The following is a 57,671-nucleotide window of genomic DNA, read 5'->3' on the forward strand; positions in this document are numbered from 1 at the left end:
TGGGGAAGGATCCTCAACCCGCCACTATGGATGACTACGTTGATACGACCGACGATAATGGAGGCGTACATATCAACTCGGGCATTCCCAATCACGCATTCTATCTGGTCGCCAGCACGCTAGGAGGCTATGCCTGGGAAAAAGCCGGCCTCATCTGGTATAAAACCTTGACTGACCCGGATCTGGAGACCAGTGCCAACTTTAGCGATTTTGCCCAACTCACTATCAAGCAAGCCGAAGCCCTTTACGGCGCCAGGAGCCTCGAGAAACAGGCTGTGCGGCAAGCCTGGGAGACCGTCAAAGTCCTTGGGGCCACAACGACTCATTCCCACGAAGGACAGGCCGCCGATTGATCGCTCTCATAGATACCTGTTATAAGAGTAAAAGAGACACCCTCCCTGGGGAGGGCGTCTCTTGTTTTTTCACTGCTAGTGATCTACGCGCTTAGTAGCGGTCGCGGTAACCACCACCATTTGAGCGACGATCGCGGCTCTGGTAGCCGCCACCACCACCACCGGGAGCGCGGCGCTCGCGCGCCTCGTTGACCGTAATGGTGCGGTTGCCCAGGGTTGAGCCATTCAGCTGCTCGATAGCCGCGCGGGCCTCGTCATCGCTGCTCATCTCAACAAAGCCGAAGCCTTTGCTGCGCCCGGTCTCACGATCGGTGATGACTGTGGCGAAGGTAACCTGGCCGATCTGCTCAAAAAGCTGGATCAGATCCTGCTCGGTTGACTGGTAGGGGAGGCCCCCAACGTAAATTCTCATCTTAATTCTGCTCCTGTGCTGACATCTCTCGACAATTGATGCTCGTGAAACCAACTCTCACAGGAGCGATCCAATTCCTTCTGATGCCATACGTTATCAAAAACAACATATAGGGATAGTCTATTCCCTGAAAGGCATAACGTCAAGACTATTTTTGTGCAGAATGGAAGCTTTTTATCATTGTGTGACAAAATTACTTATCCGAGCCAGGCGGCTAGCCGGAATTATTCGGCGGGACTTCTCACTACTACGTGGCTCGCTTGATTATATTAATGTGTGGCGTGAAGATGCCGCTGGCATTTTCACATTACATATTAACTCTTTTTTTGTACATTTTCCGCTTTATGTGCTATATTTTAGAGTATAAGTAACTGACACAAAACTGCGCATCCTACACAGAGTGTTGACCAGGGTTGGTTGAAGATGTTGTGAGACGAAAGGAGACACTCTTCTCATGCAACAGCAGTTCACGCCTCGCATCCTACACACAATTGTTCCACCACACATACTCTCCTCCATTGCGGAACGTGGCACGCTCCAACAACGCGACCGCGCGTTGAAATCACTGGAACTTGATCAGTATGTACGTGCTGCCCGCTCTCGTTCCATACCCTTGCTACAAGCACAATTGCCGCAAACCGCCGTCGCCAAGGCCGTCGGACCAGAACGCTCCATCTATGACGCCCGACATGCAACCGATCTCCCCGGCAGCTTGATTCGCCATGAGGGACAGACTCCTATCATTGATAAAGCGGGGAATGAAGCTTACGATGGCTTAGGATGGACCTATAACTTCTATCAACAGGTCTATAGCCGTAACTCCATCGACAACAAAGGCTTACCCCTGGATGCCTCCATTCACTATGATGTTAGCTATAACAATGCCTTCTGGGATGGCGGACAAATGGTCTTTGGAGACGGCGATAGCGACACCTTCAATCGCTTTACCATTGCCCTTGAAGTCATTGGGCATGAGCTAACACACGGAGTTACAGGTAGCGAAGCCAATCTCGACTATAATGACCAGCCGGGCGCGCTCAATGAATCCATCTCAGATGTCTTTGGCTCTCTGGTCAAACAGTTTTCGCTCAACCAGAGCGCCGATCAGGCCGACTGGTTGATTGGGAAAGGCCTGTTTACAGACAAGGTTCAGGGAGAGGCGCTACGCTCCATGAAAGCGCCTGGTACCGCCTACGATGATCCCGTTCTGGGGAAAGATCCCCAACCTGCCACCATGGATGGCTATGTTGACATGACCGACGATAATGGTGGTGTACATGTGAACTCGGGAATTCCCAATCATGCCTTTTACCTGGCTGCTATCGCGATAGGTGGTCGCGCCTGGGAGAAAACGGGGCGCATCTGGTATACAACATTGTGTGATCGCGCCTTAAAGTCGTCCGCTACCTTTAGTGACTTCGCGACACTGACCCTCAAGCACGCGTCCGCACTCTATGGTGCCAACAGCCAGGAACAACAGGCAGTTCAGAAAGCCTGGGAGACCGTCAAGGTATTGAAAACCAGCATTAGCACCATCCCCACGGATGGCACCGATGCCACAACTGGAATAGTGATTACGACACCTGGTAATACAGGTAGTTCAAACTGGCCCATTCCAGATGACTCTGAAGACAATGCTCCCTGGCAGTTTCCCCAGGATACTCCTGAGAATTTACCTCAAAATTTATCGGAGGAGCCAGATGAAAGTGACGCTGCGGACTGAAGGCGGCCTGGCGTACTTCCCAGGCATGACAAAGTCCCATGTTCTGGATAGTACGTCTCTCTCCCCTCAGGAGGTTAAGGAGCTACAACGCTTGCTTGACAAAGTGCGCGTCTTCGATCACTCCCTACTATCGAAGCACACGTGCCGCGGGGCCGACCAGATGCACTACATGCTTACAGTCGATGATGGAGCCAACCACTATAGTTTGCAAGTCTGCGATCCCGTGCAGGACCCGCAAATAAAGGCCCTCCTCTCGTTTGTCAAAGATCGCCTGCGCGTCAAAAGAGAGTAAAATAGAATGAGTAGTTGGTGTTGGTGCTCCTGGCAGCCTTCGGTTGCCAGGAGCACCAACACCCCCAACATTTACTGCAAAGGAGCATGTCATGGACGTATTCGCTCATCCGGCTATTTCGACACATACTGTTGCCAATCAGCCACCACCGCTTGTTCAATACAACCCCTTTACTCTCGATAGCGCCCTCGTCGCCGGCATACAACGCGAAGGCGCTGGCTGGGCTGAAGAGCGCCTAAGCAAGTTGGGGCGCTACCTGGGCAGCAGTGAGGTTATCACTCAGGGCTTTGAGGCTAATACCTATCCCCCCGAGCTTCACACGCACGACCGCTATGGCAATCGCATCGATGAAGTAAGCTTTCACCCGGCCTGGCATCAGCTTATGGAAGCGGCAGTGAATTGGGGAACACACGCGCTCTCCTGGCGCGAGGAGCGTCCCGGTACGCAGGTCGCACGCGCGGCAGGCTTCTATCTCTTTACCCAGGTGGAGGCGGGTCACGGTTGCCCGATCTCTATGACGCATGCCGCCGTCCCGGTCCTGCGCCATCAGCCAGGGCTAGCCCAGACCTGGCTCCCTGGCCTCCTCTCACTCGAATACGACTTCGGCCTGCGACCCGCTGCTGAGAAGCGCGGCCTCCTCTGCGGCATGGGTATGACCGAGAAACAGGGTGGCTCCGATGTACGCGCCAATACGACGCGCGCCGTTCCTGCTGGCGAGTTGGGCGCGGGCACCTATCTGCTCACTGGTCATAAATGGTTCTGCTCCGCCCCTATGTGCGATGTCTTTCTCGTCCTGGCCCAGGCTCCCGGCGGACTCTCCTGCTTCCTGCTGCCACGCGTCCTCCCCGATGGCACACGCAATCCCTTCTTCATTCAGCGCCTGAAAGACAAACTTGGCAATCGCTCTAACGCCTCCAGCGAGGTCGAGTTTCAGCAGACCGTGGCCTTCCTGGTCGGCGAAGAGGGCCAGGGCGTGCGCACAATCATTGAGATGGTGAACTACACACGCCTGGATTGTATCCTGGGCAGCACGGCCATGATGCGCCAGGCCCTGACCCAGGCCCTGCATCATACGCGTCACCGCCAGGCCTTCGGCCGGCCTCTGCTCGACCAACCCCTGATGCGCAATGTGCTCGCGGACCTCTCGCTCGAAGTCGAAGCGGCGATCACCCTGGCGCTGCGCCTGGCGCGCGCCTGCGACCAGGCTCCCACCAGCACACATGAGGAGCATATCAAGCGCCTGGGGACGGCGCTCGGCAAATACTGGGTAACCAAGCGCGGCCCTACGTGCGTGGCGGAGGCACTTGAGTGCCTGGGTGGCAACGGCTACGTCGAAGAGAGTATCATGCCTCGCCTCTATCGTGAGATGCCGCTTAACTCTATCTGGGAGGGCTCTGGCAACGTCAACTGCCTCGATGTCCTGCGTGCCCTCGCCAAACAGCCCCAGGTTCTGGAGAGCTTCTTTACTGAGGTCGCGCCAGCCCGCGCCGCGAACAAACACCTCTCTGATGCGGTCCAGGCTCTGCAACAAGAGCTTTCGCACCTGGATAACATCGAGTGGCGTGCTCGCTTCCTCGTCGAGCGCATGGCTCTGATACTCCAGGGTGCGCTCCTGGTTCAGCACGCACCCACACCATTGGCCGATGCCTTCTGTGCCACACGCCTGGGTGGCGCCTGGGGCCACGCCTTCGGCACCCTCCCTCCTGGCATCGACGCCCAGGCCATCCTGGCCCGCTCCCTTCCCTCTTAATGAAATATATAGATAGAGAAGTGATTTGCGTACGTACGCAAATCACTTCTCTATCTACTATCCCAACGCTGCTGGTAACGAGACACATCTTCTTCCATTCCAAAGCATCAAACGCACCTCCATTCCTGCCATATTGTTATTAGGCCTGGTCATAGAGGAATGTGGTAAGGGCCACGCTAGCGTTGTAGTGTTACGCTGTTCTACGCGTTCACTACAAAACAGTAAGCAACATACCAGAAGCATGGCCAACGCCCAACCAGATGCCCGACCATGACGTGTCTTTGAGTTCATTACACCAGAAGTATAGGGAGCCAATAGTGGAAGTACAATCATTGCTAACAGCTCGACAAGCCTGGTAAGCGGTATCAGATAAGCCATTGTGATATTGAAAAACCTCTCCAGTAAGTGTTCTTAAGTTACTTATAGTATCGGCTTATGCAGATCAACAGGGCGTATAGGCCTCAAGAGAACTCGTAAAAATATGCTCAATATCTTTATGGGTCATGCCACTTCTCACGCCAGGTCTGGCTCCTGGCCTTTCTCTGCCTGTTAGAGCCAGAAAGAAGGCAGAGGCTTGCCAAAAGCGGGAAAAGCGGCTACCATAGCCAGAGAAGACATTAACGCACGGCAAACACCACAAATATAGCCACCTGGAAAGATGTGCGCTTGATGAAGAAAACCGCTCACACTGGCACCAACCAGCGGCTCAGGGCCGAACGCTTGCGTAAGCACTGGTCGCAACAGGAAATGGCGGATCATCTCGGGGTCTCTATAATCACGATCAACCGCTGGGAGCGTGGGGCCACGGCCCCCAGTCCCTATTTTCGTCTGAAGCTCTGCTCTCTCTTTGGCAAAAGTGCAACTGAGCTCGGCCTCTTTCCTGACGAGCAAGCAGAACAGGACACGTCCCCTGAGCCAGGGCCACCCATCGATCACCCCCAGCTTCCCCAACAACTCAAATATCTTCCCTACCGGCGCAATCCCTTCTTTACGGGCCGCGAAGCTCTTCTGGAGCGCTTACATACCCGCTTGCAGGCATCCTCCACGCAGATATATGCCCTGTGTGGTCTGGGCGGCATCGGGAAAACACAGACGGCCCTCGAATATGCCTACCGCTACTATAGCGCCTACCAATCCATTCTCTGGCTCCCCGCCGAGACTACAGAGATGCTGGCCCGGCGCTGCCAGGGCCTCGCTCGTCGTCTCGGTACCACTACCATACTTGAGGAACAAGCTCCCGAGGCGAGCCTGGAACTGGTACGTACATGGCTTGAAACGCATGAGAGCTGGCTACTTATCCTGGATAACGTCGAACAGGTCGCAGTCATCGAACCCCTCCTGCCTTCTCTCTTTAATGGTCACATCCTGCTTACCACGCGTGCTCAGGCAACTGGCCCTCTGGCACAGCACATCGACCTTAAGCAGATGAGTGATGAGGAGAGCGCGCTCCTGCTCCTGCGCCGCGCAAAGTATCTCGCCGTGTCTGCATCCTTGCACACTATTAAGGAACAGGACGTGTATGAGGCACGTGCTATCGGCAAGCTCCTCGGTGGCCTCCCCCTGGCCCTCGACCAGGCAGGCGCCTATATAGAGGAGACGGGATGCAGCCTGGCCGACTACCTGGCACGCTATCAGCGCCACCGTAAAGACCTGCTTGCCCGGCGTGGTAGCAATCCCATGGAGCACCCGCTCTCCATCGCTGGCACCATCTCCCTTTGCATCGAGCGCCTGGAACAGGAACAGCAGGCCGCCGCCGAGTTACTGTACTGCTGCTCCTTCTTGCAGCGCGAGGGCATTACAGAAGAGCTGTTGAGTTTGCTCGCCCCCGAATTGGGAATACAACTGGCTCCGGTCCTGAGCGATCCCCTGGCTCTAGATGACGCCATTGCCCGCCTGCGCGCTCTGTCGCTTCTCTATCGGCAGGCCACAACGCACAGCCTGGTAGTACATAGCCTCGTTCAGGCCATCCTGCGCGATGCTCTGCCCCAGGAGCAGCAGGGCACCTGGTTAGCACGTATCCTGCGCGGCCTGAACCGGGTCTTCACCGAGGAATTGAGCATGGAGGGCCTACGCTTGAATGAACAATTACTCCCCCAGGTCTTGCAGAGTTTGGAATCCCTAAAACAGACACACTCAGCGCCTCCAGAAACGACCTCTCTCCTTTATAAGGCGGCTCGCTATCTCGCCTTGCGTGGACAATATGTCCAGGCCGAGAGCTTTCTTCATAGGGCATTGGAGCTGCTTCATCAGTCTCCCCAGGCATCAACCCGGCGTCAGGATGAGGCTAATCTGGAGGCTAATCTGTATAATTGCCTGGGGCTGGTCTATGAGGCCAGGGGCGCGTATCAGCAGGCAGAGCAGGCCTATACCAGGAGCCTGGAGTTGCTTGAGGGCACGCTGTCAGCGGAAGACCCGAATTTGAGCGAGGCCCTGGAAAATAGCGGGCGCCTCGCGCTGGAGCAGGGTCGGCTTCCCCAGGCTCAGCACCTGCTCCAGCGCGCCCTGACACTACGCCAGCATAATCTTGGACCAGGCCATCCACACCTTGTTCCGCTTATCAAGCTCGTCGCCAACCTGGCGTATGAGCAAGGACAGTATCAACAGGCCGAAACCCTTCTCCTGCACGCAGTCGCGCTCAGTCAGCAGACGCTTGGGCCTACCCATCCACATACCATCGAGAGTATAAGCAGCCTCGCGACCATCTACAAGCTACTGGGACACTATCAACAAGCAGAGGAGCTCTATCAGCAAACCATTCTCCAGCTTGATGGCGACGACGAGACCGCGCGCTACTCGACGATTCCATCTCTGCGCGGCCTGGGCCTGCTCTATGGACTCCAGGGGCAGTATGAGCGCGCCATAGCCCTCCTCAAGCAGGCTCTCGCCATCTGTCAGCGCGTAGTCGGGCACACGCATCCCGATACCGCCGAGAGTCTGCGCACCCTTGGCCTTGTCTATCGCTTACAAGGTGACCTGTCCCAGGCAGAAGCATTTCTGTGTCGGGCCTGCGCGGTGTTCGCCAGTAGCCTCGGCGCCAATCATCCAGAGGTTGGCGCCTGCTTGAATACACTGGGACTCGTCTATGGACTACAGGAAAAATACGCACAAGCCCTGGAGACACTCCAGCAATCCAACCAGATCTTCCTTGAGGTCTTTAGCGACACCCATCCCCAATTCGCTGAAGGCCTGGCCACGCTTGGTATGATCTATAGTCTCCAGGGAGACGCTGCCCAGGCCGAGAAACTCCTCAAACGCGCCCTGCTTATCCAGGAACAGGCGCTAGGCAGCGACCACCCAGCGCTCGCCAACACGCTGCATAGTCTGGCCACGCTCTATCAAGAGCAAGGAGAGCGCGAACTGGCACTTCCCCTGGCTCAACGTGCCCTCGCCATCCGTGAACGCGTGTGGGATGCCGATCATCCAGAAGTCCTCTCCAGCCGCGCCCTGCTAGCCAACTTGTAGGGTCCATGCCAGCATAGACTCTATGAGGTTCTGCGGGATAAGGGTGTGGTGGCAGACGCTGAGAATAGAGTGACTTATCCAGATAATAGGTGCACGAAATGCAAAGTGTTAATACGAACAGAAACTGATAGGTAAACTGATATATCTTGTGATTGTTTTGCGCCAGATGGGAGCCTATTCTAAGAAGAGAACTAAAAATAGCAAGACAGTTGCAAGGAAAAGATCTATGTCGCGTCTCGTTACCTATCAACCAGCCACCACTACACTTCCAGCCAGGGCAGCTACACGCGATGAGCATGGGCAGCCCTCCTTTACCTTGACCATCGATGGACGAGTAATGCAGGCCTACGAGGGCCAGACCATCCTGAGTGTGGCCATTGATAATGGCATTCAGGACATCCCCAATCTCTGTAATGATGAGAAATTGGAGCCAACCTCGGCCTGCCGTATGTGCCTGGTACATATCGAGGGTCAGAAGAGGCCGCTCCCTTCGTGCAATACGCCAGCTCAACCCGGCATGGTGATAAAAACAAACTCGGATGAGCTTTTTCATATCCGCCGCACCAACCTGGAGATGATGCTCTCCGATCATAACGCCTATTGCCAGCCTCCCTGCCAGGTCGAGTGCCCTACGCATATCGATATCCCTGGCTACCTGGAGTTGATCGCGCATGGCTCAATGAAGGAGGCTGCGCGCCTGGTAAAAGAGGTCTTGCCCTTCCCCTATATCCTGGGCCTGACCTGTCCAGCTCCCTGCCAGGACGGCTGCCGCCGCAAGCTCGTCGATGAGGAGATCGCCATCTGCCGCATGCATGGTCACGCCGCCGAGGCCTGTCTGCTTGATCCTCCCATACCATATGAGAAAGATCCCACCACGGGCAAACGCGTCGCCATCGTGGGCGCGGGTCCGGCGGGCCTCTCCTGTGCCTACTACCTGGCGCTGCGCGGACACTACGTCAAGGTCTTTGATAAGCAGCCTCAGCCAGGCGGGATGCTGCGTTATGGCATTCCTGAGTATCGCTTGCAAAAAGATATGATGGACCGCGAGCTACAACATGTCTTCGATCTGGGGGTAGACCTGCAAGCCAATATCGAGCTGGGCAGAGATTTTACCGCCGATGACCTCTTCGCGCAGGGCTTCGACGCCGTCTATCTCGCTATTGGCTGCTGGACCAGCAACCAGATGCGCATCCCCGGCGAGGGCGCTCATGGCGTGGTCAACGCCATCAAGTTCCTCTATGACAAGGTCGAGGGCAAGGCCACACCCGTCAAAGAGGGGAACGAGGTCGTTGTCATCGGCGGAGGCTTCACGACCTTTGACTGCACACGTACTGCCCTGCGCCTGGGCACTAGAGTCCATACGACCTATTACCGTACACGCAAGGATATGACGGCCACGAATGAAGAGATCGAGGACGGCGAGGCCGAGGGAACGCATCTCCTGGTCGGCGCGGCTCAGCAGCGCGTGCTTACGGAAAATGGGCGAGTCGTGGGGGTCGAGTATGCACGCACAAGGCCTGGCGAGCCGGATGCCAGCGGGCGCCGCCGCCCCGTCCCCATTCCCGGTTCCGAGTTTGTTATTCCCTGCGATACGCTCATTCCAGCCATTGGCCAGAAGGTCGACACCTCCGTGCTCAATGAGCAGGACGGCGTGCAATGGACGAAGTGGAAGACCATCCAGACCAATCCCTTTAACTTTATGACCGACCGCCATGGCGTCTTCGCAGGCGGCGACTGCCAGCTTGGAGCGAGCACAATTATTCAATGCGTGGCGCAGGGCAAGTTGGGCGCGCGCTCAATCCATGCCTTCCTGCTGGGCGAGGATATGGACGAGGTCGCTCGCCGCCTGGAGCTGGAGGAGCGCAAGCCTGATCTCTTCGACATCGTGCCCTATAAGCCAGTCGAGCCCAGGGTTAAGATGCCGATGCTCCCCTATAAGGAACGCAAACACAATTTTAGCATCATCGAGATGAGCTACCTGCAAGGGCAGGCCCAACGTGAGGCTGCTCGCTGCCTCCAGTGTGCCTGTCCGGCGGCTGGCCAGTGTGACCTTCAGCGCTACAGTATCGAGCATGGCCTGGCCGATAACCGTTTCCACGACGGCGAGCCGAGCGACTACCATGACTACGAGACGGATCTCTCGCACAGCTTCATTCTGCGCGATCCCAACAAGTGCATCAACTGTATGCAGTGCGTCCGTGTCTGCCACGACGTCATCGGTCCCAACTGCTACGGTATGTTTGGCAAGAGCTTTGATACCATCGTCTCGACCCCGTTTAATGTCAGCCTGCATGACACCGATTGTGTCTCCTGTGGCGCCTGTGTCCAGGTCTGCCCGACCGGCTCACTGATGATGGCCGAGCGCCACCTGACGCGCTATGCCTTCGCGCTGGACCGCTGTATCTTCTGTGGCGACTGTGTCGAGGTCTGCCCTCACGGAGCACTGGGTGAGACCCCCAACTTCGAGCTCTCGTTCTTCAACCGCTTCGGTGAGGACGTGACCCTGGAGAAGCACGACCTGGCCCAGGCCCCCGACTACCTGGTCCGCCAGCGTCTCCCCCGCAGTAAGAAGAGCCTGCCCGTCATGAGCCCGCTGGTTCGCCCCCTACCCTCCCGCGGCATTCGCGAATAATAATTATGGGTAAAGCGTGTTGTGATGGCCAGTGAGTCGGCAGAGCCGACTCACTGGCCATCACAACACGCTTTACCCTGCGAGCCACGCAGTGGCGAGAAGTCACTTCGTAAAAAGAGAAGGCGATATGCTCATTTAGCATATCGCCTTCTCTTTTGCACCATGCTTATAACGCGCTTAAAACATGTTAGCGCTGGCTGCGGTTCATCTCACCGATAGCCTTGGTCAAACCAACAGGGCTGTCGAAGCTTCTCTCAGGCAGGCTCTGGAGCGCCTGGCGGATCTCGCTGGTCGCGCCATGCTGGTTCGCATACTCGATAACTTCCTGCTTGTCAGCGGGGAAGTCAAGGCCTTTGATACACTTCTCAACCTGGGCTGGATTAATTGGCTGCTGAGCCATCTTTTTCCTCCTAATCAGCAGCTTGCTCACATGAGGCACTTGCGCCAAAGTGTGGTACCGGTACGCAAACGCTTCACACGTACAACTGCCTATCTAAAATACTCACTCTGACATAACAAAAGCAGCTTCCCGGCGACGCTATCTTTTTATACGAAAACCAACGTCACTACCGTGGCTAGCGCTCACGCGCTCAGGTTTTCGATAGGCATTTACACCGTCGTAACGCCGCTCGGTTTGTTACTCTGTTCCTAGTATGCAGAACCAGGCGAAGAAGTATATGCAAACTCATCATCAAAGCTTTTGCATCAACTCGATCAGCTTCTTTTTCGACCGATGCTTATCACGCAGGCGCCTGATATATTCGCCCCACTCTCCACCTTTGTTCGCAGACATATATGCCTGCTTCATATACCCCAGGTAGCGCACAATATCTGCATAGTAAGAATGGTGTACCCTTGCCAGAGCGTCTTCAACCAGAGGGTGACAATAGCCAATTACCCACTCCGGGCGCTTGCTAGCAGCGGCCTCCAATACCGTCTGTGCCTTGATATTCCTTAGGTTTTCCCCTCCTGCATACCCTGGCTTCTCGACCAGCTTGATGGCGTCATCGATCATATCCTCGCGCAGAAAGATCCGTATCGCATCCTCGCTTTTTTCCTTCTTTACATGCGCTAACACCTCTGAGCGCAATTTTGGCCAACCCTCGCCCGCGATCTCTTTGACGTTGAGGTAGCTGGTCAGGGTACAGCGCTTTAAAAAGACATACCATGCCGATGCCAGCGCCAGGTCTTGCCTGCCCGCTTGCCTGGCGACTCCCATTGTCCACTCTGCCAGGGAGAGCTTCACATTGCCATAGCTTGGGGTATGATCCGGAAGCTGGAGACCATGTTCCGCTACCCGGAGCGCCTCGTTGACCGCGCCGTTTGCATAGACTCTCTGTGCCAGTTCCAACATCTCACTCTGGCTCTGTAAATGTTTCAGGCCAAAGTCGATGGCCTCCTGCTGTCGACCTCTTTTCAGCAACTGCTGCACATATTCTTTATAGCGTTTCATGGCCCGCGCCAGGTTCAGGTACTCCTCCCAGCGCTCATGACGCGCCAGGACATGTAGGCGCACCTCGACGATATCACCTACTTCTTCGTTGTCCGAGATCTCAACTTCCTCATCATCCTCATCCTCGAAGTCTTGCTCCTCACCCCAGAAGTCTGCCACGGCCTCGGCCCCTTCCGCCTCCTCGGCATCCGCAATTTCTCCTGCCAGTATGCGCTTGAGGGACTCCTCCTCCCAGCCCTCCTTCAGGACCTGCTTCATTACGAGAAACACATGAGAGTTCGCCCAGCTATCGCTAAGCTGCATCTCCCACTTCTTGATCTGCTTCTGCCACTGCTCACGCTCCTGCTTCGTCAGTTCAGCCCCCAACAGAGCCTCCGCCAGCAGGGAGGTAATTTCTATTCCAGTCGAATACAGCATGGATGGGTCGACATACTCGTCATCCGCGTCCGCCCAGTAGTCAATATAGACATCGAGCAGTGCCTTGAAGGCCTCCAGCACGCCGCGTTCCTGGCGTGCGTTTATCATCGAGGTAAACAGTTCAAGAAACGAGTCTACCTCTTCCAGGCCGGGATTGGTATATTCCTCATAATAATCGTCGTAATCATCCCAGTAATCGGCGGCCTCATCAAAGGCCTTTTTCAGCCGTTTACGCACAAATGCAGCTTCTATCCCAGGCAGCTCCTGCTTCCCCTGTGCCTTTGGCCCTGGCTGACTCTGCGTGGCCTTCACGACCTCCACCATCATCTCTACCTGCTCAATAAGCTTGTCATCAGACGCAACCAGCTTTTTCACGATCTGTACCATTTGCTCGGTTGTCAGGCCCGCTAGTAATTCATCCAGGCTGGGAGCCTCCACCACAGCATCCGGCTTATAAATGATCATCAGGCACACCGCAACCATATGCTTACATAGGCCACCATAGTTGTATGGGCAACTGCACGCTGCCTTAACGGCTCCAGGCTGATTAACTACCATAACATGGTATGGCTCGTACTCGCTACCCTGCACCCGCGCCTCATACGTATCGCCACGCAATACAAGCGAGGTGACTGCCCCCTGGTTATAGTAGACCTTCCCTCGCTCATACGAGTTCCCCGTCGCATTACAACGAACGAGCTCTTCTGTTAAAAATGACACTGGCATGCTGCAACCCATCTATTATTAGAAACGCTTCTGTTCAGACATTAAAGGGATTTTCTGGCTAAAAGTTTAGCACAAATCTGGGAAAAAGCCATATTAAATATTAATATACTCTGGAAAAAGAGACAGGCTGGAGCGTGTTGCGCTCCAGCCTGTCTCTTTTTCCAGAGTATATTAACTCTATTCTCCCGAGGTGGGGCCATTGTAGTTGCTCGCGACCTGCACATCATCGAAGTAGAGCGTCGTCTGGGCGTTGCTATACATCATAATGCGCTGGAAGGGATTGCCTGTAGAGAGATTCTGGTCAATGCTACCCTGAGAAGCTCCATTTAACCAGACCTGGGCGTGCCCCGCCTGGTCCTGGAAGTCCTGGATCTCCAGGCTATACCAGGTGTTGGCATTGACCGAGTTATTGGGCGTCGAGATGCTATAGACCTGATTCGATGCCCCCCAGAAGTAGATGTCAAAGGCGTGCGTGACATTGTCGTAGTCAACCTCCCAGATTGAGCCATTATTCTGGTTACGCCCAATCGCCACAATACTGCCGTAGGTGGTACTCGCCAGGCGCACATAGAAGCGCGTATAGGTATGTGCCTGCGCCGAGGAGAGCGGCGCATACAGGTAGGCATACTGATTACTGCCATTGGTAATGGCCGCGGCCTTCGTTCCACTATGGACCTGGCTCGACTCAACCGTTATGCTTCCCGAACCATCGCTATTGGGTAGCGACCACTTACTCGTGTTACCACCCTCAAAACCATCGCTAAAGTAGATCGTGGAGTTGACGCCCGTCCCGGTCAGGGCAATCGCGTAAGGGCTTCCCGCCGCGCTATCATTCACGGTCAGGGTCGCGCTCCGACTCCCCAGTCCGGCCGGTGTAAAGGTGACATTGATCGTACAGGAGGCATTGGGGGCCAGTGTACTGGAACTGGCGGGACAACTGTTGTTCTGAGTATAATCGCTAGCATTTGTGCCACTGATGCCAATGCTATTGATCGTCAGGGCAGCGGTCCCGTTATTGGTCAGGGTAATCTGTTTCGCCCCGCTGGCAATGCTAAGGTTCTGCGTTCCAAAGTCCAGGCTCGTGGGGCTCAGGCTACTCCCTGGCGCAGGCACAACGCCAGCTCCCGTCAGCGCGGCTGTGTGCGGGCTCCCACTGGCATCGTCATTGATGGTCAGCGTCGCGCTACTATTCCCCTGCACGCTCGGCTGATAGGTGACGCTAATGGTACAGGAGGAGTGGGCCGCCAGCGTACTCGGGCTTATCGGACAGGTATTGCTCTGGCTGAAGTCGCTCGCGCTACCACCCGTAATGCCTATGCTACTGATCGTCAAGGCGCTGCTGCCATTGTTGATCAGCGTCAGACTCTGTGGGTTACTGGCGGTATTGACGTTCTGGTTGCCAAAATTGATGCTACCAGGATTCAGGCTCACTCCCGGAGGGGCGGCACTAATGAAGTTATTAAGCAGGTTAGCAGTCATCTGCTGAATGCCCGCGTTTGCGTAGGTATTGCCCTGTGAATTATCCAGGCCCAGGCTCCATTGGATGGTACCCGAGGCAAAGACGCGTGCCCCGCTGGGAGCCGTGTAGATCGTCGTGTCGGCGTGCGAATTACCCGTACCACAGCAGGCATTTACCGGCGAGGAGCCCAGCACGATTAAGCCTGGTGGGGTTGCGCCGTTATCAAACACCCTGTCATACTCGTAGCCAATGATACCTGGAACCTTGCTACCATCAGTAAAGCCCGTGCCGGCATAGATCCAGTGCGAGGTATTCTTAGCCACAAAGGTATAATCCTGGTATACCTGCTGCTCATACATAACGCCTGCCATACCGTTCTCCGGGCGGTTAATATGCGGATCGCGCCAGAGATCGGTGAGCACAGAGTTATCCACATTAAACATGGGATCGGGTCCCGGCGGCGTGTTAAATTGGGCAAAGTCTTTATACCCCACCTCGATCCGATTGGCGACGCCTTTGCTATCGGACTCCAGGCGAATCTGCCAGTAGGAGGTATTCGCGCCAAAGAAGCCAACATTCACGCCCGCCTTGATGGCATTCTCGACGTTGTCGCGCATCGACTTGGTCCAGTACTCATCATGCCCAACCGAGAGGAAGGCCTTGTGATTGGTCAGAGGGTTGGTATTAGCAGCGGTATCGATATCCGTGGTATAGGTCAGGTCATAGCCACGCGACTCCGCCCAGCGTACGAACTTATACTCCCAGAAGAAGTAGTGGCCCGCGCCATTGCTATCGCCAGGACGGAAGGGACGGTTAAATGAAACCTTCGAGGCATGTGCTCCACTAAAGATCGATTTATTGGTCTCATTATTATAGAGTCCAGTCCCACCCCAGGTATTATACGCCTGGTAGGTCGTTACGCTCGTCTGGAAGACGATATCCTCGTGCCCGCCATCGTCACGCACCACAAAGAATATGAAGCTTGACTTATTCGTCGAAGTGGTCAGCTTTGCCAGGTAGACCCCCGTCACCCAGTCAGAGGGAATATTCAACGTGGTCGTCTTTGTCCAGTTACAATCAATCAGGCCAGTTTTGGGATCAGGATTAGGCATTGGCTGATGCACGCCGGTAAAACTGCCCAGCGAAGTCACCTTGCGCGCGCCTATTCCCCCATACCAACCCGTGCGAAAGACATCAATGCTAAAGCTGGGCGCGGTCGTTGTAACATACAAGTCTAACGAGTCACCATGGTTAACACTAATTTTCGAGCCATAGCCAGAAATCAGATCATACTGCAAATCAGAGGCAAAATCATTCCAGCCATCGGTTCCCGGTTTACTATTCTCGATCTGGATCGCGTTCTGTGTCGCATGCCTTGCCCCAACTACCAGTCTTGCGGTCACGTAGATGACTGGTAGCGCGGCCACTATCAAGAGACATACAAGAATGATACGCATTGGGCGCCATCGAGACATCAACTTTCTCATCACCCTGCTCCCAATTTCTCTCAAGCCACGCTCGAGATAAAATTCTTCTGCCACAAAATGGACGTGTGGGCAATAAATCAACCCACTTCAACCCACTTACAACTCTAGCGATTACATGTGTTTACCTTGTAGCGGAAATGATGGTGAATCGGTGGAGACGGGCAACAAAAAATGGATATCAAGTATATACATTCTCAGTCAAAAAGCTTCTGACCGACGCTGTAAAGCTCCTACATCACACTAGCAATAAAGCCACCGCTATCACTAAAAGTATAATTGACAAAAGCTCACATTTTAACGCTTCCTATGCAAAGGTTGCTGGGCAGGCGCTGGCTCATTGGTTTAAATATTATTGGGAACGCGGTCATGTTTGGTGTCCCCTCCCTCAGCAACAATCCCTGGCTTGTCGGCGCGGCAGGCCTCCTTGGTAGCATCGGCGGCCCCATGTGGACTATCGCCGCACACTCCCTGCTTGGGCGTAAGGTACCATCGTCACTCTTAGGCCGTGTCAGTGCCGCCTATAGTTTTCTGGGCAATGGCATCGCCGCCAGCGGCCCCTTGCTAGGTGGCCTCCTGGCCAAGCGCTTGGCCTACAAACTGCCTTCGCACTCAGCGCCGCCTGCACCCTTCTCATGCTCGTCCCTTTCTTCCTCTTTATCACAGAGAAGACCATGACTTTCGGCACAGCATGAAATGTGTCTTTCCATCCTTCCTCACGGCGTACGATTGAGGCTATACTTCTCTCGATCCCTGCAACTGAGTAGATAAATATAAGGAGAACAATCCATGGCATCCACGATCTCGCACAAACAAGTAGCTGCACGCAAGCTTCTCTGGGTTGGTCCACTGACGCTTATCGTCGCGGCCCTTGTGAATAGCCTTATCCGTACATTAGCCGTCGCCTTCCTCGGAGTTCCCGAGAGCTTTGCAAGCTTACAGTTACCCTCAGTCATAGGTAGCACGATTTTCTTTGTGCTGCTGGCTCTGCTGGCCTTTGTGCTGGTCAGTCGCTTTGCGCGGCGGCCCATTCAGCTCTACCGCGTTCTGGCGCTTATCGCCCTGTGTCTCTCGCTGCTCACGCCCATTATGGCCCTGACCGGCCTCTTCCCTGCTCCCGGCATGAACCTGCCCATCTTCTGGACCATGTTAACCATGCATATCATTACCGCCGCCATCGTCGTGGGGCTGCTAACCACCCTGACGCGCAAATAGGGGTGGCCTGCTCCTGGCGTACGCGGCTACGGTTTTCCCAACCAAGTAGCCGCGTACGCCAGGAGCGAGCCATCAAATCGGTCCTCCTACGTAGCTCAAGGTTTCCCATCATTGCGGTCAAACACTGGGTATAGGCTGAGCTCATTGACTTATTGCTTGTATGTTTGCTATAGTTTACATAGTAAAAAAATTGCAAATTTGCAACTAAAAAGGGAAAGGGGCCGTCAATTCATACAACTGACCAGGAATTGCTCGCACAGAGCCTTCGCACTCTCAGGCGGGCCATTTTCCAGGATTTTATTATTGGTATGCTACGCACCAATCAAGCATTTGATCTCTCATTTGCGCAGGTAGCTACCTTAATCACGTTAGAGACAAAGGGTGAATTGAGCATCAAGCAGATCGCCGAACAGCTAGGCCGTTCACTCTCAGCCACCAGTCGCCTGATCGACCAGCTTGTGGTACAGGGGCTGCTAAGTCGGCGCGAAGACAAACGTGATCGCCGTACCAAACAGGTTGCCCTGACCGAACATGGTCGAGCATTGATCGCACAAGTTGAACAACGGCGCGCCGATGCACAAATTGCCGTGATGGCTTATCTTTCACCAGAGGAGCAGGCACAGGTATTGCAGGCAATGCAGCTCCTGGCGGAAGCAGGAAAAAGAAAGGGGAAGCATGATGTCTCTCCAGCCGCAGAGTCAACCATCTCTCAATCAAGCTGAGAAAGCAAAGGCTGAGCTAACTTCTCACTCTAATAGCGCAACACAAGCAAGCACACCGCCGCCAGGACAAGAGGACAACACCATGCAAACGCTGGATGCCCTTGTGATCCCGTTGGCAGGGCTGCATCGAGATCAGCTAGCGCTGGTTGGTGGCAAGGCAGCGAATCTGGGCGAAATGATCAGCGCCGGGCTGCCCGTTCCCCCGGGCTTCTGCGTCACTACGCATGCTTATACCCGATTTGCCGCTGACGCCGGAATGAATTCATTGCTGGCTGAGGCTCAGACAGTAGACAACAATATCCTGGCCGAAGCAGCTCGTACTCGCCTCCTGAATACAGCACTCCCTTCTGAGATCGCTGAAGCCATCCTCTACGCCTACCAGCAGCTTGGCGAGGACACTCCTGTAGCCGTGCGCTCCTCCGCCACCGCCGAAGATCTGCCCGGAGCATCCTTTGCCGGTCAGCAAGACACCTACCTCAATATCGTTGGGCAAGAGGCCCTGCTCAATGCTGTACAGCGCTGCTTTTCCTCTCTCTGGAGCGACCGCGCCGTCAGCTATCGCTCCAATCTGAAGATTGATCAGCGCACGGTCCGCCTGGCCATCGTCGTACAAACGATGGTTGATTCCACGGTCGCGGGCGTGCTTTTCACCGCCAATCCGCTCACTGGCAAGCGACGCCAGGCCGTTATCGACGCTAACCCTGGTCTGGGCGAAGCAGTCGTCTCCGGCGCCAGCAACCCTGACCACTTTGTCGTCAATAGCAGCACCGGCGAAATTGTCGAGCAGCATCTCGGCGACAAAAAGCTCGTCATCAGCTCTATCGCGGGCGGTGGCACCTTCCACGCCGAGAACCAGGCCACCAGTGATACAGCCTGCCTGACCGATGAACAGGTGCGTGCAGTGGCGCGGCTCGGCGTACAGGTTGAACACTACTATGGCACTCCACAAGATATCGAATGGGCCATTGACGCCAACAGCAAACTGTGGCTTGTGCAGTCCCGCCCCATTACGACGCTCTATCCTCTGCCAGACAACGCTCCCACCTCTGATGATGACCTGCGCGCCTATTTCTCCTTTAATGTCTTTCAGGGTGTCTTTGGCCCCATCACATCTGCTGGTCGTTCAGCCCTCCGGCTCTTTTTAAGCACCATTGCCACCTTCATGGATCTGGGTCCCAGCGATCCCTGGGATGGTCCAGCCATTTTCATAGAAGCAGGCGAACGAATCTATATTGATCTGACCCGCGTGATCCGCAGCGAATTGGGGCGCAAGCTGTTCCGAGGCGCGGCCTCGATTGGTGAAGCGCGCAGTGTCGAACTGATCGAACAACTCAGCAACGATCCACGCTTCGCCCCACTTCCCAAACAACGGCTCCGTTTCTGGCGCATACTTGCCACCTTCATCCTGAACATCCATCTGCCAATCAGCGTCCTGCGAGCTCTCATCAATCCCAGGGGCACACAGAAACGCATCAAACAGCTCCGCGAGCACCTCGAAGCCCTGGTCACGGCAGAGCATGAAACTGCTGCCGTTGAAGGGCTGCAACAGTTTGAGCAAAGTTTCCACCAAGAAGTCAAACGCATGTTTACTACTATTGTGCCCATGATCCCTGCTGGACTGGGTTCACACGCCATCGCCACCTATCTCCTGGGCAAGGACGCCTCTCCAGCCGATATGCAGATCGTGCTCCGTGGCCTGCCACACAATCCCACCACCGAGATGGATCTGGAACTCTGGGCCATAACGCAACGCATCAAAGCGAGTCCTCCCACCGCTCACTTTGTGCGTGAAACCTCCATCGCCGAGATCGTGCAAGGCTATCTATCTGGTAGCTTGCCCGCGCTGTTACAAAGCGAGCTTACAGCCTTCCTGCGCCGCTATGGACATCGTGCCGTCGCCGAGATCGATATGGGCGTTACTCGCTGGTCTGAAGATCCCACGCATATCATCGGCGTGCTCGCCAACTACCTGCGCCTGGAGGATGACATCGCCTCACCTGATATTCAGTTTGAACGTGGAGTGCGTGAAGCTGAGGCTATGGTCGCCGAACTGACCAGGCGTGCCCGCCGCAGGGGCTGGCTACGAGGCAAGCTTGTTGGCTTCTTCCTGAGCCGTGGCCGCGCCCTGGCTGGCTTTCGCGAAATGCCCAAATATTGCATCGTCTTGCTGATGGCCCATCTGCGCAAGTTCCTGCTCGCTATCGGCAAACAACTGACAGCTAGCGGACAACTGGAAAATGCGCACGATGTCATCTTCCTCAGCGTGCCCGAAGTCCATCGCGCGCTGGCCGGTGAAGATCTGCGCTCCCTGGTCCACGAGCGACGCGACCGCTACGACCGTGAGACGGCTCGACGCCACATCCCTCGCTTGCTTCTCTCGGATGGCACAGAGCCATCGCCCGCCCCTACGGGTGACGCGGCAGCACACATCCTGACAGGCGCACCAGCCTCCCCGGGACAAATTACGGCTACAGCGCGTGTCGTTCTCAATCCAAACGGTGCGCATCTAGAGCCCGGGGAGATCCTGGTTGCCCCTTCCACTGATCCTGGTTGGACGCCGCTTTTCCTGACAGCAGGCGGCCTGATCATGGAAATGGGTGGCATGCTCTCACACGGTGCGGTGGTCGCTCGCGAGTATGGCATTCCAGCTGTGGTTGGCGTACCCGCTGCGACCGAACGCATCACCAGCGGCCAGCGCGTCACCATCGATGGCACGAGTGGCACAATTACCCTCCACGAAGAGTAAGCGTTTGCGCGTACCGTAGAGGTGCTGGCTACAGCACCTCTACGGTGCCCTTACCTCCGTCTACACGCAGCCAGTCGCCGCTATGCAGGCGCATGGTTGCGTTGCCACAACCCACGACGGCGGGTATGCCCAGTTCACGGGCGACGATGGCGGCATGCGAGAGGGGCGCGCCGACATCGGTGACGACCGCGGCGGCCCGAGGGAAAAGTGGCGTCCAGCCCACGTTTGTCTGTGTCGTGACCAGGATCTCGCCGAGCTGGAGCTGGTCGCCTTCCTCGGGTGAGACGACCACGCGTGCGCGTCCCTCGACGATGCCAGCCGCGCCGGGAAAGCCTGTGATGGTCTGGCTAGCAGGAGCCGTCTGCCCCCGCTCGTCAAAGACATCGCTGCGCCTCAGTGGGTCAGCTGCCCATTTGAAGGGATCAAAGTGGCCGCGAATCAGTGCGGGCAGAGGCGGCAAAGCTCTGTAGCGTTCATAGGTCGCGCGCCGCGTGGGTACAGTAGCGAGCGCTGCTTCATCCCTACTCAGAAGAGCCAGAATTTCCTCAATCGAGAGGAAGAAGAGGTCCTCGCCCTTACCAGTCAGCTCGCCCACGCGCAAGACAAAGGTGCGCAGAACCCAGAAGACACGTACGACCTCTGAGCGGGCGGCCTCGCGATCATGAGCCGCGGCAGCGGCCCGGTCTACACGCCGCCGGAGCGCTGCGGCTTTGCGTGGATAACGCTGGCGCAGATGCTCCCAGGCCGCCGCTTGCGCAACCTTCTGCCGAGCTAAGAGCGCGTTGACATCCAGCGGTGCCTCGCGTAGGCCTGCGAGCTGGCTCTCGATCCAGGTGGGATCTTCAGCCGGACGTGGTAGCGAGACCTCAAACTCATGCGGCCCCCGGTGACCATAGGTACGGGCAAAGGTTTCGTGGTCAATCTCACCTCGCTCCAGTCGCGCCAGGCCCAGTAGCAGGCCCAGGCTCGCCAGGTGGTTCTGCCCTACACTCAGGCCTGAGAAGAGCGTATTAGCCTCCTCCTCATCTACGAGCTTGCCCAGGTCACGCCGAATGAGGGCGAGCGCGTTCCCGTCTCGCCTGGCACCCGCCTCCAGCATATGACAGCATTCGCGAAAGAATGGCGTGATCTCATCGCGCCACAAAGCGAGCAGTTCCTGAGAGCTGGCAGCGTTGCGGATCTTTGTTTGTAGCTCCTCGCAACGCGCCGGAGCCGCGGCGATAAACGCGGGCAGGCGCTTCTGATTGGTGCGCACGCGCTTCTTGAGCCTTATCGCAACTGGTACCAGGGCTTTAAGCAAGCGCCAGCGTGACAACGGTAACCCTGGTATCTCCAGCCCCTCGGGAATACGCCCAAAGATGCCCTCACTGATCCTGGCCAACTGCTTCTGGTTCATGCCCGCCAGGGCGGCCAGCGACGCGGTAATACTCAGGTTGAGGTAGAAATGGCCGCCGATGTTCCCTATCGGCTTATGCTCCGTGAGGTGCAGTGGCTCCATTGTGTCGGCGATAAAGATTTTGATAAGCGACCAGGTGCAGGGCGTCATCACATCGGGCACCGCCTCGCCAACATTGCCGTTCGTCCAGAGGTAATCGCCGCTCAAACTATCGTTCCACTCCTCAAACCTCGCCTCCTGGGCACGTAGGGTCGTAATTGGCCGCGCCTGCACAATGTAGAAGCACCCATCATGCAGAGCCCATTCTACATCCATAGGCTGAGCATAAAGAGCTTCAATGCGCATACCAAGCGGCGCCAACTCCAAAGCCTGCTCAGGCGTGAGCGCGGCCTGTGTGCGCCGTTCCTCAGGGACTGGTTCCTCGCGCGTGCCAGTAGTGGTCCGTACGGTCATCACTCTTTTATCATTTATCTGCTGCTCGCTTATCACTCTGCTGGCCTTCTCAAAGACAAAGGTATCCGGCGTGACCTGCCCACCTACAATAGCCTCGCCCAGCCCCCAGGAGGCGTTGATCACAACTTGCTCACGTGAGCCTGTGAGCGGGTTGGCCGTGAACATAATTCCCGCCGCCTCGGCGTTTACAAGCTGCTGGACAACGACGGCCAGGGCCACATCCTCAGGTGCTATGGCATGATGCGCGCGATAGCCAAGGGCACGCGCCGTCCAGAGCGAGGCCCAGCAGCGCTTGACGGCCTCCACCACTGCTGCTTCACCCCGAATGTTAAGATAGCTCTCCTGCTGGCCCGCAAACGACTGCTCAGGTAAATCTTCAGCCGTCGCCGAGGAGCGTACCGCGACGGCGAGCTGGCTCCCACCTAGCTCCGCATAAGCCTGACGAATCGCGCGCTCAATGCTCTTTGGCATAGTGCCCTGCATAAAGAGATGCCCTATACGCTTCGCGGCCTCTTCGAGGGTCGCTGGCTGCTCGCTATTAATCGCTGCGACGGCAGCGAGTATCTCCTCCTGTAGCCCGTTCTCGCTAACAAAACAGCGGTAGGCCTCCGTGGTGACATGAAATCCAGGGGGTACAGGCAGGCCAGCTTTAACCAGGCGTGCCAGGGAGGCCCCTTTCCCTCCCACATGCTCCAGTAAAGCCATCTCAGCATCCATAGCTAAGACAAGGGGAACAGTTGCAGCATCTTTCACAGTATATTCTCCTACAGTGAGTGGCCCGACCTACGAACGTACGCATCTATATATGAAGGCTCTTGTGATGGTTCATGACATGCAGGCACGTACGTTCGCAGGTCGGACTTTTTACATCCTGCGTAAATGGATCATTCAACCTCTTGTTGAAACATCTGCTGGCTCGCCGCTCTATCGCGATCCAGATACTGTCCAAAGGCATGTGAGGCGACTCGCGCCTCATCTGACATATCAGCTCCATTGAGCACAAGCGCACGCTGCACAGCCTCGGCTAGCCATCGCGCCAGTTCCTCATCGGAAAGCATATACTCTTCCGGCATCAGGGGCGCGATCAGGAAGAAGCCCATAAAGATCGCCGATAGGGTATACACCTGGGCGAACATACTCATATCTGTACGCACCAGGCGGTGTTCACGCAGGTACTCCAGGTAGACGATAAAGCCCTGCAACTTCTCCTGGTACAACTCACTGCTATGCTCGCGATGCACCAGCTTCCCGATAACATCCATATCGCGCAGGAGTACCGCCTTCAATAAAGGACGCTTCAGCAGTGCCAGCGCCGAATGCCTAAACAGGCCACGCAGCGTTTGCCCCTCTGGATCTTGCGCTACACGCTGCTGTACATCCTCCGTCAACACCATCTTCTCACGCTTCATCAGCGCGCCAAACAGGTCCTCGCGCGTCTTCCAGTGCAGGTAGATGGTACCCTTCGCGACTCCAGCCTCCCTGGAGATATCCTCAATGGTTGTTTTGTTATAACCCCAACGCAGAATCAGGGTCGCCGCCGCATCCAGAATACGGTGCGCCCGCGCCTCACGCCTGGATTGCTCCTGCTCCTCCAGGCCTGCTTCCCGGCTCAGCTCTGCCACAATATACTCCTTCCATCACCTGACTAAATAAGCTTATTTGGTCATATATCAACAATAATAAATATACAGCACAACAAAACCAAAAGCAAGAATATAACATGGAAAAGAGAGGTGGTCGTGGCGAACACCACGACCACCTCTCTTTTCCATGTTATAATTTCCGCATAAGGATCGTTTTCTTCGTTAGGACGTGCACAACCACGGGCTTGAGTTGGCACAAGCGGAGGCAACAGGAGGATATTACAATCACATGAGAACAGGATGTTCTTTACCAATCACCAGGCACGGAGGCCTCTGGCGCCGGGCGCTATTGCTCGCGACCCTCTTACTCGTCTTCGCCCTTGTAGGCACCGTTCTCCTCGTCATCTCGCCATCCAGGCGGGTCTATGCCCATTCAGCCAATGAATGGACCAGTCGCTCCATCTACTTTATCATGACGGACCGCTTTAGCGATGGTAATACCGGAAACGATAACTATGGCGGCTTCAACACCAATCGCTCGGATGCCACCGCCTGGCATGGCGGCGACTTCCAGGGCATTATCAATCACCTGGACTATATCAGGAATATGGGCTTCACCGCCATCTGGATTACACCCGTGGTAATGCAGCATGACGCCCATGCCTATCATGGCTACTGGGGCTATGACTTCTACTCCATCGATGGTCATCTCGGCAGTATGAGCGACCTGCAAAACCTTGTGACCCAGGCGCATAATCGCAACATCTGGGTTATGCTCGATGTCGTGGCCAACCACACCGGCTCCTATAACTACACCGCGCCCACCTTCCCCAACTACAGCAACTACCACCACAACGGCAACATCCAGGACTATAACAACCAGTGGGACCTGGAAAACGAGGATGTGGCAGGCCTCAATGATCTCAACCAGGACGACTCCACGACCCACTCTACTCTACTCAATAATGTGAGCTGGCTGGTCAACACAACCGGCGTCGATGGCCTGCGCGTGGACACCGTCAAGCACGTCCCCAAGTCCTTCTGGAGCAGCTATGCTCAGAGCGCGGGAACCTTTACCATCGGTGAAGTCTATAGCGGCGATCCCGGCTACGTCGGCGATTACACCCACTACCTGGATGCTGTGCTGGACTATCCTATGTACTACACCATCCATGATGTCTTCGCCCAGAATAAGAGCATGTATGAGATCCGTGATCGCTATAACTCCGACGGCTCCTACCGAGACGCGCACACCAATGGTGTCTTTATCGATAACCATGACCAGGATCGCTTCCTCTGCGACGCCTCGGGCAACCCCGCTCAAACCTGGGACAAATATCCCCAACTTGAGATGGCCCTGGCCTTCACCTTCGCCAGCCGTGGCATCCCGATCATGTACTACGGCACCGAGCAGGGTTTCAGCGGCTGCGCCGATCCCGCCAACCGCGAGGACATGTTCAACTCCTTCAACACCAGCGGCACGCTCTACAACTATGTCGCCAAACTCAATTACGCCCGCAACCTCAACACCGCCCTGCAAAACGGCGCGCAGTATGAGAAGTGGGTCAATGATAGCTTCTACGCCTTTGAGCGCGAGAACGGCGGCAGCAATGTTCTTGTCGCCCTCAACAACTGCTGGTGTACCCGTACCGTCACCATCCCCAACCTGGACAACTTCGCCAGCAGCCAGACGCTCCACGATGAGCTGACCGGCACCGCCTACCAGCTCCAGGGCAACAGCATCACTCTCACGCTCCCCAGCCACCAGGCAGTCGAGCTCACCAACCGCTATTAAACATAGCGCCGGGCCGCCCTGCATGAGCGGCTCGGCGCTAGTGGCGTACGCGCCTACTTCCTGAATGGGCCATTAACCATGCACGTTGAAATATCCCATATCTATATTTAAGCGGTAAATCTCATATGTGATTAGATCGTGCGCTTATGTTAAGATAAAGAGCGAAAAATTGTCGCATGAAAGTGTCGACCGGAGAGAAAACATCTTCTCTCCCTACCTTGGGTAAGGAAGTGTCTAGCGACTATGAAACTGAATCATGTCAATCTGACCGTCACTGATGTTCCTGCGGCGGCTAACTTTCTCGAAACGTACTTCGGGTTACGCAACCAGGGAGGCAACAAAGGGTTTACTGTGCTTTTCGACGACGATAATCTGGTACTCACCTTGATGAAAGCTGGTCAGGTGAGCTATCCTGGCACATTTCATATCGGCTTTGTCCAAGAAAGCGAGGAGCGCGTCAACGAGATCTATCAACGCTTGAAAGACGACGGATTTGAAATGAAGCCCCCGGAACGGAGTCATGCCTGGACATTTTATGTTCAAGCGCCAGGCGGATTCCTGGTCGAGGTTCTGGCCTAGCTTACCGTCCCCAGGGATGGATTTCTGCGATCATCCTGGTCAACGGTTCTACTCAAGGCGTCTGGCAATCGAGCACTCGGCGCTCCCAAACGGTCGTCAAGGTTCATCTGTTCTGCTCACCCACAGCCTTGATCCACAAAGGGATTGAAGCTGAAGTGAAGCGGCTCAGTAACTTTTTCAAGACGAACGTGCCGCTTGAATATGAGCATCCTTCTGCCTCTGGGCTGTAGCGCTCGTGGGGAGATGGCTCAACAGCGCTCAAGCCAGGGCATTCATGTGCCAAGCTCAAACTTACCCGTGTGTCTGTGTTCCTCTTGACAATGGCTCGTTCATGGACTATGCTCTACTCAATCATAAACCGAGTCTCGGTTTATGATTGAGTAGAGCAAAACTTTGATTGAGTGAGGTCTCCTTATGGCAAATCAACGTGTAAGCAATACAGCGCTTGGCGCAGCAATATGTCGTTTGATCGAACAGTACCAGCCCGAGAACGCCCGGCTGTTTCATGATTCGGTGATCAAAGACCTGGTTGGCACCCCCATCCGGATGCTGATGCAGTTCAAAAGCATGCGCAATTTGACGATCCAACAGATGGATGCCATTACGCCAGGGATTTACGGCGTCCAGATCTCTCGGACGCGCTTTATCGACGATGCCGTCCGGGATGCCCTCTCGCAGGGGATCGAACAAGTGGTGATCCTGGGTGCCGGGCTTGATACGCGCCCCTATCGCCTGACCGGTATGGAACACACGCGCGTGTTTGAAGTTGACCTTCCATCTGTGCAGGAAGACAAAAAGAAGAAGCTACACAAACATTTTGGTCGGCTACCGGAACAGGTCACGTTTCTCCCCATCGACTTCGACACGCAGAGTCTGGAAGCCGTCTTCAGCGGGACACCTTTCGACCCTGCCAGTCCGGCGATCTTTGTGTGGGAAGGCGTGACGCAGTACCTCTCGGAGGAAGCCGTCCACAGGACACTGGCTTTCGTTGGCACCTCGGCTCCTGGGAGTATTCTTGTGTTTACCTATGTCTTGAAAAGCTTTATCGAACGACGTTCGGATATTCCGGGCGAGGAGAAAATGATGGATATGGTGGCGAAAAAGGGCTCCCCCTGGCTGTTTGGCCTGGAACCTTCCAGCCTCGCATCCTACCTCGCCCCCTTTCATCTCAGTCTGACAGCAGACGTTGGGAGTACAGAGCATCAAACACGCTACTTCAAATCTGTGAGACGGGAACTGGTCGTGTCCGAAGTCGAACGGATTGCTCAAGCGACCGTCGTTCGCCCCTGATACTGGTCTTCTTTTACGAATGAGAGGTGAGAAGTCATGGTACGCACCATCAACGAAGCCGCTCACGAGGCCCGCCGCAACGCCATTCTTGACGCAGCGCAACGTGCCATTGAAACCAGGGGCTATGAACAGATGGCAATTGCCGATCTGGTGGGCGAATTGCACATCTCCTCTGGAGCATTCTATCACTACTTTGACTCCAAACCAGCCTTGCTTGAGGCTCTGATCGAGCGTATCGGGAACCAGATCGAGCAGTTAGTGCTTCCCATCGTCCATGATCCAACGGCTGGCGCGCTCACCAAACTCCAGCGCTTCTTTACCGCACTGGACCACTGGAAACATGCACACAGGCACCTCGTGTTCGCGTCTCTGTGCGTCTGGTATGGCGATGAGAATGTCGTCGTTCGCCACAAACTCTACATCGCCCGCGTGAAACGTTTCACGCCCTGGCTGGAGGAGATGATCCGTCAAGGAATCGAAGAAGGCGTCTTGACGACTCCCTACCCGGATCAGGCGGCGAGAATGGTCATCTCCCTGTTTGAAGACCTTGGGTATGCGACAGCCGAGATCCTCTGCGCGCAGGACCATTCGCCCGACGATCTCCCCCGGCTCGCTCGGATCATAGAAGCCTGTGCTGACGGGCTGGAACGCTTGCTGGGAGCGCCAGCAGGCTCGATACCTCAAGCCGAGCGCTCAGATCTCCTGGAGTGGTTGGTTCCGCCCACACAATCGAGAGAGGATGAATAGCGCGTACAAACCGAGCTCCTCTGAGCACGAAAATGGGGTGCGCCTCTTTCCGAGGCTCAAAATGAATTCATATTATAAACGGGCCACGGAGCAGTAGCCGCGTACGCCAGTAGCGGGCCCGCTGCTGGCGTACGCGGCTACTTAAGCGAAAATGGCGTCTATATAAGCGCACTCCGCAAAACACGCGCCAGGGCATGCACATCTGCTCGTAGCGCCTCTGGGGTCGCATTTGCAAAACCAAGCACGAGGCCATCACGCTTGAGGGGTTGCATGCTAAATTGCGAAACAGGCTGTATTCTCAGACCTTGCTTTGCAGCCAGTTCGACTACGCTATCGGCACTTACCCCCTCCGGCAGCCAGGCAACAAGGTGGATGCCAGCTTCTGGTATAGTAACGTCCAGAATATTGCCCAGCTCCTGGTTCAAGGCCTTCACCAGAACATCGCGCCGCTCCATGTAGAGTCCACGCATCTTGCGTAGGTAGCGCGCGAAGTGTCCCCCGGTAATAAAATCGGCCAGGGCCATCTGCTCCAGCAGCGGCAGGTGTACATCGACGAAGCGGCGGGTGGCAAGAAAGCCCTCCAGCAACTGTGGTGGCACGACCATATATCCCAGGCGCAACGAGGGAAAGAGCACCTTACTAAAGGTGCCAATATAGATCACGCGCCCCGCACGATCAAGGCCATGCAACGCCTCCAGAGGCCGTCCGCTGTAACGATACTCGCTATCATAGTCATCCTCTACAATCCAGCCTTGCGTCTTCCTCGCCCATTCCAGCAGCTCCAGGCGCCGGACCAGGCTCATGGTAACTCCTGTAGGAAACTGGTGTGAGGGGGTCACTACCGCCATACGTGCCTCGCCTTTAAGCTGTAGTCCAGCCACCACATTGATGCCCTCGCCATCTACCGGCACAGGTACCATAACAACTCCTGCAGCCATTAGCGCACCCCTGGCCCCAAAGTAGCCCGGATCCTCAACCCAGGACTGCTCGCCAGGATCGAGCAATACGCGTGCCACCAGGTCGAGCGCGCCTTGCGCTCCGGCGGTAAGTATGATCTGTTCAGGCATACAATGCACACCACGCGTAATGCCGATGTGTGCTGCAATGGCCTCGCGCAAAGGTCCATAGCCCTGCACATCCTGATAACGTGAGTGGGCTTGCAGCGATTGCCGGGCGTGTTTCGCTATCAGCCTGGCCCAGATCTCATAGGGGAAGTACGCCACTTCAGGCCCGCCCACCAGGAACACATCTTTGTCTGAACTGACTTCTGTCTCCTGCCCAAAAGCAAACTCGTCAAGCAAGGCTTGACTACGCCGCGCCAGCAAGCCGCGCTGTGTCGCAGGCGCAACCCTCCTACCTTGTTTAGAGCCATTTCCACTCGCCTGCGCCAGTTGCTCCGGCTCCAAACGGGCCACCCGCGTCCCATCTCCCACCCGGCTCTCCAGATATCCCTCCAGCAATAACTGTTCGTAGGCCAGAGCCGTCGTATTACGCGATACTTCTAGCTGGCTAGCCAGTATCCGCGTCGAGGGAAGACGCGCTCCCGTCTCCAACTGGCCTGCCAGGATTTGCGCCCGCAAGCGCTCATAAAGCTGGCGATAGAGCGGCGCCTGCGCGTTCTGATCAAGTATAATCTCCGGTTTATCCACCGGTCTCGCCCGCTTTGGCATAAGTTACTGCTCCCTTTGCTAAAAGCGCTCAAAGTTTTTGCTTAGAAATGGCACCTCTATAGTAATACAAATTGGATCTTTTAACAATCCCATTATTGAGGTATACTACCGCCAGATAGAAGACAACTACACGAAACAATCTGATGACATTAAAAGGAGCTTCAATCATGGGAATAAGACTAAACTACGGTAAATGGGAATAAGACTAAACTACGGTAAAGCTGCACCTGGGGCGATGAGAGCCATGAACGGCCTTGAGACATATATCAACAATTGTGGGCTCGAGGCCCCTTTGAAGGAACTGGTACGCCTGCGCGCCTCTCAGATCAATGGATGCGCATATTGCGTCAGTATGCATAGCTTTGATGCCCGCGAGGGTGGCGACACGGAGCAGCGCCTCTACGCGCTACCAGTCTGGCACGAGACACCTTTCTTCAGCGACCGCGAGCGCGCCGCCCTCCTCTGGACTGAGAAGCTCACGCTGATCACCCTCGATCGCGTACCCGATGAGGTCTACGAGCAGGTGCGTCCTCATTTCACTGATGAAGAACTGGTAAACCTGACCCTGCTCATCGCGACCATCAACGCCTGGAACCGCTTCGGCATCAGCTTCCGCGATGTCCCCACAGCAAAATAAAAAAATTGAAGGTGTGGTGGTGGTGGAGGAAGCGCCGAGGGCGCTTCCTCCACCACCACCACACCTTCAATCAGCAAGAAAATAGCAAGTCGCTTGACTGGATTATTGCCCGGGGCTGCCAAATATATTGTGGGGTCCATGCTGGCATGGACCCCACAATATATTTGGCATCTTCTATTTACTCAGGAACAACCACTATGTCTTCGGCGGTCTTCTTATGCCCACGCAACCTCTCCTTATTCAGCCATATACTGCCAAAGAGCAGTAGCAGAGCCAGAAGAACACAGGCCGCCCCAATCCAGCCTAGCTGGGTTACCGCGACGGCGCGGAGAGATAGCCCTCCTAAGGCCGCTCCCCCGGCTATGCCCAGGTAGAACATAGAGTTATTCAGGGCCAGGATCACGTTCGCGTGCTCAGGAGCTACGCTCAGGAGGCGATGCTGCTGCGGAATGAAGAGCAGCGCTCCCGACATCCCCCAGACGAAGAGCGCCAGCAGTCCCCCCAGCCACGTTGTCGTCGCCAGCGGAATAACAATTTCCATAATCAATAAGAGGACCATAGAAACAAGCAACGGGCGCTGCGGACCAACGCGATCCGCGATCATACCACCCGACCAGTTACCAACTACCACACCCAGGCCAAAGACCATCAGCATACCGCTGAGATCCACAAGATGCATATTTTGCTGCAAGAGCGGCCCGATATAGGTATAGATGGCATAGATTCCCAGGTTCCACAGCAACGCGGGCAGCAAGGTCAGGACCAGGCGAGGCTGAGTTATGGGCGCGAGTCGCTGCCGCAGCGATACGGTTGGCGGCGTCGCAATCCTGGGCAGACCGCTGATCAGGAAGGCCAGAAATCCTATTCCGGCCAGGCCCGCCACCAGGCCAAAGGAGAGGCGCCAGCCAAAGTGCTCGCCAATCCAGGTTCCCAGCGGCGAGCCAAGCGCGGTCGCCACAGTAAGCCCGATAACGACCAGCGCCAGAGCCTGGCCGCGCTTCTCCGGCGGGGCAAGCGCGATTCCCATAGTATAGGCCTGCGGCGCATAGACTGCGGCAAAACAGCCAGTCAGAATGCGCGTCAGCATCAAGAGCGGAAAGGTTGGCGCCAGGGCCGATCCTATATTTGCCAGGCAAAAAAGACCAAGAGACACAATCAATACGCGGTGTGGCGACCAGCGACCAATGAGTACAGCCAGCAGCGGTGCCCCCAGCCCATAGGTAAGCGAAAAGGCCGTGACCAGTTGCCCGGCCACACTCACGGTCACCCCCGTCTCATGCGCAATCACAGGCAGCACACCTGCTACGACAAAAGCGTCGGTCCCCAACGCAAACATGCCCAGCGCCAGCAAGAGAATACGCGGATTTATACGAGTCGCCCGGCTAGCCTCAGCCACTGAGCGTTGTTGAGTCATTTGTGACATTAAAATAATAGCCTTTCAATGCGGTGTAATAATTTTGATTACACCGGAGCGTAAAAAAAGAGTTTTATTGGTGCATCCACCAAATTGTAGGGTCCATGTTGGTATGGACTTAAAGCCTCGCCCAAGCATGGTTTCGCGCTTCTCGCAAACGTTGGGATGCGTGGAGAGGAAAGTCCATGCCAGCATGGACCCTACAACTTATTGATTACGTCCATCATTCATTCTGCCGAGAATGGGTAGCGGTAGATGCAAGCGTATCACGCAAAACATCGGTAATCGTTGTGTGCGCCAATTCTTGCTCCATAGCGTCCTGTACATTGGCGTAGATTCCCTGTAAAGCGGGACCTATGCCGCATCCTATAGGACATTTTGGATTGGGGGGCGTGTGATGGAGCGTAAACATGGTATGCGGCTTAACGACCTTGTACACCTCAAGGAGCGTAATCTCCTCTGGTTTGCGTGCCAGCTTCCAGCCCGCGTTACTCCCGCGCTGAACTGTTACCAGGCCCTGCTCCTCCATCATCCCCAGCAGTTCACGCAGCGTGACTGGATTGGTGTTGACACTCTCAGCAATCTCTCGTGACGTGGAGAAATCATACTGATCCCCATAATCCACCATTCTGCGCGCCATCCAGGCCAGGGTATGGACCGCCAGTGTTAAGCGACTATTGCCACTCATGCTCTTTTCCTCATTCCACTACGTCGTGGGTTTCTCTTCTAATCGCTCCGATGTAACAATATTCACTACACCCGGATGTAGGGAGTATACTTACACCCACAGCAAATGTCAAGGGCATTGCGGAACTGCTTATCTCGTCTCCAGGCGAGGTGTTCTCAGCGTCTGCGACGCTTCGCAGAGTTAAGGGTGAGGTGGCAGGCTGGCAATGCCAGCCTGCCACCTCACCCTTAACTCTGCGAGTCACTTAGTAGCGAGAAATCCTGATAGATATCTGTCGTGATTGAAAGACGACGTAGAGTAAAGCTAGAAGGTTGTACTGCGAGAGAGAAGAAAGATAGGCATACCACAATGAGAAACTATCGCTTACTTCCCGACACGTCTGATGGAAATCGACGTCTAGAGACCGAGGTAACTGGCCTGAATCTCCTGAGCGATCCTATGTTAAACCGTGGAACTGCCTTCACGGCACAGGAGCGCAAGACGCTTCACCTCGATGGCCTCTTACCGCCCGCGATAACGACCATCGATGAGCAAGTCAAACGCACCTACACCCAGTACCAGCAGCAAGCGGACGATGTGCAGAAAAATCTGTTTCTAACCGCCCTCCAGGACCGTAACGAGGTCCTCTTCTACCGCCTGCTCTCTGAACATCTCTACGAGATGCTCCCAATCGTTTATGATCCCACCATCGCACACGCTATCGAACACTATAACCATGAATACCGGAGACCACATGGGGTCTACCTCTCTATCGACCATCCTGATGAGATCGAAACGGCGTTTCGTAACTTCGGGGCCGGTCCCGATGAGATCGACCTGATTGTGGCGACGGACGCGGAAGAGATCCTTGGCATCGGTGACTGGGGCGTGGGCGGCATCGAGATCTCAGTTGGCAAGCTCGCCGTCTATACCGCCGCCGCGGGTATCGACCCGGCTCGCGTCATTCCAGTCATGCTCGACGTCGGTACCAATCGCGAGAGCCTGCTCAATGATCCCTTCTACCTGGGCAACCGGCACGCCAGGGTGCGCGGCGCGCGTTATGACGCCTTTATTGAGGCCTACATCAAGACCGCAACCAGGCTATTTCCCCATGCCATGCTGCACTGGGAAGACTTTGGACCTGGGAACGGGCGCCGCATTCTGGAGAAGTACCGCTCGCAGATCTGCACCTTCAATGACGATATGCAAGGTACCGGAGCGATCACCCTGGCGGCCTTGTTCTCAGCCATGAAGGTCACCGGGCAGTCTCTACGCGATCAACGTGTCGTCATCTTTGGCTCAGGTACCGCTGGGATTGGCAATGCCGACCAGGTACGAGCCGCCATGATGCGCGAGGGCTTATCGCAAGAAGAGGCCACACGACGCTTCTGGTGCGTCGACATTCAAGGCCTGCTCGTCGATAACATGGGCGAGGCGCTCCGCGATTTCCAGGTTGCCTATGCCCGGCCCGCCAGCGAGGTCTCCAGCTGGCAGCACGATATGCCCAATGGAGGCATCAGTCTGGCCGAGGTCGTACGCCAGGTGCATCCCACCGCTATGATTGGGACCTCGACGGCTCCAGGGACCTTTACCGAGACCATAGTCAAAGAGATGGCTGCCCATACAGAGCACCCCATCATCTTCCCTCTCTCCAATCCCACCACCTTGATGGAGGCTACGCCGACCAACCTGCTCTCCTGGACTAATGGACGGGCACTCGTCGCAACAGGCGTCCCCTGGCATCCCATCACTCTCAAAGGGACAACCTACACGATTGGTCAGGCCAATAACGCGCTCCTCTATCCAGGGCTTGGATTGGGAACCATTGTTTCACGGGCGCAGCGTGTCAGTGATGGCATGCTTATGGCGGCCGCCAGGGCTGTGGCCAGCCTGGTAGATGTACACCAACCTGGAGCCTCACTCTTGCCACATGTGGAGAACCTGCGCGCCGTCTCTGCGACCGTCGCCGTAGAGGTAGCCAAAACAGCCGCCGCCGAAGGACTGGCTAGAGCCAAGCTTCCCAATATTATTCAGCAAGTGCAGGACGCAATGTGGCAACCCGTCTATCCCCAGGTTGTCGTCAGACAGGGGGTCCGTGTATGAGCACGCCTCGTAGGAGTAGCCCGAAGAAGAGCACGCAAACCGTCGTTGAACATGAGATACCCGTTGATACTGGAGCAACTGGCACCCGGCAGGAAACAGACTCCATGGGTGCCATCAATGTTCCAGCAGAACATTATTGGGGAGCGCAAACCCAGCGCTCCCTGATCCACTTCTCTATTGGCGATGACCACATGCCAAAGGAGGTCTATCACGCCTATGGATATGTGAAGAAGGCGGCGGCCATCGTCAACGCCGAAGCAGGCAAGCTCTCACAGGAGAAAGCCGAACTGATCTGCAAAGTAGCCGATGAAGTGATCAAGGGTACGCTCGATAGTGAGTTTCCTCTGTACGTGTGGCAAACGGGTTCGGGTACACAGTCAAATATGAACGTAAACGAGGTCATCTCCAACCGCGCAATTCAACTCGCCGGAGGAAAATTAGGCAGCAAAAAGCCTATCCATCCCAACGATGACGTCAACATGTCTCAGTCCTCCAACGATACCTTTCCTACGGCGATGCATATAGCAACCGTGTTCATGTTCACGGAGCACCTCATCCCCAAAGTGCAGGCTCTCATCCAGGCAATGTGGGAGAAGGCTCAGGAGTGGATAGACGTCGTCAAGATTGGCCGCACCCACCTGCAAGACGCCACCCCTCTCACCATTGGACAGGAATGGTCGGGCTATGTGACGCAACTCAAGGACGCGCTCGACCTCGTCAAGCAGTCCATGCAGGGTCTCTACAAGCTAGCCGCAGGTGGAACCGCCGTGGGAACAGGGCTTAATAGTTCCGTCGCGACTAGCGAAACCTGACAGGAGCCAGGATTTTCTCGCGAGCGGGTTTGTGAGGGAATGACTTCCTCACCGGATGGACTACCGGCAGATGGACCCTGCACTCCCCATCCTCTACTCCCTTGCGCTCGAAAGCTCCAGGAGCTACTTTGCGGATAATATTCCCTGCGCCATTGACATCAGCATGGATGACTCGCCCATCGGCTGCTCGATACAGTCCCCGCTCGATGCGCTTGCCGCTAAACTGGTAGGCCACCTGCTCGACTTTGCGATACACGGGCAGGGGGTCGAGATCAAGCAAGCTGGCTTTGCTCGTGTACGACTCTTCGGTGAGGATCACGCGAATGCCGACCAGTTCCGCTTTATACTGCAGCATCTCAATGAAGCGCGCATGCGGGATCTGCACAAAGTGCTGATTGGTGCGCTTCCCTAGGCGGATCGCTTGTTTTTGCAACGGATTCTTGCCGATGATCAACGTCCCGATCCCCTCGGCGACCAAAAGATCAATCAGGAAGCGGCTGGCCGTATGCAGGTCGTGCTCGATCCGCCGGTTGCGTCGAGTCGTCAACTGTTCCACGCGCCGACTTCGGCCAGGATGTCCCAGGGATTTCTGGAGCACTGCTCGTTGTTTGTTATAATACTGGTTACAGGACTTGATGCCGCGCCCGTTAACAATCACCGGAACAAAGCCTGGTTTGTTTGAAGTTAGCGTGGCCAGATTATCCATACCCGGATCGAGTCCGGCGAGCAGATCAGGATCAACCGCCGTGACGGTGGGTTCGTGTTCAGAGGTGACCTCGACCACGACATAGCCCACTTTGGGAACCACGCGCACCTGCGCGATGGCTTTGGGGTCTTGCCGGGTTTTCACCTGGATGCCCAGTTGCGAGGGCTGGATGATCCCCCGATCCAGGGTCCGTTTGCCCCGGCTCACCGCTTGCATGGTATAGACGAGCAGGTTACGCCCCTTCGCCTTGGGCAAGTACGTTGGGAGGTGAGGACGCCCCACGAACTTTGCCGGGATCTCTCGATACACCAGAAGCGCCGCCCAGAAACTCGACCAGGCGGTGCAGACCTGCTTGAGCACCTGTTGCGCGACTTTGGCAGGCAACGCCCGGTATGCCTCGTGCTCTTGCATCCGCTTATCCAGCGCAGGATAGGAGAGGCTGGTGTTGGTCAAAAAGAACGTTTGACGCAACGCATAGAGGGCGGCATTGTAGAGATTCTTGGAGGCAAAACAGGCTGCATCCACGCAGGCAAAGCGCGGATCGGTCTGCGCAATCACATGCTTTTCAACCAGGTGCATCTTGCGCCTCCAATTCCTGGACAATGCGCTCGGTCTTTCGTTTCGCTCGACGCTGCCCATAGCGTCTGGCACAGAAGCTATAAATGATGCTCGTCAGGTCGGTGAGCAGATCTTCGGTCTCATTTTCGGCCTGATTGACCACCTCAATTTCCCGCCCGCAAGCGGTGAGGAGCGTCTCAATATAGCGAAAGCCAAAGCGCGTCCCCCGGTCTTTGTGTTCAATGACAATCCGCCCGACGTTGGGATCAGCCAGGAGCGCCAGAAACTTGGGCCGATTGTCGTTGACCCCCGAACCAATTTCTTTGACCACCTTGCTCACCTGATAGCCACGAGCCGCACAGTACGCCACGAGCCGCTCCGCCTGACTGTCCAGGTTCGCCTTGTTCTCGGCTGAGGAGACGCGGGTGTACACCACCGTCACAGCTTTCACCGGGCTGGCGGATCTTGCAGGTTCATCGATCAGGATCGTGTGCGCTCCCACGCGTCGACCCTGAATCTTGCCGTCTCGGAACCAGCGCCAGGCCGTCTCATAGCGGACCCCTTGTTGTTTTGCGTAATCACTGAGTTTCATAGGAAAAGTGTACCAGGATTCTCAGTGATTGTCAAGGATTCGCTATATCTTCGATGATCTGTTTCAATACCTTACCAGATTTTGGACCCAGGATCGCCGCGGAAATTACCCACTTGACGGGGCATCCCTTTGTCAGCGCACCCAACAAATTTGCCGCCCAGGGATCGCTGGATGCCATGGTCAATGCCAGCGCAGCCCTACGCGCCCTTGCAGTCGCACTCATGAAGATTGCTAATGATCTGCGTTGGCTTGGGTGTGGTCCTCGCGCAGGCCTGCACGAACTGAATATCCCGGCCAATGAGCCAGGCTCCTCCATTATGCCCGGCAAGGTTAATCCCACGCAAGAAGAGGCCATGGTCATGGTGTGTATTCAGGTTATCGGCGATGATAACGTGGTCGCTATCGCTGGCTCCCAAGGGAACTTCGAGCTCAACGCCATGCGACCCATCATCATCAATAATGTGCTCCACTCAGCGCGCATCCTGGGCGATGCCTGCGAGAAACTGCGCCAATACAGCATTGAAGGGATCACGCCAGATACAGAGAAGATCAATACCTACGTCAATGAGTCGCTGATGCTGGTGACAGCCCTGAGTCCGGTCATAGGCTATGATAAAGCCTCAGCCATCGCCCATAGGGCGTTTGACACTCATACCACCCTGCGCGAGGCCGCGCTTGCCAGCGGCTACATCAGCGCCGACGAGTTTGACCGTGTTGTAGTACCCGCACAGATGGTTGGAGACCCCCACAGGGACCTACAAACAACGCATAAGGACCTTTTTGCAGAAGTAGAGAAAGCAAAATCGAGATAGTCGAGGAAGCTCGCTTCCTCGACTATCTCGATCTACTTGAGATCGTCATAGAAATGATCCCGGCAGGAACATAAGGTCTGGTTGAGATAGTACACACTTTCGTGGTATTGACGCTGAAGCAGGAGCGCTGGAAAAGAGAACTCGCGCTGCTGCGAGAGCAGTTGAAGAGCGAGTTCAGGTCCATCAATATCAAAGGCAGCAAGCTGATAGGTCGCAATGCGCTGCCTTTGATTCTGCCACGCGGAGGTCAGGACCTGCTCAACTTCCTGGTAGGTAAAGTGCTGCTGGTTGGGGAGCCGCTGTTTCGCACGATACCAGTACATATTCACGCGAGGTGCGCTTGAAAGAAGCAGCGCATGCAGGTGCTCGCTCAATTCAAGATTGCGCCAGAGGGCCTGGAGATGCAGGGTCGAGAACATTTGCGCATCCTGATACTCGCCACCCTTAGGATTGCTAGCCTGCGCCATTAGTAGCTGCTCGGTCGCATGCAAGCGCGTGTAGGAGTAATGGAGATTACGTAAAACGACCTCAAGTTGGAGAAGGCAGAGTGCCAACGAGCGAAAAACCTCTTCAAAAGCGGTCTCAACCTGTCCCCTTGCGTGCGTAGGAGGCTCAGTATAGGCAACATCGTACATATCTCCAGGCTGGACATCACCGGAGAGATGAGTATATTCGGTACTGAGCACGGCACTGGCTACTGAACCAATAGCTAAGGGAATACCCGCATTGAGCATCTCCGAACCCTCATAGAAGCAGAGCGTGCTTGCAACGGCCAGATTGCTACTGAGATCTCTAGTCGCGCCCACACAGGCCTGTAAACGCTGTTTGTGCTGTTGCGTAAACTGCATATTCGCCTCCCAATTCTTTTCGCTCACAATTATTGAGATAACAACCCGCTGACTAGAAATAACATACTGACCCGCTCCAAAGTGGACTATAGCGCTTCTTCTACATTTAAACAGGCAAACAAAGGCGAGATGGTTGAGGAAGCGACCTTCCCCAACCATCTCGCTTTATTCTATGCTATTGTGCTCGCCCATCTTAGCTTTCAGACTCGCCTGGCTTGCGTGAAGCATCGTCTGTCTCCTCCTCCACCAACACGTCTTGCGCCTCAACTTTGATCATACGCAAGAAGGCCTCGACCGTTTCAACGGCCTCGTTGGCGCTGGGCAATACTGGCTCCTGCGCCGGATCCTGGCGCTGCCGCTTCCAGGGCAGGCGGGCAAAAAACTTCTGGGCCGCACCCTCTTCTGCCCGTATATAAACAGCTTTCTCGGCTTGAGCTGCCACCGAGGTATTGCCATAGTAACAGCGTGTACAGATCAACCACATCTGCGCCGCCCCGCTCAACCCGCTATGCGTGCGTCCACTCTCAACAACATGCAGCTCACAGGCCCCACCCCCACAACGCGAGCAGACCGCGCAGGCCATATGTGCAGCCGTCAAACCTTCACAAATACATTGGTAACAGATCACGCTTAGCCTCCTCTGGTTTCCTGAGCGAATAGCCTCCAATTTCAGCACCTACCATCCCCTTTCGACCACTCGCCAGCAAAACTATGAAATCCTCCCCCAGAAGTAGGGCCAGGCATAATCTATGCTTTCCTTTTAAAGCCTTTGGGATCCCGCAAATAGGCGTCGAGGTCAGGGTCTTCCTGCTCCTCCCAAGACTCATCAACTACGTGAACGTACCTCCCCATAGAATGGAGAGGCTTCTACGCAGTTGCCCGCGTTGGCCGCGTCCCGACCGAAAGCTGTTTTCGTCCGATACCGAGGATGACCTTCGCTGAGGCCGTATCCCGATCCAGTTCACACCCACACGTACAAGAATGCCACCGCTCTTCTAACGTCTTCTTGCGTACATTCCCGCAATTCGGGCAAATCTGGCTGGTGTACTTAGGATCAACTTGTACGAGAGTACGCCCGGCCCATGCTGCCTTGTACGTACACATTCCCACAAATTGACTCCAACCAGCGTCGGCTATTGATTTGTTTAATCCCGCTTTGGCTGCCGCCCCATTAGGCAAATACTGTCCTGTCTCTTCGTCCTGCTTCGGCTTGGGCTGTTTCACCAGATTGGCCATGGTGAGATCCTCAAGCACGATCACTTGATAGCGATTGACGAGCTTTCTTGAGGCTTTGTGAGCGAAGTCGGCACGCTGATTGCGGACCTTACGATGGGCCTTTGCCACGCGCTTCACTGCCTTCGCTCTGCGATGACTGCCGCGCTTCTTGCGAGACAAGGACTCTTGTAGCTTCTTGAGCTTGTTCTCTGCTCTCCGATAATGGCGCGGGTTCTCAAGGAATTCACCATTGGACAAGGCGGCAAAGTGAGTCACACCCAGGTCTATCCCTACATCCTCATAGCTGCTAGGCAAGGCTTCCGGCTTGTCCACTTCGCAGCTAAAACAGGCATACCAATGCTCTCCCTCGCGCTTGATGGTCAAGGTTTTGACTTTGCCTATCATGTCTCGATGCAGGTGCAGTTTCACTGTTCCAATCTTCGTCAATTTCAGATTGACTCTGACCATGCCCTTCTTATCAGGCGGGCGTGTTTGTTGATCCAATTTCCAGCCAGCGCCGTCCGGGTAGGTAAACGAGTTATAGCGGTTACGACCCTGAAAACGCGGGTATCCTGGTTTCTGGCCTTTGGCACAGCGATCAAAAAACCGTTGAAATGCCTTGTCCAGTCGTTTTAACACATCTTGCAGGACATGAGCAGCGATATCCTGATACTCTTCTCTGATCTTTGCCTTGATCTCTGGAAGGACATTTTGTTGATCATAGTAGGTGATCGATTTGCCCACCATACGGTAAGCATCCTTCCTCTCGGAAAGACCCGCATTGTAGAGTTCTCGACAACGTGCCAGAACCCAATGGAGTTTGTTCTCCACCGTCTTATTGGGAGCTAAACGGTACTTGTACGTTTTTCTCATGTCCCTTGTCCCAACTCGATATATTTTTTGACGGTTTCCTCGGTCATGTCTCCGACGATGCCAACGTAGTAACTGCGAGACCAGAAATTCCCACCCCACAGTTGTTTTTTGACTTCGGGATGCTGCTTAAAGACTTGTCTCGCAGTAATCCCTTTGAGGGTATTAACAATGAGAGAGGGCGCAATAGCGGGTGGCGCACTCAAAAAGAGGTGAACGTGGTCTTCCTGTACATTGAGTGCGCCGATCTCCCAAGTATTCGCCTCACATAATCGCCTGATTTCTTCCTCAATAAACGTGGCGATATTCCCCACCAGAATAGTCTTGCGATACTTGGGACACCATACAAAATGGTATGCTATTTTATATGTGGCATGCTTCGTATGTTGTTCTCTCATACGCTCTATTCTAGCATGGTATGCCATACCATGCTAGAATAGAGCGAGAGGGGCCGCCTAACCCCTGCCTGAAGGCGAGGGGAATGCGGCGGCCCGGCCTTCAAAAATGACAACATCAGTCACATCCTGAAGCTGCCCAGGATAACTCAAAGTCGTTATGCCACTGCTGGACCATACCTTGACCTTTTGCCCAACTTTCAGATCACTCAATGACCTTCGTTGGGCTGTATGACATGCTGTTCCTTGCTGCATATACACATGGACAAAAGAATTCACGAAGATAAGTGTATCTACCGTTGCAAAAACAGGATACTATGCGATGTTCACGCACTCGAGAGCACGTCCTTCCTCAGCTGAGACGTCGAAAGGATGGCGAGCACCCCTCTGGGCTGAGAGGTGCGCAGTGCGATGGCGTAGGACCATCCGGCATAGTAAACATGTTTGCCCTCAGGCGAGCGGGGTGTGATCCCCTGCGACGGCAACAGCAGCGTCGCCTCCTGCCCGCTATACAAGCAGGAGTTGACCTCCGGAGAGGTCATGCGGTACGACTCGTACCGCCGGGTTTGCTGAGAGGTGAGGAGAAAGGCCATGCCCAGCCGAGCAATGTTGAGCGACGCCGCGTAATCCCTCGCCCCGTTCCACAGGCACTCGGCGTTCGAGCAGCAGAGCATCGGCCCCCACGCCACGGCCTTCTTCCGGTCCTCTGGTGCAGCAGAGGCGTACGTCCTGGCCGGCTCACCACAGCGAGGACAGGTGTGGGTCGTGCCACGCGCTTCCACCTGCCGCGCCCGGATGCCCAACAGGTGGCACTTGTACTTGAGGACACGCCAGAGCTCGCCTCGCACAGTGCTATTGTTGCGCCAGTTGCGGAAGCGTCCCCGCACCCCACGGCCACGCCCCTGCGTCTTGAGCGTCCTGAGGTCTTCTCCGCAGATGAGCCGGCAGTCGGAGAGCAGCGCCAGTAGGATCAACAGGTTGGAGGCCAGGTGCGCCAGTTCGCGGTTTCTCCGCTCGTAGCTCTTCCAGCACTGGCTGATGCGCGCATCGTACTCCCGGACGCGCTGCTGCCAGCCCGCAAGATGCGCGGGGAGCGGGGCTCCATGCTCCTGCTGGGCGGCCTGGGCCTCCTTGACGAGCTGCCCGTAGCGATCGCGGCAGGCCTTGAGCCGATCAATCTCCCTTCGCAAGCGCGCCTGCCTGCCATCGATGCCGCCCGTATCCAGGAACAGTGGACGGCTCACCTGCCGATACCGCTCCTCGTCGCCCTCCTCCGGCGGTTGCAGGATCGAGACCGTGATCAGCGAGCGCACCCCCCAGTCCCAGCCCAGCACGCGCGTCTCCTGCTCGAGCGGAGAGACGTACCTGGCCGATACCTCCAGGGTGAGATCGAGCACGGCCACACGGCTGCCATCGTCGCCCCGGATCTCTCTCAAGGTCGGCGCCTGGGAGAGAGCCCCTTGCGCGAGGAGCGCGCAGACGGCAGGGGGCAGCGCGATGGCCTGGCTCCAGGCACCCCAGCTCCATTTCCCCTGGTCATCGGGGGTGCGCAGTCGCAGCGAGAGCGATGCGAGTTGTCGCTCTTGCCGGCTCTCGAGATCGCAGCCCGGGGCCAGCTCGATGCGTGCCCGATAGGTCTGACCGGCCTTCATGCCGTCGTCTCCGGCAAAGGTCAGGTGACCAACCGACAGGACGGGCACGGGTTGAAGGGCTTCATAGGTGCGAGGGAACGCTCCGGTGTGCAGGTACCAGTTGCAGGCCTGTGCCATGAGATTGGTCATGGCCACAAACGCCTCAGCATCCTCCCCGGCATCCTGCAGCTGTGCGCGCAGGGTGCTGACCTGCTCGGTGATCTGCCGGTGATCTTTTCTGGCGGGCCGCTTGCCTTGGGCGGGGATGATCAAGCCCTCGGAGAGCAGGGGCACGATCGCCTCGAAGACGCGCTTGCGGCTGGCCTGCGCGCGCAGGATGCGGCCCGCCTGCTCCATCTCGCAGCGCTCTTGCCGGCTGCCGTGACCAGAGCGGGTGAGCAGGTGGCGCTCGACCTGCTTCCAGGCAGGACCAGCCCTCTCGCCAGCAAAGGCATCGAGTTGGGGCCAGAGCGTGGTGATGATCTGGTTGATGGCGAGGCGGCTGGCATCGAGGAGCCGCAGGGCCTGAGCTTGCATGCCATCGGGCACGCGGATGGGGAACGAGAGCGTGTGCGTTTTGACCACCTGCGTCCTCCTGGCTTCCTCCTGGGTTCTGACCCCGCGAGACAATTCGCTGCCGGGCCATCGATGCGTTGACCTCGATACCTGAAGTATACGAAAAATCAACATGTGTTGCAACTGTCAGCAACCCTGCCTTGAGTATTGCCTCGAGTGATAAGGCCAATCGTTGTTGAGCCAGTTTCTGATGCCGGGGAAATGGTTTGGACTATTCCTGTCAGGTTTTCCTTGCTACATGGTACTTGCATGCTGGCCATGAGCCGAGGAAGGAAGAGAGCGGTCAGTGAACCGATAAGGACGAAAGTAATCAAAAGTGGGATCCAGATTTTGGGTAATGAGAAACGTCGCAACAGCAATGGACTTCTAAAAATAGCTGTATTCCTCCTAAAATGCTCTTTTCTCTGAAGGAGATGTACACCAGAGCTCTGAAGTTCCCATAGAGGAGAGGCCTGCATGGACAGGGGAGAACGTGTCTATCAGACAAACAAGGAGCAGCCTCAGTGACCTGCTCATGACGGAACACTCGATCGCGATTGAACGTGCATCGTCGTTGCATTCCAGATGCACAGATATTTTTTCTTTACCGTAGTAAGGCCCTGATCAAACGCCGTTTCTCTTGCCTACTATGTGGGTTTGTCCCTCCGAGAAGAAGTGTACCTGAGAGTATTAAAAAAATACAAGTTTCTGCCGCATATCTTGGCTCTTGTCCACTTTGGATACTGGTGGCGAAGTCGAGGTTCACGCTTGGGATTCAATGAATTCAAGCTGACATGAGCATCATTTTTGACTTCGCCACCAGTATCCAAAGTGGACAAGAGCCGTTTTAATGTTGGGATTTGCATTTTAGGAATAAGGCATGCTGATAAAGATTGTGAGGGTTACATCAGGATAAGCTTGTAGATGAGACCTGAAGTTCCCTGTGCGAGTGAAAACGAGTGTCGTGGTGGTGTAAGGCGCCATTGTGAATGGTGCAAAACCATCTGGTGTATCGCTTACGAGCGTCTGGGGATTGGCTGAATCGTTCTGAATAAACACCTGTCCTCTTGCCCGAGGAGGTACAGAGAGGTATGGCTGGGTAATGTAGGCAACCGGGCGATCAACAGCAGAGTGAATGGTTGTGCTATTACCATACTCCTGCTCTTGCACCTGTGTTATTGCACCTCCACTATGACTCACAAATGCCGCAAAATCTCCCTGGCTAACGGTAGGAGTTGGCATTGTTGTCGGCATAGTGGTAGGAGTGGCTGTGGTAGGAGCTGCTGTTCCCGTCTGGGTACCAGCAGGAGGCAGGTATCCCTGACCTGCTGTCCCGCAAGCAGATAAAAAGAGAAGAAAACATACAAGACCGAAGAATGACATACTCAAGAATAATTTTTTAGGCATTGGCATAAAATCCTTTCAAAAACATAGAGAAAATGTTATGGTTGATAATTAAACGCACAATACCAGGATATGCTGTGTATCAGATTACTTTCTTGTAAATACAAATATTTCAGGGTCAAGGAGCCCAAGGAGATCTTCAGTGGCGGCAAGGTCCACGCAGGTCTGCTTCCCGTCTCTGGCTAAGAAACGGTTGCCAGGCTGTTCCTCACATTGATGCGCAAAGTGCCAGCAAGCCATACCCTTTTCATCGAGGAGGTGAATGGTACGCCTGCGCTTCTGTCCTGGAGCGCTTCACAGCTCAACTGGGTATTGACACTCGATATCCTCGATAATGTCATTGTGGGATTGTACAGCATTTTGAATCCTGATAAGCTGGCCTTTCTGCAACGCCAACTGGAAGAACGGCGAGGCCAACAAGAGCACAACACATAGTAATCTTTTTCTCTATTCCATGTTAATATGTAAATGCATAAATGTATATGATGGTGAAATTGAGCTAAGCGATATGAAAAAGCATAAAGGAGATTCAGTTCATGAGCCATATTCCCCGACGCATTGGGAAATATGAATTGCAGGAGCTTTTGGGAAGTGGTGGGATGGCAGAGGTATGGAAAGCTCTTGATACTCAATTGCATCGCTATGTCGCTATAAAATTACTGCATGCAAATTTACATGCAGACCCGGATTTTATCTCTCGTTTTACTCAGGAAGCGCAGATGGTTGCAGCCCTGCGTCACCCAAACATTGTACAAATCTATGACTTTCATATATCGGAATCAACTGAGACTGAAGATACACCAGCCTATATGGTTATGGAGTATATCCAGGGTCAGACCCTGGCTCATTATATCCGCACTACGTCACAGCAGAAGAATTTTCCTTCTGCTAACGATATTATTCAGCTCTTTACCCCTATTAGCCTGGCTTTAGATTATGCACATCGGCAAGGCACAATCCACCGTGATATTAAACCGGCGAATATTTTGCTTGACCAAAAGAATCGGACGCATAATCCAATGGGTGAGCCGATTCTCTCAGATTTTGGTCTGGCCAAGGTGATGGATGCTCCTTCCCGAACAGTAGCCGGAATGGTATTTGGCACTCCCCTCTATATTTCTCCTGAGCAGGTGCAGAATGGATTAATAAGCAACCGCACCGACCTTTATTCTCTGGGCATTGTTCTCTATGAACTGTTTACCTCGCAGCCACCTTTTTCGGGTGGGAGTTCGAGTCATATTATGCTCCAGCACGTTCTTGAAGAGCCCACTGATCCACGCAGCATTAATCCCGACCTCTCCTCTGCGTTATCAGAAGTTCTCCTTAAAAGCATCGCCAGAGATCCACAGGATCGTTTCTCCAGCGCTGCTGCTATGACCGCCGCGGTGGCGGAGGCACTCGATCTCCCAGTGCCAGAAGCTGTGCGGCTGGCACTTGCCTCGACACATCAAGCGCAAGGATCAACGAATGATGCACAACCAGTTGATCAAGAAGCCGCGACGGTAATTACTTCGCCCCCTGCGGCTATGCTGGGCCAGCAAAAGCTGAATGCGGTTGTTGATGAAGATGCAGCGAAAGTCGATCTGCTCTCAGCAGAAAGGGTGGAGGGCACTAGTGGCCCCCTGAATTTGCCAGATTCTGAACCGCCATTGGCAGGAGTCGCAACCAGTGACAAAATAGCGACTGCTGATATCCTTGACTCCGGAGCAACTCTTCTCTCCAAACCGGGCCAACAAGTGCCTGATGATGATGAGCAATCCGAAGCAGCTGCTCAAAGTGATGCCAGGGAGGGGCAGACGGTTGCAATACCAGTAAGGCCCACATTCTCATCTCCTTCAAAGATGCCACCGGTAGCCCCCCTACCGTCACATGCACCAGGAGCGCAAAAGCACCAGAGGATGCGTATAGTGATCGCGGCCCTATTCATTAGTATCTTGATTGTGGCGGGGTCAGGCGTGTTCTTTCTCCTGCAAACGCCGCATAAGGCCACCACGACCACCAGCACAAATAGCACTGTTGGGCAGGCTTTCTTTCTCAGTAGCGTAAATATGGACCAGGATACGGCCAGGGGAAACAACAGTAAATTAGAACTAGATCTCAAATCCATTCCAGCCGCTCAAAATGGGAAGAGCTATTATGCCTGGTTACTGCCTGATAAAAATCAGCCTGAAGGGGCGCCTATCCTCCTGGGACAACTTATAGCGAAGGATGGAACTATTCATTATATCTACCCAGGCAATAGTGATACCTCAGATTTGCTTGCGATGACCAGTCGTTTTCTCATCACCGAAGAAAGTTCCACCATCACACCGGATATCCCTTCTCCTGATCTTAATGCCTGGCGCTATTATGCAGAGATTCCTCAAATGGTGCCCGCCGGTCAGCAGTATAGTTTGCTTAGTCATGTCCGTCACCTGCTGGCGGATGACCCTGACCTCATGTCCCTCCATCTGTCTGGAGGGTTGGATATCTGGGCCAACCGAAATATATACGAGGTTGCTCAGTGGTCTAAAGGGGCGCAGAACGATTGGAAGGCAAAGAATTTTGATGCGATGCACCAGCGTATCGTATCCATTCTTGATTACCTTGATGGAGCCTCATACGTTAAGCAAGATGTGCCAGCGGGTACCCCTCTCTATGCCAATCCCCTGGATGCCCAGGTTGGTTTGCTTAACCTTAATTCCGGAAGTCAAGGTCATCCCAGCTATCTGTATCATATCGCGCTTCATCTCAATGGTGTGCTTTCCTCACCCGGTTCTACTCAGTATCAACGTTCACTAGCATTACAAATCAACACGGGCCTCAGTAACGTAAAATTAGAGTTAGTGCAAGTACGGCTGGATGCCATTCAACTGGTGCATATGAACAATGCCCAACTGGCTCAGCCTTCGTCTCTTGCTCTTCTGAATGATATCGTAACGCGGTCCAATATCGCTTACGCAGGTCAACTAGATACAGCCACTCGCCAGGTAAAGATACTGGGTATGACGCAGATTTACCAGGATAACCAGCGGTTGGCTACCTTTGAGATTAAACCTTATCGATCGTGACGACTCCCCACGTACACATGCGGGGCCTTCTCAGGTGGCTTGCATTTCCCGAAGGCTCCGTCCTAGTCAAAGCTGTTTTGAACTTGTCCCACTTCATTCGGCCTAATTTACTACTTATCCGAAAACCTGAGCGCGAAGCGCTAGGCACGCCAGTGACGTTGGGTTTCGGAAGAAGATCTTAACACCTGTTTTGAGGCACTGGTCAAGTACCCGTCCTCTTGCAGGGGACGGGTACTTGCAGAAAGACTCACCTTTGTTACCCTTTCAAGCCGCTTTGTGTATAGCCCTGGACGATGTAACGCTGAAAGAAGAGGAAGAGGAGCACCAGGGGGAGGATGCCGATGGCCGCCGCCATAAATATCTCATGCAGAATAATCGTCTGAGACGTCTCGAACGTAGAGATGACCACCTGAACAGTTTGATCCGAATCGTTCTGCGCATTCACAAGAGGCCAGAGAAAAGAATTCCAATTGGCAATCAGCCCCGTAATACCGAGAGCAGCGAAAATGGGAAGCGAGTTCGGAACAACGATACGCCAATAGATGCCCCAATAGCCAAGCCCATCGACATGCCCTGCTTCCTCAAGTTCCCGTGGAAAACTCAAGAAGAACTGGCGAAACAGAAAAGTCGTAAAGCCGCTAAACAGACTAGGAATAATCAAGCCCTGTAACGTCCCGATCCAACCAATGTATGAAACGACAATATACGTTGGCAGAAAAGTGACCGCACCCGGAATCATCATCGTACCCAGAACCGCGCCAAACACAACAGTGGACCAGCGAGAAGGAATACGCGCCATCGCATACGCCGCCAGCGACGTGACAAGTACCTGCCCGACCGTACCCAGAACAGCCATCAACGCAGAATTTTGTAAACCAACAAGGATCGACGTAGAGCTATCACTAAACAGCTCTTGAATATTCTCAAAGTGGAGGACATTGGGAAAGAGGACACCAAGGCGAATATCCTGCTCGGTTGCCAGACTATTGCGTAGAATTAAATAAAAAGGAACCAGAAAAAGCCCTGCCAGAAAAATGAGCAGCGCATAGCGTAGCACAACGCTCACAATAGATCTTACTGACCTGGCAGCCCTGACGGAACGCTTATCGGCCTTTTGCTTCGAAATCGTCAATGACATAAGCTATTCCCTTTCTTCACGACTGTACTTTGCCAAAGCCAAACACTTTTGCCTGCACAACAGTAAACACAATAATAATGACTGCGAGAATGATTGCACCTGCGCTCCCGCGACCATAATCTTGCGAACCCAGAGCGACCTGGAAGATATAGAGGAGCGGCGGTCGTCCCAGAGACGCATTGCCACTGGACGCCGTACTCCCCATAATGTTGTAGAACTCATCGAACGCTTGATAGGCTGCGATCAAGTTCAGAATCAGAATGGCAACCGAAGTGTTGCGTAGCAAAGGAAAGGTTATATAGCGGAAAGTGGTCCAACCACGCCTGGCACCATCGACCGTAGCGGCTTCATACAGTTCCTGCGGGATCGTTTGCAACCCTGCGATAAAAAGCAACATATAGACGCCAACCTGTATCCAGAGACGGAGCGTGACCAGTACAATCCAGTAGTACGGGGGATTTGGGCTGGAAATCCAGGTGTTAATAGGATCCATATGCAAGGAGGTCAAAATGGTGTTGGCAAACCCCGTAGGGAGACCATTGAAGATATCGAGCTTCCAGATGAGCGAGGCCACGACATAAGAACAGGCCGTTGGAAGAAAGAACACGGAACGGAAGAATGGCTGGGCAAAACGAATACCGTTGACCAGGAGCGCAAGTCCAAGCGAAAGCGCAAAAGTGGTCGGTATAATGAAAAGCGCGAAGAGCGTGATCGTGACCAGAGCTTGCTGATAGGCTGTATCATTGAGTATGCTGGCATAATTGGCCAGGCCAACAAATTGTGTTGGTGCTATGGTGCTGCGGGCATCGAAGAAACTGAGGAAGATGCTCCAGAGAATAGGGATATAGACAAACACCGCCAGACCAATTAGGAGAGGTGCCGCAAAACCCCAGAAGGCGAGCTCAATCTTGAGACGTTTTCGTAGCGTAGAGCGTTTCCCTCTCTGTTTCACGTCCAGAGGTGCCTCTGGTTGAGCAGGTGAAATGACTTTGGTGGACTCCATACAGCTATCCTTCCTGAAAGGCACCTGTTGGTATGAACCAGTAAATTCAGTCCAGTACACTGCCAGGTATCGATATGGTCATAGGCCTGCAGGGGAGCATGAAACATTCCGCCAGGTTTGTTCATGCTCCCCGATAAAACTACTTTACAATCCTTTGTAACTCGGCCTGGCACTTTGCTTCTGCTTTTGCCAACTCAGTTTTGGCATCGGCACCATTTTTGACGATATTGGTGACGGCATCTGTAAGTGCTGTACCCATGGTCGTATCCCAGGCGGGAGGATTGGGCTTGCCATATTGGTTGAGGATACTTACAGCATCTGCGGCTGGCCCGCTTTGCAACTTGGTTGCGCTGGCGGCAGCGCTCTTCCGTGGTGGAAGATGGAAGCCGTAATTCAGACTCCAATCCTGCTGATCTTTCGTATTATCAATCCAGAGCGATTTTGTAAACGCTTTGGCCTCCTGCACATGCTTACCTTTGGCTGCAACCATCGCACCCCAACCACCAGAAAATGTCGCTGGTGTCCCCTGTGCATCAAGTTTTGGCCAGGCGATGACTCCAAAGTCATCACCAAGAGCTTTGATAATAGCCGGCATTGACCATAAGCCACCCCACTGCATAGCAGTCGCTCCACTAATGAAAGCGCCAGGATCCGCCCAGTCAGTGGTATAACCCAGCAGCAGACTCTTCGACTGATAGAGCTCGCGCACCTTTTTATAAGCCAATACAGTCCGATCATTATTGAACACGATCTTATTATCCGCCGTCAGAAAGTCGCTACCAGCAGACCAGGGAGCGATCTGTTGCAATGCACCAATGCCACCATCGTTACCAATGAAGAGGCCCTTCTGATTGCCAGTTGTCAGCTTGTTCGCTGCATCGATCAACGCATCCATAGTCTCAGGTGGATTGACTCCAGCCTTTGCAAGTATACTTTTGCGGTAGTAGAGCAAACCAGTATCTACAATCATCGGAATGGCATAAACTTTTCCGTTGTATGTGTAGGGTATAAGGCTGGAAGCGGAAAAGTCATCTTTCACAGGAGCAAGGATATCATCCAGTGGCTCAATCAATCCTGCATTTACCTGATCTGCCTTCAGCCACCCTTCAAAGGTATCAGGAGGATTCCCACTCAATAAGGCCGCATTGAGGGGAGTGAAATAATCGCCAGGTTTCCAGACGAGGTTGATGGAGGTTTGCGTGTACTCCTTTGCGTAACGCTTGGCGGCCTCCTCGGTGCCCGCTTCACCATACTGGTGGTACCACTGCTGTAACACCAACTGGCCATTACCACCGGTACTACCCGGCGTGGTATTACCACAGGCAGCTAGAAAAGCGGCACTCGCCGCCGCTGCGCCGGTGGCCTGTAAAAAACGCCGACGGTTGATTTTGTCGAGAATCGTTTGAGTGTCCATGAAGAATCTTCAACCTTTCTGCATCATCGCAAATAAACCTAACAATGTAAATGGCCCTTGCCAGTAAAAGCCCTGACAGCTAGATATGCCAGTTACCACAACCTTGTAGTAATGTTGGGCAGTCATACCGTCAAACGATCGAATTAGCGTCTTGTTGAGGGCATCCATGCGCTCCCAAACGCCGGGACACACGCGAGACATTGGCAAACAAATAACGAAAACCCAACTCCTTTCTGTTGAGAATTCAGGGGTGAGCGGGCAAGACGAAAAAGCGATGGAGAACCAGAGCTGCGGCCCCACGCGCCCAGCTTTCGTAGCCAACCAGCGGCTCAACCAGCAGGCGCAGATTCTTTCCTAACTGGGAGAAGAGATTCTGCCGTAGTACGGCTTCCATTGATTGGAACATGGCTGGCTCGACAAAAACGCCCTCGCCCGTGAGAACGATACTCTCGGGGTTCAGGACATTTACCAGGTTGGCCAGGGCAATGCCCATCAGTTCACCGCTATGCTGAAAAGCCTGCGCGGCCAGTTCGTCGCCATTTAAAGCTAGTTCAAGTAATGTATGGATCACGCGCTCCTCGGAGCGCACGGCCCGATCTGAGGAGCTGTCGAGAGGCATATTGAATGGAAGTGTTTGTGAATAGTTGCGCTCGAGATAATTGGCGATGATGCCACGAAAGGAAATATACTCCTCTAGACAGCCACGTTTACCACATTCGCAACGCCTGCCACCGGGAACCGCTACCATATGCCCAAACTCGCCGGCCCCTCCCGTCGAGCCGTGATAGACCTCGCCGTTGAGCACCAGGCCCAGGCCCACGCCGCGCCCCAGTACGACCGTAAAGAAGTTCTCGCTGCTACCCCCCCAGCCAAAGAGTCTCTCGTAGGTCGTAATGCAGCTCACATCGTTATCGATTACCACAGGAAACCCCAGACGCCGACTAAGTGGTTCGGCCAACTCAATAGAGTGCCAGTCCAGATTCCAGGAATCGATGCAGATGCCATTTTGCGCGTCGATATAGCCGGAGAGCGCGCAGCCAAGCCCGATGACCAGGTCTTTCTCGACCCCCGATTGGGCCAGCAGATCATTCGTCATCCTGACGATGTGTTCCAGCGCCTGGGCACCTTGATGTCTGAGCACAGTATCCCAATGGAGCGAAAAAATCACATCGCCGCGTAAGTTAACAACCACTCCGATGCATTCAAAGCCCCGTACCATCAGACCAAGAGCAAACCCTCCTTCGGGGTGCAGGTCCAGCAACGTCGCCTTGCGTCCTCCTGTCGATTCCGCCGGGCCACTCTCCACCACAAAATGTCGTCCGATAAGATCGCCAGTCAAACCGATCACCGTCGCCAGGCTCAGACCCGAAAGTTCAGCCAGCTGGGGGCGCGAGATTGGCGCATTCAGCCGAATCAAATTTAGCAAGTTATTCTGATTAATTGCGCGGATCAACTTGCGATCCGCCGGCACTGCTTTCCCCTGCATCGTTTTTCTACCCCGAAAACTTCCTTTAGTGATTGAAGTTAGGCAGAGTATACCCGCGAAAAAAGCTGGTGTCAAGCCCTCAATCCTCTGGATTGCAATAACTGCCTGCCTTCTCTGTCCCGAAATATCCGGGAATAAAAGCGACCATAGGAGTAGAAAGGGCTTCTTCTTGACAAGGGGACCCTTTCTCAGTATGCTTATCAGTATACTTAGTTTAATCATTGATTAAACTAACCGGTCACCGTGCTTATATGGGAAGAGCACGAGACTCTTGTCATTGGCCGCTACAAGGAGGTATTTTTTTATGTCTCAACGTCAGAGAATGATGCCCCGACTTCTCTTTGCCTTCACCATTTTGCTCTTATCTGGTAGTCTGCTGACCATTGCAGCCTGGCCTCAGGGAAAGACGCCTGTCGCCCATGCTGCAACCAAAGTCACCAATGGTTTGGCCCAGACGCCGTACATGGGCTGGAGTAGTTGGAGCCTGGAATCCACTAATGCCAGTGGATATGGGACGAGTTGGCTAACCGAAGCGAATGTCAAAACCCAGGCCGATGCCCTCCATCAAAAGTTACAGGGGAGTGGATATCAGTATATCAACATTGATGCTGGTTGGTGGATGGATTATAGCTGGAATCCTACCTTCGATTCCTTTGGACGCCCGGCCCCTTTCCCAGGTCGTTTTCCCGATGGCATCGCGGCTGTTGCTGACTATGTCCATCACTATGGGCTCAAACTTGGGATCTATTATGGTGCGGGCCTGGATTTTGCTGCCTACAACAACAACTATCCCATCTATGGTACGAGCTGTCACACACAGGACATTGCTGTCCAACCGCTGACAAAGACCAATGGTTGGCAGGGAGCCTATGCCATCGATTATAGCAAACCCTGCGCCCAGGCCTATATCAATTCGATTGCCAATCAATTTGCGAGCTGGGGCGTCGATTTTATGAAGCTGGATGGGGTTACACCAGGTTCGTTCAGTAATGGCGCCAGTTCTGCGGACAATCGTTCAGATGTTCAAGCCTGGTCACAGGCGCTGTTTCAGACAGGGAGACCGATCCAGTTTGTCCTCTCCTGGTCGCTGGATCACGATTTTGTCAACACCTGGCAGCAGAATTCCAATGGCTGGCGCATTGATACCGATGTCGAGTGTTACTGCAATACGCTGGTGACCTGGGATAACTCGGTGAAGCAGCGCTTCACTGACGTGGTACCCTGGATCTCCGACGCCAAACCGGGTGGTTGGAACAACCTGGATTCGCTCGATGTAGGCGTCGGGAGCATGGATGGCCTGACGAACGACGAGCGCCAGACTTATGAAACCCTCTGGGCCATCGAGGCGGCTCCGCTCTACACTGGGGATGACCTGACAAAACTGGATAGCTACGGCCTTTCCTTGCTCACCAACGAGGAGGCTATCGCCATCGATCAGGCTGGCCGTCCAGCCAGGCCGGTTGCGCAGTCTAGCAACCAGCAGGTCTGGTATGCGCAAAATGCAGATGGCAGCTATACGGTTGCGCTCTTTAATCTCGATAACACCCCCCAGTCGGTCACAGCGAACTGGAGCGATCTGGGCTTTGTAGGGAAAGCCCATGTACGCAACGTTTGGGCTCACAAGCAGCTGGGCCAGTTTGGAAATAGCTTCAGCGCGGCACTACCCGCTCATGGTTCACTGCTCCTCACTGTCCAGCCAGATTCCACCAGTCCGGCTCCTCCCCCTCCCACGGGTAATGCCGCCTCCTATGAAGCGGAAGCGCCAGCGAATACCATCGGCGGGGGCGCGGTTGTAAGTGGTTGCTCGACCTGTTCTGGTGGTCAGAAGGTTGGCTATCTGGGCGGTGGTGGCTTCGTCCAGTTTAATAATGTGACTGCAACCAGCGCTGGTCTCTACAATCTGACGATTTATTACGTTGACGGAGATGGTTGTTGCCGACCTGCCGATCTCAGCTTTAATGGAGGCACGGGAGTTCTGATTGACTTCCATGGCAATGGCAACTGGGGGAGTGTCCAATCGATGCAGATCCGGGTGCAACTCCAGGCCGGCAATAATACCATCAAGTTTGATAATCCAACAGGTTATGCTCCCGATGTGGACCGTATCGTGGTTGCCCCCATCGTGAAAACGACCTCTTATGAGGCGGAAGCCTCCAGTAATACCTTGAGTGGAGGAGCATCAGTGGCCAGTTGCTCGAACTGTTCTGGTGGTCAGAAGGTCGGCAATCTGCTGCTGGGTAGCTCCCTGCAATTCAACACCATTACTGTGGCCAACGCGGGTACCTATAACGTCACGGTCTATTATGTTGACGGCTCCTCCGGTCGCTCGTTAAATGTGAGCGCGAACGGCGGCCCGGCGCTCACCATGTACACCAACGGCACCAACGATAACAACTGGAATGTTGTACACTCAATGGTGATTCAGCTTGACTTGCGGGCAGGAACAAATACGGTCCTCTTCGCAACCACTTCCTCAATGTATGGGGCTGATATCGACCGTATTGAGGTATAATGTTTTCTGATGAGAAATGGGTTGCCTGGCGAGCTGATCGGCTCGCCAGGCAACCCTTCATCCCTTGTCCAAGTTGCCAATTGAAAGGAGTCGATACGCATGCACCAGGCAGCGCGTGTTCCACAAGTCAAACCTCCGCTAAAATTATGGTATCGCCAACCGGCCACACAATGGCTAGAGGCACTCCCGGTGGGTAATGGACACCTGGGAGCGATGATTCATGGTGGCATCAGAGAGGAGGTGTTTCAACTTAACGAGGATACACTCTGGTCTGGCGAGCCATATGATACGGACAACCTTGACGCAGTTACCCATCTGCCTGAACTCAGGCGCTTAATTCTGGAAGAGCGTAACTATGCGGCTGCTCAGAAGGTTGCGCGCCGTATGCAAGGCCCTTATAATGAATCATATCAGCCGCTTGGCTATTTGCGTCTGAAGTTTGCGCAACAGGGCGAGGTCCAGGCATATCAGCGTGCATTGGATCTGAACACCGCGTTGGCAACGGTACAGTATAAAGCAGGTGATATCCTCTTCTCGCGAGAGGTGTTCTCTTCGGCTGTGGATGATCTGCTGGCGATACGCCTGACTAGCGATACCTCTCACGCTCTTTCCTTCACAGTCCACTTAGAGAGCATTCATCCGTTTACCTGCGTGTCTGCTGGCTCCAATACGATCAGGATGACGGGCCGTTGCCCCAGGCACGTTGATCCAAGCTACGTTTCTACACATGATCCTGTTATTTATGACCACGGCGAAGATGGCCAAGGTATGCGCTTTGAGACACAGCTCCAGGCTATTGTTGAGGGAGGGCAGGTCTCTGCGGATGTAGACGGCACACTGCGGGTGGAAAACGCGCATACGGTGACCTTACTCCTTTCTGCGGCTACCAGTTACCGTGGTTTCGCCTCTCGTCCAGACCTTCCTGCGCATGACCTGGAGCAAAGATGTGCAACCAGGCTTGCCGCGGGCATGAGCAAAGGGTATGAAGCCCTGCGCGCGGCTCATATCAGCGATTATCAATATTTATTCCAACGCGTTACCCTGGATCTGGGCAGCAGTGAAGGGGAAAAACTCCCTACTGATGAGCGTTTAGCCGCGGTGCAAAAGGGGGCCAAGGATGATGCGCTGCTGGCCCTCTTTTTTCAGTATGGTCGCTATTTGCTTATAGCCAGTTCACGCCCGGGAACTCAGCCCGCGAATTTGCAGGGAATCTGGAATGATCAAGTACGACCTGCCTGGAGTAGTAACTGGACCATAAATATTAATGCCCAGATGAATTACTGGCCTGCTGAAACCTGCAATCTGGCGGAATGTCATTCCCCCCTGTTCGATCTATTGGAAGAGGCCAGCGTGAGTGGGGAACGAACCGCGCAAGTTTATTATGGTTGCCGTGGCTGGGTCGCTCACCACAACATGGACCTGTGGAGAAATACCGCCCCAGTTGGCAACTGTAGCGGCGATCCGCAGTGGGCAAACTGGACCATGGGAGG

44 protein-coding genes and 2 pseudogenes (2 of these 46 cut by a window edge) are annotated in these 57,671 nt (G+C 54.6%); 23 read left to right on the forward strand and 23 right to left on the reverse strand.

The genetic code is table 11. From position 1 onward, the window contains the following. A protein-coding gene (locus KTE_RS36385) for a M4 family metallopeptidase (RefSeq protein ID WP_201390467.1) crosses the window boundary here: on the forward strand, positions 1-353 show its final stretch. Its footprint begins 781 nt before the window's first position; the window shows 353 of its 1,134 coding nt (coding positions 782-1,134); its start codon lies beyond the left edge, outside the window; its stop codon occupies positions 351-353. A 91-nt stretch (positions 354-444) separates the two neighbouring features. Here KTE_RS36385 and KTE_RS36390 read toward each other — a convergent pair whose 3' ends face one another. Then, on the reverse strand, positions 445-765 hold the full coding sequence (locus KTE_RS36390; protein WP_201374287.1) for an RNA-binding protein: 321 nt from the start codon (positions 763-765) through the stop codon (positions 445-447). A gap of 454 nt (positions 766-1,219) precedes the next feature. On the opposite strand from KTE_RS36390, the gene KTE_RS36395 reads away from it, so the two are divergent. The 3 genes from KTE_RS36395 (at position 1,220) to KTE_RS36405 (ending at position 4,530) form a co-directional block, all read left to right on the forward strand. Then, positions 1,220-2,488 (forward strand): M4 family metallopeptidase, encoded by a 1,269-nt coding sequence (locus tag KTE_RS36395; RefSeq protein ID WP_201390469.1) that lies wholly within the window; start codon positions 1,220-1,222, stop codon positions 2,486-2,488. Then, a complete protein-coding gene (locus KTE_RS36400) occupies positions 2,472-2,780 on the forward strand; it encodes a protealysin inhibitor emfourin (RefSeq protein WP_201390471.1) in 309 nt (102 codons plus the stop codon). Before KTE_RS36395 ends, KTE_RS36400 begins: the two co-directional genes overlap by 17 nt. Before the next feature lie 91 nt (positions 2,781-2,871). After that, a complete protein-coding gene (locus KTE_RS36405) occupies positions 2,872-4,530 on the forward strand; it encodes an isovaleryl-CoA dehydrogenase (protein WP_201390473.1) in 1,659 nt (552 codons plus the stop codon). Positions 4,531-4,587: 57 nt separating this feature from the next. Here the strand turns inward: KTE_RS36405 and KTE_RS50085 are convergent, their stop codons facing one another. Further along, the gene (locus tag KTE_RS50085) at positions 4,588-4,908 is read right to left on the reverse strand and encodes a potassium-transporting ATPase subunit KdpA (RefSeq protein WP_201390475.1); all 321 of its coding nucleotides are present in this window, start codon (positions 4,906-4,908) and stop codon (positions 4,588-4,590) included. Between the two features lie 291 nt (positions 4,909-5,199). On the opposite strand from KTE_RS50085, the gene KTE_RS36415 reads away from it, so the two are divergent. Further along, entirely contained in the window at positions 5,200-7,992 is a 2,793-nt protein-coding gene (locus KTE_RS36415) for a tetratricopeptide repeat protein (RefSeq protein ID WP_201390476.1), read from the forward strand. Between the two features lie 226 nt (positions 7,993-8,218). Beyond that, complete coding sequence (locus KTE_RS36420; protein ID WP_201390479.1) at positions 8,219-10,624, forward strand: FAD-dependent oxidoreductase; 2,406 nt, start codon at positions 8,219-8,221, stop codon at positions 10,622-10,624. Between the two features lie 187 nt (positions 10,625-10,811). On the opposite strand, the gene KTE_RS36425 is transcribed toward KTE_RS36420, so the two are convergent. From KTE_RS36425 to KTE_RS36435, 3 genes are all read right to left on the reverse strand, one after another. Further along, entirely contained in the window at positions 10,812-11,024 is a 213-nt protein-coding gene (locus KTE_RS36425) for a DUF2795 domain-containing protein (protein WP_201390481.1), read from the reverse strand. A 291-nt stretch (positions 11,025-11,315) separates the two neighbouring features. Next, a complete protein-coding gene (locus tag KTE_RS36430) occupies positions 11,316-13,220 on the reverse strand; it encodes an SWIM zinc finger domain-containing protein (RefSeq protein ID WP_201390483.1) in 1,905 nt (634 codons plus the stop codon). Between the two features lie 177 nt (positions 13,221-13,397). After that, positions 13,398-16,154, reverse strand: a complete 2,757-nt coding sequence (locus KTE_RS36435; protein ID WP_201390485.1) for a N,N-dimethylformamidase beta subunit family domain-containing protein — start codon at positions 16,152-16,154, stop codon at positions 13,398-13,400. A gap of 288 nt (positions 16,155-16,442) precedes the next feature. On the opposite strand from KTE_RS36435, the gene KTE_RS36440 reads away from it, so the two are divergent. From KTE_RS36440 to KTE_RS36455, 4 genes are all read left to right on the forward strand, one after another. Beyond that, the gene (locus KTE_RS36440) at positions 16,443-16,841 is read left to right on the forward strand and encodes a hypothetical protein (RefSeq protein ID WP_201390487.1); all 399 of its coding nucleotides are present in this window, start codon (positions 16,443-16,445) and stop codon (positions 16,839-16,841) included. Between the two features lie 111 nt (positions 16,842-16,952). Beyond that, complete coding sequence (locus KTE_RS36445) at positions 16,953-17,378, forward strand: DUF6069 family protein (protein ID WP_201390489.1); 426 nt, start codon at positions 16,953-16,955, stop codon at positions 17,376-17,378. 308 nt (positions 17,379-17,686) lie between these two features. Next, positions 17,687-18,100, forward strand: coding sequence for a MarR family winged helix-turn-helix transcriptional regulator (locus KTE_RS36450; protein ID WP_201390491.1), 414 nt, complete (start codon positions 17,687-17,689; stop codon positions 18,098-18,100). Further along, on the forward strand, positions 18,054-20,846 hold the full coding sequence (locus KTE_RS36455) for a PEP/pyruvate-binding domain-containing protein (protein WP_201390492.1): 2,793 nt from the start codon (positions 18,054-18,056) through the stop codon (positions 20,844-20,846). The genes KTE_RS36450 and KTE_RS36455 overlap by 47 nt, the downstream gene beginning before the upstream one ends. Positions 20,847-20,874: 28 nt before the next feature. Here KTE_RS36455 and KTE_RS36460 read toward each other — a convergent pair whose 3' ends face one another. Beyond that, positions 20,875-23,448, reverse strand: coding sequence for a PEP/pyruvate-binding domain-containing protein (locus KTE_RS36460; RefSeq protein ID WP_201390494.1), 2,574 nt, complete (start codon positions 23,446-23,448; stop codon positions 20,875-20,877). 131 nt (positions 23,449-23,579) lie between these two features. Beyond that, the gene (locus KTE_RS36465) at positions 23,580-24,317 is read right to left on the reverse strand and encodes a TetR/AcrR family transcriptional regulator (protein WP_201390496.1); all 738 of its coding nucleotides are present in this window, start codon (positions 24,315-24,317) and stop codon (positions 23,580-23,582) included. Positions 24,318-24,567: 250 nt separating this feature from the next. On the opposite strand from KTE_RS36465, the gene KTE_RS36470 reads away from it, so the two are divergent. The 4 genes from KTE_RS36470 (at position 24,568) to KTE_RS36485 (ending at position 28,689) form a co-directional block, all read left to right on the forward strand. Further along, a complete protein-coding gene (locus KTE_RS36470) occupies positions 24,568-26,073 on the forward strand; it encodes an alpha-amylase family glycosyl hydrolase (protein ID WP_201390498.1) in 1,506 nt (501 codons plus the stop codon). A gap of 243 nt (positions 26,074-26,316) precedes the next feature. Next, positions 26,317-26,652, forward strand: a complete 336-nt coding sequence (locus KTE_RS36475; protein WP_201390500.1) for a VOC family protein — start codon at positions 26,317-26,319, stop codon at positions 26,650-26,652. Between the two features lie 414 nt (positions 26,653-27,066). Next, entirely contained in the window at positions 27,067-27,942 is an 876-nt protein-coding gene (locus KTE_RS36480; RefSeq protein ID WP_201390501.1) for a class I SAM-dependent methyltransferase, read from the forward strand. Positions 27,943-27,978: 36 nt separating this feature from the next. Further along, entirely contained in the window at positions 27,979-28,689 is a 711-nt protein-coding gene (locus KTE_RS36485) for a TetR/AcrR family transcriptional regulator (protein WP_201390503.1), read from the forward strand. Positions 28,690-28,847: 158 nt separating this feature from the next. Here KTE_RS36485 and KTE_RS36490 read toward each other — a convergent pair whose 3' ends face one another. After that, positions 28,848-30,359 carry a PLP-dependent aminotransferase family protein gene (locus KTE_RS36490; RefSeq protein ID WP_201390505.1) on the reverse strand — a complete coding sequence of 504 codons (1,512 nt, stop codon included), beginning with the start codon at positions 30,357-30,359 and terminating at the stop codon, positions 28,848-28,850. A 193-nt stretch (positions 30,360-30,552) separates the two neighbouring features. On the opposite strand from KTE_RS36490, the gene KTE_RS36495 reads away from it, so the two are divergent. After that, the gene (locus KTE_RS36495) at positions 30,553-30,996 is read left to right on the forward strand and encodes a carboxymuconolactone decarboxylase family protein (protein WP_201390507.1); all 444 of its coding nucleotides are present in this window, start codon (positions 30,553-30,555) and stop codon (positions 30,994-30,996) included. Positions 30,997-31,174: 178 nt separating this feature from the next. Here KTE_RS36495 and KTE_RS36500 read toward each other — a convergent pair whose 3' ends face one another. Continuing rightward, the gene (locus tag KTE_RS36500; protein ID WP_201390509.1) at positions 31,175-32,419 is read right to left on the reverse strand and encodes an MFS transporter; all 1,245 of its coding nucleotides are present in this window, start codon (positions 32,417-32,419) and stop codon (positions 31,175-31,177) included. Between the two features lie 214 nt (positions 32,420-32,633). Next, complete coding sequence (locus tag KTE_RS36505; protein ID WP_201390511.1) at positions 32,634-33,098, reverse strand: Rrf2 family transcriptional regulator; 465 nt, start codon at positions 33,096-33,098, stop codon at positions 32,634-32,636. Positions 33,099-33,446: 348 nt separating this feature from the next. On the opposite strand from KTE_RS36505, the gene KTE_RS36510 reads away from it, so the two are divergent. Together KTE_RS36510 and KTE_RS36515 are read left to right on the forward strand one after the other, a co-directional pair. Next, entirely contained in the window at positions 33,447-35,180 is a 1,734-nt protein-coding gene (locus KTE_RS36510) for an NAD-dependent malic enzyme (protein ID WP_201390513.1), read from the forward strand. Continuing rightward, positions 35,177-35,968: pseudogene (locus tag KTE_RS36515) on the forward strand (lyase family protein); the annotation flags it as partial. The gene KTE_RS36510 and the pseudogene KTE_RS36515, both read left to right, overlap by 4 nt. Before the next feature lie 10 nt (positions 35,969-35,978). On the opposite strand, the gene KTE_RS36520 reads toward KTE_RS36515, so the two are convergent. Together KTE_RS36520 and KTE_RS36525 are read right to left on the reverse strand one after the other, a co-directional pair. Continuing rightward, positions 35,979-37,277 (reverse strand): RNA-guided endonuclease TnpB family protein, encoded by a 1,299-nt coding sequence (locus KTE_RS36520; protein ID WP_201390515.1) that lies wholly within the window; start codon positions 37,275-37,277, stop codon positions 35,979-35,981. Further along, positions 37,264-37,848, reverse strand: coding sequence for an IS607 family transposase (locus KTE_RS36525; protein ID WP_201387429.1), 585 nt, complete (start codon positions 37,846-37,848; stop codon positions 37,264-37,266). The genes KTE_RS36520 and KTE_RS36525 overlap by 14 nt, the downstream gene beginning before the upstream one ends. Before the next feature lie 65 nt (positions 37,849-37,913). Here KTE_RS36525 and KTE_RS36530 point away from each other — a divergent pair. Further along, positions 37,914-38,660: pseudogene (locus tag KTE_RS36530) on the forward strand (lyase family protein); the annotation flags it as partial. Positions 38,661-38,692: 32 nt separating this feature from the next. Here the strand turns inward: KTE_RS36530 and KTE_RS36535 are convergent. The 6 genes from KTE_RS36535 to KTE_RS48225 form a co-directional block, all read right to left on the reverse strand. Continuing rightward, complete coding sequence (locus KTE_RS36535) at positions 38,693-39,508, reverse strand: hypothetical protein (RefSeq protein WP_201390517.1); 816 nt, start codon at positions 39,506-39,508, stop codon at positions 38,693-38,695. Between the two features lie 193 nt (positions 39,509-39,701). Next, positions 39,702-40,136 (reverse strand): hypothetical protein, encoded by a 435-nt coding sequence (locus tag KTE_RS36540; protein WP_201390519.1) that lies wholly within the window; start codon positions 40,134-40,136, stop codon positions 39,702-39,704. Positions 40,137-40,375: 239 nt separating this feature from the next. Next, on the reverse strand, positions 40,376-41,596 hold the full coding sequence (locus KTE_RS36545; protein WP_236600710.1) for a transposase: 1,221 nt from the start codon (positions 41,594-41,596) through the stop codon (positions 40,376-40,378). Further along, entirely contained in the window at positions 41,593-41,991 is a 399-nt protein-coding gene (tnpA, locus tag KTE_RS36550) for an IS200/IS605 family transposase (RefSeq protein WP_201387317.1), read from the reverse strand. The genes KTE_RS36545 and tnpA overlap by 4 nt, the downstream gene beginning before the upstream one ends. 57 nt (positions 41,992-42,048) lie before the next feature. Then, the gene (locus tag KTE_RS50090) at positions 42,049-42,243 is read right to left on the reverse strand and encodes a DUF3221 domain-containing protein (protein WP_374226848.1); all 195 of its coding nucleotides are present in this window, start codon (positions 42,241-42,243) and stop codon (positions 42,049-42,051) included. A 71-nt stretch (positions 42,244-42,314) separates the two neighbouring features. Further along, positions 42,315-42,875, reverse strand: coding sequence for a transposase (locus KTE_RS48225; protein ID WP_236600709.1), 561 nt, complete (start codon positions 42,873-42,875; stop codon positions 42,315-42,317). A gap of 102 nt (positions 42,876-42,977) precedes the next feature. On the opposite strand from KTE_RS48225, the gene KTE_RS48230 reads away from it, so the two are divergent. Beyond that, positions 42,978-44,276, forward strand: a complete 1,299-nt coding sequence (locus KTE_RS48230) for a hypothetical protein (protein ID WP_236600708.1) — start codon at positions 42,978-42,980, stop codon at positions 44,274-44,276. Between the two features lie 765 nt (positions 44,277-45,041). On the opposite strand, the gene KTE_RS36565 is transcribed toward KTE_RS48230, so the two are convergent. Continuing rightward, on the reverse strand, positions 45,042-45,581 hold the full coding sequence (locus KTE_RS36565; protein WP_201387311.1) for a hypothetical protein: 540 nt from the start codon (positions 45,579-45,581) through the stop codon (positions 45,042-45,044). A 213-nt stretch (positions 45,582-45,794) separates the two neighbouring features. On the opposite strand from KTE_RS36565, the gene KTE_RS36570 reads away from it, so the two are divergent. Then, complete coding sequence (locus KTE_RS36570; protein WP_201387309.1) at positions 45,795-46,013, forward strand: hypothetical protein; 219 nt, start codon at positions 45,795-45,797, stop codon at positions 46,011-46,013. A gap of 101 nt (positions 46,014-46,114) precedes the next feature. Further along, positions 46,115-48,628, forward strand: a complete 2,514-nt coding sequence (locus KTE_RS36575; RefSeq protein ID WP_201390521.1) for a serine/threonine-protein kinase — start codon at positions 46,115-46,117, stop codon at positions 48,626-48,628. Positions 48,629-48,884: 256 nt separating this feature from the next. Here the strand turns inward: KTE_RS36575 and KTE_RS36580 are convergent, their stop codons facing one another. The 4 genes from KTE_RS36580 to KTE_RS36595 all read right to left on the reverse strand — a co-directional run bounded on the left by KTE_RS36580 (position 48,885) and on the right by KTE_RS36595 (position 53,669). Next, on the reverse strand, positions 48,885-49,766 hold the full coding sequence (locus tag KTE_RS36580) for a carbohydrate ABC transporter permease (protein ID WP_201390523.1): 882 nt from the start codon (positions 49,764-49,766) through the stop codon (positions 48,885-48,887). Positions 49,767-49,782: 16 nt separating this feature from the next. Then, positions 49,783-50,769, reverse strand: a complete 987-nt coding sequence (locus KTE_RS36585; RefSeq protein WP_201390524.1) for a carbohydrate ABC transporter permease — start codon at positions 50,767-50,769, stop codon at positions 49,783-49,785. 139 nt (positions 50,770-50,908) lie between these two features. Continuing rightward, positions 50,909-52,183 carry an ABC transporter substrate-binding protein gene (locus KTE_RS36590; protein ID WP_201390526.1) on the reverse strand — a complete coding sequence of 425 codons (1,275 nt, stop codon included), beginning with the start codon at positions 52,181-52,183 and terminating at the stop codon, positions 50,909-50,911. 244 nt (positions 52,184-52,427) lie between these two features. After that, entirely contained in the window at positions 52,428-53,669 is a 1,242-nt protein-coding gene (locus KTE_RS36595; RefSeq protein WP_201390528.1) for an ROK family protein, read from the reverse strand. A gap of 304 nt (positions 53,670-53,973) precedes the next feature. Between KTE_RS36595 and KTE_RS36600 the strand changes: the two genes are divergently transcribed. Together KTE_RS36600 and KTE_RS36605 are read left to right on the forward strand one after the other, a co-directional pair. Further along, positions 53,974-56,181, forward strand: coding sequence for a carbohydrate-binding protein (locus KTE_RS36600; protein ID WP_201390530.1), 2,208 nt, complete (start codon positions 53,974-53,976; stop codon positions 56,179-56,181). 99 nt (positions 56,182-56,280) lie between these two features. Next, positions 56,281-57,671 carry the 5' portion of a glycoside hydrolase N-terminal domain-containing protein gene (locus KTE_RS36605; protein WP_201390532.1) on the forward strand. It continues 1,024 nt past the right edge of the window, so 1,391 of the gene's 2,415 nt are visible here — the first part of the coding sequence; its start codon is at positions 56,281-56,283; its stop codon lies beyond the right edge, outside the window.

The sequence above is a fragment of the Ktedonobacter sp. SOSP1-85 genome, assembly GCF_016587415.1.
Lineage (GTDB): Bacteria > Chloroflexota > Ktedonobacteria > Ktedonobacterales > Ktedonobacteraceae > Ktedonobacter.

Excerpts from the sequence above, each read along its gene's own strand:
- KTE_RS36390 (WP_201374287.1), bottom strand. The coding sequence starts at position 765 with ATGAGAATTTACGTTGGGGGCCTCCCCTACCAGTCAACCGAGCAGGAT.
- KTE_RS36395 (WP_201390469.1), top strand. The coding sequence starts at position 1,220 with ATGCAACAGCAGTTCACGCCTCGCATCCTACACACAATTGTTCCACCA.
- KTE_RS36405 (WP_201390473.1), top strand. The coding sequence starts at position 2,872 with ATGGACGTATTCGCTCATCCGGCTATTTCGACACATACTGTTGCCAAT.
- KTE_RS50085 (WP_201390475.1), bottom strand. The coding sequence starts at position 4,908 with ATGGCTTATCTGATACCGCTTACCAGGCTTGTCGAGCTGTTAGCAATG.
- KTE_RS36415 (WP_201390476.1), top strand. The coding sequence starts at position 5,200 with ATGAAGAAAACCGCTCACACTGGCACCAACCAGCGGCTCAGGGCCGAA.
- KTE_RS36420 (WP_201390479.1), top strand. The coding sequence starts at position 8,219 with ATGTCGCGTCTCGTTACCTATCAACCAGCCACCACTACACTTCCAGCC.
- KTE_RS36425 (WP_201390481.1), bottom strand. The coding sequence starts at position 11,024 with ATGGCTCAGCAGCCAATTAATCCAGCCCAGGTTGAGAAGTGTATCAAA.
- KTE_RS36430 (WP_201390483.1), bottom strand. The coding sequence starts at position 13,220 with ATGCCAGTGTCATTTTTAACAGAAGAGCTCGTTCGTTGTAATGCGACG.
- KTE_RS36435 (WP_201390485.1), bottom strand. The coding sequence starts at position 16,154 with ATGTCTCGATGGCGCCCAATGCGTATCATTCTTGTATGTCTCTTGATA.
- KTE_RS36445 (WP_201390489.1), top strand. The coding sequence starts at position 16,953 with ATGGCATCCACGATCTCGCACAAACAAGTAGCTGCACGCAAGCTTCTC.
- KTE_RS36450 (WP_201390491.1), top strand. The coding sequence starts at position 17,687 with ATGCTACGCACCAATCAAGCATTTGATCTCTCATTTGCGCAGGTAGCT.
- KTE_RS36455 (WP_201390492.1), top strand. The coding sequence starts at position 18,054 with ATGATGTCTCTCCAGCCGCAGAGTCAACCATCTCTCAATCAAGCTGAG.
- KTE_RS36470 (WP_201390498.1), top strand. The coding sequence starts at position 24,568 with ATGAGAACAGGATGTTCTTTACCAATCACCAGGCACGGAGGCCTCTGG.
- KTE_RS36475 (WP_201390500.1), top strand. The coding sequence starts at position 26,317 with ATGAAACTGAATCATGTCAATCTGACCGTCACTGATGTTCCTGCGGCG.
- KTE_RS36480 (WP_201390501.1), top strand. The coding sequence starts at position 27,067 with ATGGCAAATCAACGTGTAAGCAATACAGCGCTTGGCGCAGCAATATGT.
- KTE_RS36485 (WP_201390503.1), top strand. The coding sequence starts at position 27,979 with ATGGTACGCACCATCAACGAAGCCGCTCACGAGGCCCGCCGCAACGCC.
- KTE_RS36490 (WP_201390505.1), bottom strand. The coding sequence starts at position 30,359 with ATGCCAAAGCGGGCGAGACCGGTGGATAAACCGGAGATTATACTTGAT.
- KTE_RS36495 (WP_201390507.1), top strand. The coding sequence starts at position 30,553 with ATGGGAATAAGACTAAACTACGGTAAAGCTGCACCTGGGGCGATGAGA.
- KTE_RS36500 (WP_201390509.1), bottom strand. The coding sequence starts at position 32,419 with ATGTCACAAATGACTCAACAACGCTCAGTGGCTGAGGCTAGCCGGGCG.
- KTE_RS36505 (WP_201390511.1), bottom strand. The coding sequence starts at position 33,098 with ATGAGTGGCAATAGTCGCTTAACACTGGCGGTCCATACCCTGGCCTGG.
- KTE_RS36510 (WP_201390513.1), top strand. The coding sequence starts at position 33,447 with ATGAGAAACTATCGCTTACTTCCCGACACGTCTGATGGAAATCGACGT.
- KTE_RS36520 (WP_201390515.1), bottom strand. The coding sequence starts at position 37,277 with ATGCACCTGGTTGAAAAGCATGTGATTGCGCAGACCGATCCGCGCTTT.
- KTE_RS36525 (WP_201387429.1), bottom strand. The coding sequence starts at position 37,848 with ATGAAACTCAGTGATTACGCAAAACAACAAGGGGTCCGCTATGAGACG.
- KTE_RS36535 (WP_201390517.1), bottom strand. The coding sequence starts at position 39,508 with ATGCAGTTTACGCAACAGCACAAACAGCGTTTACAGGCCTGTGTGGGC.
- KTE_RS36545 (WP_236600710.1), bottom strand. The coding sequence starts at position 41,596 with ATGAGAAAAACGTACAAGTACCGTTTAGCTCCCAATAAGACGGTGGAG.
- tnpA (WP_201387317.1), bottom strand. The coding sequence starts at position 41,991 with ATGAGAGAACAACATACGAAGCATGCCACATATAAAATAGCATACCAT.
- KTE_RS50090 (WP_374226848.1), bottom strand. The coding sequence starts at position 42,243 with ATGCAGCAAGGAACAGCATGTCATACAGCCCAACGAAGGTCATTGAGT.
- KTE_RS36565 (WP_201387311.1), bottom strand. The coding sequence starts at position 45,581 with ATGCCTAAAAAATTATTCTTGAGTATGTCATTCTTCGGTCTTGTATGT.
- KTE_RS36570 (WP_201387309.1), top strand. The coding sequence starts at position 45,795 with ATGCGCAAAGTGCCAGCAAGCCATACCCTTTTCATCGAGGAGGTGAAT.
- KTE_RS36575 (WP_201390521.1), top strand. The coding sequence starts at position 46,115 with ATGAGCCATATTCCCCGACGCATTGGGAAATATGAATTGCAGGAGCTT.
- KTE_RS36580 (WP_201390523.1), bottom strand. The coding sequence starts at position 49,766 with ATGTCATTGACGATTTCGAAGCAAAAGGCCGATAAGCGTTCCGTCAGG.
- KTE_RS36585 (WP_201390524.1), bottom strand. The coding sequence starts at position 50,769 with ATGGAGTCCACCAAAGTCATTTCACCTGCTCAACCAGAGGCACCTCTG.
- KTE_RS36590 (WP_201390526.1), bottom strand. The coding sequence starts at position 52,183 with ATGGACACTCAAACGATTCTCGACAAAATCAACCGTCGGCGTTTTTTA.
- KTE_RS36595 (WP_201390528.1), bottom strand. The coding sequence starts at position 53,669 with ATGCAGGGGAAAGCAGTGCCGGCGGATCGCAAGTTGATCCGCGCAATT.
- KTE_RS36600 (WP_201390530.1), top strand. The coding sequence starts at position 53,974 with ATGTCTCAACGTCAGAGAATGATGCCCCGACTTCTCTTTGCCTTCACC.